We start from the raw sequence: 55736 nt of genomic DNA, 5'->3' as shown, positions 1-55736 counted from the left end.
ATCGAGCACCACGCCAGGGTCCTTGTCGCGGTAGTGCCGCTCGGACTGCTTCATGGGAAAGAAGATATCGATGTCCTTGAGTGGCTTGGTCTTGGTGTGCCTCTTGTACGAGCCGGTCAAGAAGTCGCCTTCAATGGCGAACTTTGTGTGCAGATAGTCCCGCACCTCCGTGTGCTTCGCCGAAGCATTGTCCTGTTCCTTTTGGTTCAACTCCAGGCGGCTTTTGAACTTGCGGAATGCTTCATTCACGGTAAGGGTCATTTCGTCCTCCAGTAGCTCATGTTTGCGCTAAGGCCGTTGTGCTCCACGCCAGTACCAATGCTTTGACGCACCATGCCGTCGGTGGACCTGAACTCTGTGGCAGACCATCCATCGACGTCAGGCCGGCCCACCTTGTTTTTTACGATCACGCTGTAGAGCGCCTCCGATGGCAGAAGGCCCTCTTTGCTAATGGCATACCGCAGCGCCTCGGGATCCACCCAGAAGTTGCCCGCCTCGGACGACCACGAGTACGTCACCGCAATATCCCAACGTTTGATCAGTGCATTCGTCTTCGGGTGATAGATCTCCAAAGTCACGAAATCGAGGTGCTCGCTTTCGATCCACCGCTTGATACCGGCATGCAGGACTTTGTGATCACCCACCAGCTTCTGGGGGTCTAGGCCGCTCAGTACAAGCACGTCCTTCAAACTCTTCAGGATGTTGTCGGTGACGTAGCTCACCGAGTGCGAATAGGAATAGACGGCAACAGCGCTCATGATTTCAGGAACTCGCTGGTATCGAAGGAGAAGTCGGCTGACGCCTTCTTGGAGTCCTCTGTCGACTCAGTGCCGAACTTGGAGGTCATGTCTCGGGCCGTGATGCGCTTGCTCTTAGCCTTTAGCGCTCGCTCGACCCAGGCCAAGTCATCCTTTGGGCACGGCAGGGAAATAGCCCACTCGCCCTCCAGAGGGTCATGCCCCAGCGCGTCCTCTTTGGCGTCGCTGCCATCAATAGCGTCCTCGTCATAGAGGCAATAGATACGTGTTCGAGGGCCTTTGCACTCAACGACGATTGCGGCGTCCTCCGGCGCCATCTCAGTGAGGATCGAACTAGCGACACCGGCGACGGAGAGCAGTTCGTCGCGCTTGGGCCCGGACTTCCCCTGGGTCAGCAACTCTACGATGAAGTCCCATGTCTCGACGGAGTCCCGGTGAGGCGATCCGCGGACGACGCGCTTAACGACAGTTGCGTTGCTCATTGTTAGCCTTTCTGGCGCGTGGCCTTTGCGTGGGTTACAGCCGACCGCAAATCGGCCATGGTCAGCTTCGTGGGGGCTACCGCCACCTCCTTGCGCGAAGCAAGCGCGTTGGCCACGACCTTGCGGATGGTTCGTCCGTCGAGGCCAACCGTGTCCGAGACCAAATGCTTGAAGCCGGACTCTTGAGGTAACTTTTCGATGCCCTTGAAGATCTCGCCGAGCTCTGTCAGGCATTCGGTCAAGATCTGTCCACAAGCATCATGGTTGGGGAGTGGAACCTCGAGCACCAAGTCGCAGCGCGATGTGAAGGCGGCATCGACCGCCTGCGGGAAGTTGCTGGTCGCGATGAACAGGATATTGCTGAACTGCTCAGCCAAAGAGTCAAGCTGCACGAGCACCGCGTCAGTCGCTCGCATGACATCGACCGGATTCGCATCCATGCTTAGTTTGGACCGGTCCACAGCCAGCGTCTCGACCTCATCCAGCAAGACGATGGTCGGACCACGCGTGGCAGCTTCCGCGATGGTCTGCGAAAACAGTTCAGAGACAGCCTTCTGGGTCTTTCCCATCATTGCGCTGCCCAGTGCATGCGGGTCAACCTCCAACAGGGTGAACCCAGCCTTGGACATCAGTGTGGCCACCTCGTTCGCCAAGCCCCGCGCCAGCGAGGTCTTGCCTGTGCCAGGTGGGCCCACTAGGAGGATGGCGCCGTGCAGTGGCAGCACCGTCCGCTTGACCTTAGGACGGACAGTGAAGTTGACGATAGCCTGTGCAACCAGACGCGACTTGATTTCGTCATCAACAATGATCGACTTCCACAAGTCTGCCAGGTCCTTTTCAGGCAGCTTCACGATGCGGTGGATGCCCTTGGGAGCTTCGGAATGGTTCGACATCAGTGTTTTCTCAGTTCTAGAGGGAAGTGCGGCTCGTTTACGCGCTCAGGTACCGGTCTACTTGCTTCCCTTTGAGCGAAAGGAAGACGCCTAGTAAGCCGAAGGCGATGACTACGATGAACGACACCGGGTGCTCGGGAACCCACCAGCTGGGCAGGTTGGGCAGCACCTCGGCCAGCGTTTGCGCCGAGCGGTGCTGCAGAGCAGCAGGCACTGCGGTGATGCAATGCGCTGCAGCTCCAAAGATGCACAGGTACACGGACACATGGGTCAAAAATTGCCCCGCACTCCGCAACCTTCCAAACTGAAGGAAGTAATCCACAACTCGTTCAAGCACTGGCGTCTCCTCGGAATCTCTTTTTTGTTACATCACCATGATGCCAATAAATGAGATTTATTGTGACTATATCTAATCAATTTGATTAGTACAAGGATTTTTTTGATGAGATGGAACGGGTTCCCACGGGTATCATTCGTGGATGGAATCCCAGCCTAGCCCAAACTTGGTCCCGTCCTTGGAGACCTTGACCCGAGTGCAACGAGAACGGTTATCACACATCGATTTCACCCTGTTTTTCCTTGGCGAGCTCCGACGGGCGGACGTTATCGCCAAGTTCGAGACCGCACCGGCTGGAGCCACTCGGGACATAGCGATGTATCGAGGTTTGGCCCCAGATAACCTTGATTTCGACAGCACGGGCAAGCTCTACCGGCCGAGCTCTAAGTTCAAGCCCCTGTTTGACCACCCACCACTGCGCGTATTGGCGACGCTCTCCCAGGGATTCGGCCTGGGCGAAGACGTCATGGGTTCGCCGGTCATCCCCTGCGAGTTCCCCTCCACCCTCAGTGTTCCATCGGTCGAGGTTCTTGCCCCAATCACCCGTGCTATCAATAGAGGCAAAGCCGTCTCTTTGGCGTACCACTCGGTGAGCAGCGGCAAGACCCGTCGAGAGCTCGTGCCCCTGGCGCTGGTCGACAATGGGGTTCGCTGGCATGTCCGCGCTTTTGACCGACTGAAGAAACACTTCACAGATTTCGTTCCGACTCGGATGGAAGACGTGGAGGTGCTCGAAACCAGCACAATAGGCCGCGAAGAGCGCGCAGACCAGGATGTCCAGTGGAGTCGCATCATTGAGCTGAAGCTAGTGCCTCACCCAAACCACCCACGTCCAGAAATAGTCCTCATGGACTATCCGATGCAGGACGGCGTCCTTTCGGTCAGAGTTCGTTCGGCCAACGCTGGCTACATGCTCAGAAGATGGAATGTGGATTGCTCTCCCGACCATCGTCTCCGTGGACTTGAGTACGCGCTCTGGCTGCAAGACCCGCTGTCTCTCTACGGATCCTCCAACGCCACAATCGCGCCGGGTTACCAGCCTCCGGAACCGCCCAGCAATTCCACCTTGATTGGTAGCTAGGGCTGTCGACGGATAGTCCACATGCACGATGGCAAGAGGCGTAGATTCTTACAAGCCTCCACGGCGCATGTCCGCGTCTGGAGAATGGTGAAGGACATTAGAGCAGGAGGCTCCCAGCGATCTGAAGGCCTAGCAGGATGCGTCATTCCTTCGGCATCGCGCATCCTAAGAGCGGGGGTTGTGATCAGTATGAAGATGTACGCTCGTCGTCATTTTGAGGTTTGATGTCGCCGCAAGCAGCAATTAATACTGCTATCGATCGGTAGAAACGTCGTTCGCATCTACAGACGCACAGCCTTCCGGATGGACGCTTAAGGACACAAAGCACGCATTCGGTGGGGGCATCGGCAGTGACCGCAATCGCTGCGTATCGGACATTTGCCACAAGAATTAGGGTGATCGCAATCGCTGGGCGAGGGAGCATTTTGATCTCGCGGTATGCCCAAGTCGATTGCTCGGCAGCGCGCGTGCAAATTGAGCATTGGCGCTGCGCTTTCCCTAGTCGTCTTCGCGCACCCGGTACTGCCCCATCAGCGTCTGCTGGACGGCCGGCGGCACGGCCTCGTAGTGCGACAACGCGATGGTGTAACGGCCCTGGCCGCTGGTCATCGCATTGAGTCGCGACTGGTAGTCGGCCAGCTCGGCCTCGGGCACCTGCCCGCCGATGGCCACAGTGCCGGCCCCCAGCCCCGATGTGCCGGTGACCAGGCCGCGCCGCAACGACAGGTCGCTCGTGACGTCGCCCACGGAATGCTCGGGCACGGCGATCTCGATCTGGACAATCGGCTCGAGCACAGCCGGCCGGGCCTCGCGAATCGCCGCCATGAAGGCCTTGCGGCCGGCGGTCGCGAAGGCGACGTCCTTGCTGTCCACGCTGTGGTGTTTGCCGTCGTACACCACGACGCGCACATCGACCACTGGGTAGCCGGCGATCGCGCCGTACGCCAAAACCTCGCGCACGCCTTTCTCAACGGCAGGGATGAACTGGCCCGGGATCGCGCCGCCCCTGACTTCGTCGGCGAACTCGAAGCCCACGCCGCGCGCGAGTGGCTCGATGCGCAGGAAGACTTCGGCGAACTGGCCGGCACCGCCGCTCTGCTTCTTATGGCGATAGTGACCCTCGGCCGGCGCGGTCACGGTCTCACGGTAGGCGATGCGCGGTGGCCGTGTCTGGACCTCGAAGCGGTAAACCTCGCGCAGGCGTTCGAGCACGATGCGCAGGTGCAGCTCGCCTAGCCCGTAGAGCACCGTCTCGTTGGTCGCGGCCACATGCTCGACACGCAGGCATGGGTCTTCGGCCGCGAGCTTGCCGAGGATTTCCCAGGCGCGTTGCTCGTCGCCATGCCGCTTGGGCTCCACGGCCAGGCCGTACACCGGCACCGGGAACGGCAGCGGTGCAAGATGCACATGACTGTCTTGCGCCGCATCGTGCAACACGGCATCGAAATGGATCTCCTCGACCTTGGCCACCGCCACGATGTCGCCCGGCGCCGCGTGCGAAACCTCGACATGCTCCTTGCCCTGGAGCATGAACAGGTGCCCCACCTTGAAGGGCTTGCGGCCGTCGCCGATGTAGAGCTGGCTGTCACGCGTGACCGTGCCCTGGTGCACGCGGAAGATGCCCATCTTGCCGACAAAAGGGTCGATCGTGATCTTGAACACACGCGCCAGCACGTGCAGCGTCGGGTCGGGCTTGGCCTTCATGGGAATGGCCTCTGCGCCCTCGCCAACGATGAAGCTCGGCGGGTTGGCTTCGGTCGGGTCGGGCAGGAGCTTGACGATCACGTCCAGCAACTCGGCTACGCCAGCGCCGCTGCGCGACGAGGCGAAACACACCGGGATCAGGTGGCCTTCGCGCAGCGCCTGCTCGAGCGGCGAGTGCAGCTCGGCCGGATCCACGTCGCCCTCCTCGAGGTAGCGATCGACGAAGGCCGCGTCGACCTCTACCACCTGTTCCACCAGCGCGCGGTGCGCCGCTTCGACGGGGCCGAAGTCGGAGCGCCCGAAACGATTGAAGAAGCAGTCGATCACCTGCCTGCCGACCCCGTCGGGCAGGTTCAGCGGCAGGCATTCGCGGCCGAAGGTCGCCTGGATGTCGGCCAGCAAGCCCGCCAGCGAGACGCCCTGCGCGTCGATTTTGTTGACGATGATCATGCGGGCGAGGCGGCGTGAGGCGGCGTATTCCATCATGCGCACCGCCATCGGCTCGATGCCGGTGGCGGCATTGATGACCACCGCCACCGTTTCGACCGCCTCCAGCGCCGGCAGGCTCTGGCCGAGGAAGTCGGGGCCGCCGGGCGTGTCGATCAAGTGGATGCGCGTGCCGCCATGCGTGAGATGCATCACCGAGGCATTGAGCGAATGCAGCATGCGGCGCTCGAGCGGGTCGTGGTCGCTGACGGTGCTGCCGCGCTCGATGCTGCCGCACGCGCCGATGGCGCCCGCCTTGTACAGCAAGGCCTCGGCCAGCGAAGTCTTGCCGGAGGCCGCGGCGCCCACGAGCGCCAACGTTCGCACGGCTTTCATTTCGGCCGCGAGGCCGTTCGATCGGCTTGGCATGGTTGGACTCCTTTGCACGTCCGGAAGGCCGGCCCGGCGGCCCGCATGGGCTCGGGCGTTGCGTGTGGACGTCGGGGCAGCGTACGGGATTGACCGCGCTGATGCAAGTTGATTGCGCCGCCGATTTCCAGTACCTGACCGGCATGCGTGCCGCGTTAACCTCCCCTTGTTGCCAGCGTGCAGAGACATGGGCTCACGCTCAAGATGTCTCAACAACAACGCTCTGAGCCCGTCATGACCACTGTCACCGTCGACTCTGTATGCCATTGCCGACGGCCGGTCATCGCGCTGGACATGTGTCGAGGGCTTTCAACGACTGCACTGCGGTCGTCACCGTGAATTGACGGAGCGCACACCACCGGTGGTAATCGCTGCAAAGTTGCCGCCTGGAATTCTGGCGCCCGTTCAAGGTTGATTGCTGAACCGCCGGGTTTGAACTGCCCCCCAGAAGTTGGACAGCCCCAGCGGTTGCGGGAAACCGCCGCCGGATCGAGCTACTCGTTTTCGATCCTGTATCGATCAAACTGGGTGAGCGCTATCACCACTGCCAGCGCTCCCGCCACGCCGGCCAGGGGGTGCAGCACAAAGGTCACCACGGGCACCAGCAGTATCAGCTGCCGAAGGCCCCAGCTGTAGAGCAGCCCGGCCTTGCGCACATAGGCGCTGCCGGCGGCGGCCCAGCGCTGGCGCTGGGGGGAGCCCACAGGCATGCCGCCGATGAAGCCAGCGTGGTGGTAGTAGCGCACGGCCATCACCGAGGCAACGAGCGACGCGAACAGCAGGCACAGCAGCACCAGCTCCATCGCCAGCCGAGGCGTGAAATGCGGCCACGCGGCAGTGCCAGTGGCGCCTTCGCCCAGCGTGGCGTGCAGCGCGGGGGCGGTGAGCGACAGTGCGCCCATGAGGCCCAACACAGCGGTGGATGCCGTCATGGTGGCCGACATCAGCGAGTTGCGCAGCGTCTGCACGGCCAGGATTTCGGAGCCGGGCTGTGCCGAAATGGCAGCAAACCAGTCCTCGCGCAGCGAGGCGTGGGTGGTGTGCGCCAGCCGCCCGGGGGCCCGCCGCTGCACCGCGGCCAGCCAGCCTTCATACGCCGCAACCATGCCCAGGGTGACGATGGCGGCAAGCCAGGGGTTGGTGGTCATGGCGTTGACACTCGCTCAAGCCGCGTGGGGTGTGCTGCGCGCCGCCTTGCGCATCTCCAGCCATTCAAAGGCGCCCATGCCCGCCAGCATGGCCAGCACGAACACCACGGCCTTGGGCTCGCCTGTGCCCAACGACACGACGGCTGGCCCGGGACAAAAGCCCGCGATGCCCCAGCCGGCACCGAACAGCAGGCTGCCCAGCACCAGGCGCCGGTCGATGTGGCGCGCGGTGGGCAGTTGCATGGGGCCGCCGAACACGCTGGTGCTGCGCTTGCGGGCCACGGTGAAGGCGACCACGCCCACCAGAATGGCGCCACCCATCACAAAGGCGAGCGAGGGATCCCACTGGCCGGCCAGATCTAGAAAGCCGAGCACCTTGCCCGGGTCGGTCATGCCCGAGATGATGAGACCCAGGCCAAAGACCAGGCCGATGCCGAATTCAGAAATGCGTTGGAGCTTCATGGGTCAGTCCTCTTTCGATCAGGCCAGCAGGTGGCGAATGGCGTACACCGTGGCAAAGCCCGCGCCCATGAAGGCCAGCGTTGCCACCAGAGAGCGCGGCGACAGGCGCGATAGGCCGCACACCCCGTGGCCGCTGGTGCAGCCCGAGCCATAGCGCGTGCCCACGCCCACCAGCAGCCCGGCCAGCACCACCACGCCCCAGCTGGCGTCGATGCGCACCTCCGGCATGCCCACCGTCAGCCGGTAGAGCAAAGGCGCAGCCAGCAAGCCCAGCGCGAAGGCCACCCGCCACGCAGTGTCATTGCCGCGCGGGGGCAGCAGGCCGCCCAGGATGCCGCTGATGCCCAGGATACGGCCATGCAGCAGCACGAAGGCGGCAGTGGCCAAGCCCAGGATCAGGCCTCCCACCAGGGCCGCCCAGGGGGTGAAGTGGTTCCAGTCAATCTGCATGGAAAGCCTCTTTGGGGGCACAGAATTGTTCAAAAAGGGTCTGCATGACGGCCAGTGCCTGGGGGCTGGCGATCTGGTAATGGATGTTCTTGCCTTCGCGGCGGGTGGTCACCAGCCCCTCGTCGCGCAGCACGCCCAGTTGCTGCGACAGCGTGGGCTGGGCGATGCCCACCAGCGCCTCCAACTCTCCTACGCGCTTTTCTCCCTCCGTGAGCTGGCACAGCAGCAAGAGTCGGTCGGGGTTGGACAGCGCCTTCATCAGTCGGCAAGCGCTATCTGCCGAGAGGCGAAGGCTTTCCAGGTCCATGGTGGTAGTGATTTGGGCCTGCATGAGGACTCCATAGGTTGCGGGATGGGGTGTTGGTTGATAGTTTATTGACTAACAAACTATATGTCAATAAACTATAAATATCTTAATTGAATTGCGAGGACACACATTCCCATGCAACCGCCAGACAAACCGCAACCCCAGGTTCAAGCCTTCTTCGACCCCGCCACCTGGACTGTGACCTATGTGGTCTTCGACCACCCGGGTGGGCACTGCGCCATCGTGGACCCGGTGCTGGACTACGACCCCAAGGCTGGTCGCATACGCACGGTATCGGCCGACAAGGTGGTCGACTTTGTACGCACGCAGCAGCTCAGCGTGCAGTGGATTCTGGAAACCCATGCCCATGCCGACCACCTCACGGCCGCGCACCACCTGCGAGAAGTGCTGGGCGGGCAGATTGCCATTGGCGCGGCCATCACCCAGGTGCAAAAGGTGTTCAAGGGCATTTTCCATCTGGAGTCCGGTTTTCATGCCGACGGCGCACAGTTCGATCACCTGTTCGCCGGTGGTGAGGCGTTTCGCATTGGCAGCCTGCAGGCTCGGGCCCTGGCGGTGCCGGGCCATACCCCGGCTTGCATGGCCTACCAGGTGGGCGACGCCGTGTTCGTGGGCGACACTCTGTTCATGCCCGACGTGGGCACGGCGCGCTGCGACTTCCCGGGCGGTAACGCGCACACGCTGTACCAGTCCATCCGCCGGCTGTTGGCCCTGCCGCCTGCCACCCGCCTGTTCATGTGCCACGACTACCCGCCCGGCGGCCGCGAGCCCGCCTGGCAAACCACGGTGGCCGCGCAGCGCGCAGGCAACATTCACGTTCATGACGGCGTGGGCGAAGACGACTTCGTCGCCATGCGCACCCGCCGCGACGCCACGCTGGAGATGCCGGCGCTGATCCTGCCTTCGGTGCAGGTCAACATTCGCGCTGGTGACCTGCCGCCCAAGGATGACAACGGCGTGGCCTACCTGCGCATACCGCTCAATGCGCTGTGACCGTCCGTCCCCCCCGCAGTTCTGCATATTGCACGCCCACACGGAGAGTTCTGACCATGAAAACCGCGCACGACCTCGAGCCCTGCGTCGAGCGCGCAAAACCCGCAGGGATTTTCAGCTGCTTGCAGAGGCATGGACGCAGCAACAAAAAAGGCTCTCAACGGGAGCCCAGTTTGCTTGGCTTCAGCGCGGGATAAAAACACTTCCCATGGCAGCAGCACCCGCGAAGTGCCGCCACCATGGGAAGGCCCGCAACTGCGTCAATTACATGGCGCTGAATTCGCCAGAAGAGATCTGGCCCGTGCGCAGGGCTTCAGCAGCCTGGGCACGCACCGCAGCGCGGTCAGCGGTGGACTTGTAAGTCACCACACGCGAGCCAGCAGGCTCAATGGAGCGGGTCTGTGCCACGGTAGCGGCTTCAGCAGCCACTTCAGCGCGGGTGCGGTTCGTGTCGAACTTGGTGGCGAACTGCGAAGCATCGGCTTCGTCAGCCTGGGCACCGAAGGAAGCGAAAGCGGCCACAGCGGCGATGGAGAGGAAACGTGCGGTGTTGTTCATGATGAAAATCCTTGAAGTTAAAAAAGCGTCTCAATAAAAGCCGGGACAAAAACCGTTCTTGAACCGGGTTCGGTGAGTCGCCTTGCGGGTTCGGCTCATCGATGGGTTGAACTGTACGCCGCTGTTGTTCAGAGAAAAACCACTCAGTCGCAAACTAACTGTTCCAGTATTGAGAACAATCATTCAGAGCCCTCCAGAACTCTTTGGCATTGGCGAGGTGTCTTTGTGTTCACCGGGTGGCAGCTTGCCGCTGCGTAGCAGCGCCTTGTCGGACCAGGGTGTGTACTTAACCCTGGGACAAAGGGGCGGTCCCCGGGGCAGTCTACAAATGGGCAAGCGCGGGAAGTGGCTGGGTGCTCCGTGGGGGCCTCCTTGGGTTCATCCTGCATGCGCTTTCTTAAAGAAAGCTGTATATTTATACAGTTTTATAGACACAGGAGAAGCACAGCCATGCAAGTCATCGAATCCACCTACGTTGTCACCCTGCGCGACTATCCCGAGGAGCTCCCGGCCAAGGAGCACATGGCAGCGGAAACACGGTACGCCAAGGCTCTGGAGAAGCAGCTGGGCGGCCCCGAGCAGGTCGCTGCGGCCCTGGACACCATGCAAAGCCTGGAGGAGTCCCCGCCGGAGGTGGTGTCCCCAGGAGATCTCACTTTGCTCAAGGCCTGGGGCAAGGCCAGTGTTGCCGCCAAGCAGGCGGGGTTCCGGGATCTGGGGGACGGGGATGGCGCGTACTTTGAAGTGCGGCTGGTATGAGGGTTGAGATCACCTACCGCTGGCGTGTGAAGTCGCCGGAGGGCAGGTGGTTCAACAACCGACATGTGGCATCTGAAGAATCCATGCGCAGGCAATCTCTACATGCCACAGCGGTGGCGGGTTCGCGCGGCGGAGGATTCAACCGGCCGTTGCAACACACTCACCACCGCGTAGGCGCCCAAAGCGCTGCGCACTGTGATCAGCCCGCTGAGGGCTTGGTATTGCGTGTTACAAAGCGGCCCGCCCGTGCACCAGTGGCCCGCTCCGTATGGGTGTAGCTCAAGGTACCGTTCACCCACACCTGTTCAATGCCTTCGCTGAACTGCTGGGGTTGCTCGAAAGTGGCCAGGTCGCGCACGCGCTCGGGGTCAAACACCACCACATCGGCCATGTGCCCTGCCTGTAACAGGCCGCGCCCGCCGAGCCGAAAGCGCTGGGCCGACAAGCCCGTCATCTTGTGCACGGCCTCTTCGAGCTGCAGCAGGCCTTTGTCGCGCCAGTAGCAGGCCAGCACGCGCGGGAAGGCGCCCCACAGGCGCGGGTGCGGGCGCTCGTCGTGCGGCAGCCCGTCCGATCCGATCATGGACAGCGGGTGCGCAATCACGCGCTCCACATCGTCCTCGCGCATCTGAAAGTAGCAGGCCCCGCCGGGCTTGAGGCGCACGGCGGCCTCTTGTTGGGGCACGTCCCACTCGCGCGCAATGTCGGCCAGGTAGCGCCCGGCCATCTCGGGGTGGGGCTGGCTGCCGGTGATGAGGATGTCGATGATGCCGTCCACCAAGTCTTCGCGCAGTACGGTGGAGCCGGCGGTGTAGGGGTACACGTCCATCGCAATCTCCTGACCCTGTGCCAACTGGTCGATCAGTGGCAGCGTCTCGCGCGTGCGGCCCCAGTTGGCGGGCCCGGCGCATTTGTGGTGCGAGATGACCAGCGGCAGGCCTGACTGCCGCGCGGTGAGTGCGGCCTCTTGCAGCGCAGGCAGGATGCCCGCCAGCTCGTCGCGGATGTGCGTGGCATAAACGCCGCCGTGGCGCGCCGCGACTGAGGCCACGGCCACCAGTTCTTCCACATCAGCGGCATAGGCCTCGCTGTAGAAGATGCCCGACGACAGGCCCAGCGCCCCGGCGGCCATGGCTTCCTCCATGTCGGCGGCCATGGCCGCGCGCTCGTCGGCGGTGGCGGTTTGCCTCAGGTCGGCCAGGTGGCGCATGCGCAGGGCCGTGTGGCCCATCAGCGCGGCCACGTTCACGGCGGGCTGGGCGGCGTCCACGGCACGGGCGTAGTCGGCCATGCTGGCGTGGCGAAACTGCAGGCGCCCCAGCAGCGAGAGCGGGGCCAGCGGGCTGTCGGTGACCACGGGGGCCAGCGAAATGCCGCAGTTGCCCACGATGACGGTGGTGATGCCCTGCGAGAGCTTGGGCAGCATGGTGGGTGCGTCCAGCACAGCGGCGTCGTCGTGCGTGTGCACGTCGATGAAGCCGGGGGCAATCACACGGCCGGTGCAGTCCACCTCGGTGAAGTTTTCGCAGGCCCGGGCACGGGCCAGGGCGGCGGGGTCGATCTGGCCCGGCTCGGCCAGGGCGGTGATGCGGTCGCTTTCAATCAGCAGGTCGCCCACCCAGCCGGGGCGGGGCGTGCCATCCACGATGCGGCCATTGCTCAGCAGCGTTGCATGCGCCATGTCATTCCTCTGCGGCCCGGCCGCGCGATGGGTCTGTGGGATGGCTGGCGGCGCTGGATGGGTTCTGGCCCGCGTGGCTGTCAAACGCACCGACGTATTCGGCGCTGTCAAAACCGTGCTTGTGCAGCAGTTGCTTGAACTGCTGCAGCCCGCGGGTGGCCACGGGGCCCAGCTTTTGCGCCAGCCGCACGGTCAGGATCTCGATGACCACCAGGTGGGCCAGGTAGGCCTCGGTGCCCACGCGCATCACGGCGTCTTGTGGCACGGACACGGCCAGCACCAGGTCGGCCACCTCGGCCAGCGGCGTGCCGGGCTGGGTCAGCGCCACCACGGTGGCGCCTTGCGAGCGGGCAAACCGCGCGGCCTCCAGCGCGTAGGGCATGCGCCCCACGTGCGAGATGACAAAGGCCACGCCATCGGGGCCGAGCGTGCTGGCCGACACCAGCTGCTGGTGCGCATCAAAAATCGCGTTGGCCGTGCAGCCCAGGCGGAACAGGCGGCTTTGCAGTTCGCTGGCCATGAAGGTGGAGGCGGCACCGACCGAGTAGCAGTCGATGCGCCGCGCCTGCGCCAGCCGCTCGGCCACGCGGTCGAGCACTTCGGCGTCGAGGTTGCGGCCCAGCTCGGTCAGCGACGACACGGCCGCATGCACGATCTTGCTGGCCACGTCCTGCGCGCTGTCGTCGGCCAGCACGCTGCGGTGCAGGTGCGAGCCCGAGACGGCCAGATCCTGCGCCAGGGCGACCATGAATTCGCGCACCGAATCGTGGCCAAAGCTGCGGCAGGTGCGCACGATGGTGGGCATGGACACGCCCGCCTGCTGGGCCAGTTGCTCCACGGTGGCGACCACGGCGGCGCGCGGGTCGTCCAGCACCACGCGCACCACGCTGCGCTGCGCCTCGGGCAGGTCGGGCTGGCGCTCGCGCAGTTGTTGCAGCAGGCTGGTAGGGGTAGCTTTGGACATGGTCAAAAACGGGTGCTGATGGCGCGGGTGATGGTGCCTGCGTCGTCCACGACGGGCAGCCAGCGCCATTTGTCAAACGTGGTGCAGGGGTGCGAGATGCCCAGGGCCACCCGGTCGCCCACGGCGGGGGCGGGGCCTGCTGCAGGGTCGTAGCGCAGGTAGGCGTGGTGGTCGTTGAGCGCGCTCACCGTCCACCCGGTGGGGGCGCTGGCAGCGCGGCGCTCGTGGCGCGGCGCCCAGCGCACGGGCACGGGCATCTCCAGATCGTACGAGACATCACGCCGCCCGCCGCTGAGCAGGGCCAGCCCAGGCTCGGGCACCGATTGCACCAGGGTCCAGACTTCGAGCGCGGGGCGCAGCGAGGCGTCCAGCCCCTCGCGCTGCTCCACGTGCTTCAAGAAGCGCTGGTAGTTGCCATGGTCGTGCGTGATGTAGCAGCCCGAGCGCAGCACGCCCAGCACGGGCTTGGACAGGCCCTGTGTGCGCAGCAGCGGGATGACGAGGTCGAACACCGCCGAGCCGCCCGCCGTCAGCAAAATCTCTGGGTCGGCAAACAGGCCCTGTGCATCGCACGCGCGGGCCACTTCGGTCACGCGGCGCACCAGCGCCGTGACTTCGCGTGCATCGTGCTCGCTGTCGCAGCGGGCCACGCCGCCTTCGTAGCATTCCACGCCGCCCAGCTGCACGGCGGGCGATTGGGCAATGGCCTGGGCCAGCGCCAGGGCTTCTTCCCGCGTGCGGCAGCCGGTGCGTTGGCCGGGCACGCCCATCTCCAGCAGGGTGTCCAGGCGCTTTTCACCGCGCGCGGTGTGGCCGCGCCGCTCGGCCCAGTCTTCAATGCAGCGCAGCTGCGCCAGGCTGTCGATGAGGAACCACACGCGCAGGTCGGCGTGGCGCTGCAGCAGTGCGTGCAGGCCGTCCAGGTCGGCATCGCCCAGCACCTGGTTGGCGATGATGGCGCGGCGCGCACCGGCCTCCACCCCCACGCTGAGCTGGTATACGGTCGCAAAGGTCAGGCCCCAGGCGCCCGCCTGCAGCTGCTCTGCAAACAGCTCGGGCGACAGCGTGGTCTTGCCATGCGGCGCCAGGGCCACGCCCTTGCGCTCGGCATAGGCCTGCATCCAGGCCAGGTTGTGGGCCAGGGCGCTTGCGCGGATGGCGGCAATGGGCAAGGGCAAATCGCCCGTCAGCACGTTCCAGCCGCGCTGGCCCAGGTCGGCGGGGCGGCAGGGCGTGGCGTGCAGCGGGTAGCCCTTGCAGCGGTGGTCGAGCAGGAATTCGTCGGTCATGGTGCGGGATGAGAAGGTGAGGTTTTCCAGCAGGCGTGCAGGTGGCCGGGGGCCACTTCGCGCAGCTGCATGTCGGCGCTGGCGCAGCGCGCCTCCGCCTGGGGGCAGCGGGTGCGGAACACGCAGCCCGAGGGCGGGTTGGCCGGGCTGGGCAGGTCGCCCTGCAGCAGCGCGATGCTGCGGCGCTGGGCGGGATCGGGGATGGGGGCAGCGGCCAGCAGGGCCTGGGTATAGGGGTGCTGGGGCTGGGCGTACAGCGCATCGGTGGGCGCAATCTCCATCACCCGGCCCAGGTACAGCACCACCACGCGGTCGCACAGGTACTCCACCACATCCAGGTCGTGCGAGATGAACAGCAGCGTCAGGCCCAGCTGCTCTTTCAGCTCGCCCAGCAGGTTCACCACCTGTGCCTGGATGGACACGTCCAGCGCTGACAGCGGCTCGTCGGCCACGATGAACTGGGGCTCCACCGCCAGCGCACGCGCAATGCCAATGCGCTGGCGCTGCCCGCCGGAGAACTCGTGCGGAAAACGCTCGGCATGCTCGGGCCGCAGGCCCACCTGCTCCAGCAACTGGTGGATGCGCGGCAGGCGTGCGGCGCCCTTGGCCAGGCCGTGGGTATCCAGCGCCTCGGCCAGCACATCGCGGATGCGCATGCGCGGGTTCAGGCTGGCGTACGGGTCCTGAAAAATGATCTGGATCTGCGAGCGCAGCGGCCGGTATTGCGATTGCGAGAGCTGGGCCAGGTCTTGCGGTGCAGCACCGCCGTGGTAGCGCATGGCACCGCTCGTCGGGTCCACCAGGCGCGTGAGCAGGCGGCCAATGGTGCTCTTGCCCGAGCCCGATTCGCCCACCAGGCCCAGGGTCTCGCCCCGGCGGATGGTGAAGCTCACGTCGTCCACCGCGCGCACGGGGTGCGGGCCGCTGCCGAAATGCTTGCGCAGGTGGGCAATTTCCAAAAGCGGTGCGGTGGTGTCGGTCGGTGCCATGGTGGGGGGCTTGTTCAGGACGGCGTTCATGCGCTCACCTCGGCGGGTTCGGTGTGCACCTCGCGGTGCAGGCAGCGCACCATGCGGCGTGGGCCAGCGGCTTCCAGCGCAGGCATGGCGTGAGTGCAGTCGGGTTGCTGGCGCGTGCAACGCGGCGCAAAGGCACAGCCGGGCGGGGGCGCAAGGGGGCTCGACACCTGGCCCGGAATCGCCACCAGCTTGCGCCGCCCGGCGGCCACCGCAGGGCCTTTGTCCTGCGCAGTCTGCGCTGCCTGCGCCTGCCGCCGCGCCACACCGGGCAGGCAGGCCAGCAGGCCGCGTGTGTAGGGGTGCTCGGGCCGTGCGAACAGGTCGTGCACGCGGGCCGATTCGACAATGCGCCCGGCGTACATCACGGCCACGGCGTCTGCGTATTGCGCCACCACGCCCAGGTTGTGCGTGATGAACAGCATGCTCATGCCGGTCTCTTTCTGCAGCCGTCCCATCAACGACAGGATCTGCGCCTGGATGGTCACGTCCAGCGCGGTGGTGGGCTCGTCGGCAATCAGTAGCGTGGGGTTGCAGGCCATGGCCAGTGCAATCATCACGCGCTGGCGCATGCCGCCCGAGAGCTGGTGCGGGTACTCGTGCACGCGCTGCGCAGCGGCGGGGATCTCGACCAGCTCCAGCATGCGGCGGGCATGCCACAGCGCGGTGCTGCGGTCCATCTTCAGGTGCAGGCGGGCCGACTCGGCAATCTGCTCACCCACCGTCAGCACCGGGTTCAGGCTGGTCATGGGCTCCTGGAAAATCATGGCCAGCTCGTTGCCGCGCAGCGTGCGCTTGTCGGCCTCGGGCATGGCCAGCAAATCGACCTTGCGGCCGTCGCGCTGCACAAACCAGGCCTGGCCCGTGACCTGCGCCTGCGAAGTGCGGGCGTGCAGGCCCATGAGGGTGAGGCTGGTCACCGACTTGCCCGAGCCTGATTCGCCCACCAGCGCCAGCGTCTCGCCGGGGTGGATGGCAAAGGACACATCGGCCACGCTCTGGATGCGGCCCGCATCGGTGGCGAACGAGGTAGACAGGCCGCTGACTTCGAGCCGGGGCGCGGCGCTCATCGTGGGGGAGGTCATACGGTCTTCTTCAGTTTGGGGTCGAGCAGGTCGCGCACGCCGTCGCCCAGCATCTGCAGCGACAGGGCCGTGAGCACAATGGCCACGCCGGGGGCAAAAATGGTCCAGAACGCCTTGTCGGCATAGTCCAGGCTGCCCGCGATCATGGTGCCCCATGTGGGGATATCGGGTGGCACGCCCACGCCCAGAAAGGACAGGCCCGCCTCGGCCAGGATGGCGTAGGCAAAGATGAAGGTCACCTGCACCAGGATGGGTGACATGAGGTTGGGCAGGATGTGGCGCCACAGGATGAGGTGCGTGCGCACGCCCAGGGCGCGGGCCGCGTCCACAAACAGCAGCTCGCGCAGCACCAGCGTGGTGGCGCGCACCACCCGCGCCACGCGCGGGGTGTAGACGATGACCAGCGCCAGCATCACGTTCCACAGCGACACGCCCAGGATGGACACCAGCGCAATCCCCAGCAGGATGTCGGGGAAGGACATCATCGCGTCCACCACGCGCATCAGCGGTGCGTCGAGCTTGCGGAAAAAACCCGCAAACATGCCCAGCAGCGTGCCCAGCAGCACGGCGCCTGCGGCGGTGACCAGGCCAATCAGCAGCGAGTAGCGCGCGCCGTGCACGATGCGCAGCAGCACATCGCGGCCCAGCTCGTCGGTGCCCACCCAGTGCGTGCCTGAAGGCGCGTGCAGCCGCTCGCTGATGGATAAGGCGTTGGGGTCGGCGTCTGATACCCAGGGGAAGACGACAGCGATGCTGGCCACCAGTGTTATCACGATGGCTGAGGCCAGCACCACCTTGCGGGCGAACAGTCGGCGCAGCACGGCCTGCAGGCGGTGCCAGAAGGAAGGGCTCGGGTTCATGGGGCTTCCAGGCGGATACGGGGGTCCACCAGCGTGTATAGAAAGTCGATGGCCAGGTTGATGAAGACGTAGATGGCGGCAATCACCAAGAGCGTGCCCTGGATCACCGGGTAGTCGCGCCGCAGCACGGCCCGCACCACCAGGTTGCCTACACCGGGGAGGTTGAAGACGGTCTCGGTTACCACGGTGCCGCCAATCATCAGCGCCATGGTCAGCCCCAGCACAGTGACGATGGGCACCAGCGCATTGCGCAGCACATGCTTGACCATGATGGTGCCTTCGGGCAGGCCCTTGGCGCGGGCGGTGCGCACGTAGTCCTCGCCCAAGATGTCGAGCATGGAGGCGCGCGTGAAGCGGATGATGAGCGCCGAGTTGAGCAGGCCCAGCACCAGCGCGGGCAACATCAGGTGCTGCAATCGCTCGCCCAGCGTGGCCGTGGGGTCGCCGTAGCCCGAGGCCGGAAACCACCCCAGCTTGACTGCAAACAGCTGGATGAGGATGAGGCCCAGCCAGAAACTGGGCACGCTGGCGCCCAGCATGGCCACGCCGCTCACGGCCTGGTCGGTGGCGCTGCCGCGCCAGACGGCGGCGGCCATGCCGCAGGGCACGCCCACCAGCGCAGCAATGCCCACGGCAAACAGCGCGAGGAACAGCGTGGGCTCGGCCCGCTCCATCAGGGCCTGGGCCACCGGGCGCTGCAGAAATAGCGACTGCCCCAGGTTGCCCTGTAGCAGCTCGCCCACCCACAGCCCGAACTGCACGGGCAGGGGCTTGTCCAGACCGTACTGCGCGCGGGCCTTGGCAATGTCGGCGGCGGTGGCCTGGTCACCCAGCAGCAGCGCCACCGGGTCCCCTGGGGCCAGCCGCGTGAGGCAGAACACCAGCACCGCCACCAGGGCCAGCACCACCACGGCGCCGCCCAGGCGCTTTAATAAAAATCGCATCATGGTGCTGTCTGCCCCTGCTTACTTGGCCAGTCCTGTGTTCCAGAAGAACGGCCAGATGGCCGGTGTGTTGCCTTGCAGCTTGGCCGAGCGGGCCGACAAACCGTTGAACTTGCCCACCTCGATGAACGGCACTTCGTCGTACACCACCTGCTGCACCTTGCCCCACAGCGCTCCGCGCTTGGCGGGGTTGGTCTCCTGGTTGAAGGCCGCAAGCGCGGCCTTCTTGTCGGCCGAATCCCACCAGCCCGGCGCACCGTCACCCAGCTGCGGGGGCGAGAGCATGGGCTCGGGGAACAGGCCCGAGTGCGTGAAGTACACGTCCCACAGCTTGGGGTCGTTGCGGCGCTGCACCAGCGTGGCCCAGTCCACCACCTGCAGCTCGGTCTTGAAGCCCGCCTTCTTGAGCTGCTCGGACATCACCAGCGCCATGTTGTAGTGGAACTCGTACTGGCGGCTGGCCATGATGCGCACGGGCTGGCCGCCGTAGCTGGCCTTGGCCGCCTGCTCTTTGGCGGCTTGCGGGTTGCGCTCGTTGTAGAGCTTGCTGCCCGCGTCCGAGTAGTACGGCGTGCCCTTGGGGAAGAAGTTGGGCTCCACCACAAAGAAGCGGTTGTCGCCAAAGCCTGCGGCCAGCAGCTCGCCCGTGCCCACGGCGGTCTGCACCGCGCGGCGCAGCGGCTGCGAGGCCAGCACGCCTTCCTTGGTGTTGAACACGATGTAGGGAAAGCCAAAGTTCTTGGTCACGATGGGCACCACGGCGGGGGCGCCTTTTTCGACGCGGCCAATGGCCTCCACGGGCAGCAGGTCGGCGTACTGGAACTGGCCCGAGAGCGCGCCTTCGACGCGCGTGTTGGCGCTGGGCACGGGCACAAAGCGCAGCTCATCCAGCAGGGCCTCGCGCTTGCCTGCGTAACCGCTGGCGGCTTCCTTGCGGCTGGCGTAGCCGTCAAAACGCACCAGCACGGTGAACTGGTCAGGGCGGCGTTCCTTGAACTGGTAGGGGCCGGTGCCGATGAAGTCTTTGAGCTGGGGGGCAATGCTCTCCTTGGCCATGATGGCGGCCATGCCGCTGGGCAGGGCCAGCTGGGCCAGCAGCGGCGCGTAAGGATTTTTCAGCTTCAGTTCCACCGCCAGTGCACCCTTGGCGGTGAGCGAGGCCACTTCCTTGCCCACGGCCTTGCCACGGGGGTTCAGCTCCATCCAGCGCTGCAGCGAGGCCACCACGTCGTCGGCCGTCATCTCGCGCCCGTTGTGGAACTTCACGCCCTTGCGCAGGGGAATGGTGTAGGTCAGCCCGTCCTTGGAGACGGTGGGCAGGCCCTCGGCCAGCATGGGGGCGATGGCCCAGTTGGCGTCGAAGGTGTACAGCGGCTCGTACACGTGCTGCATGATGGTGCCCACCAGGTCGGCGGTGCTCACCATGGGGTCCAGGCCCTGGGGCTCGCCCACCATGGCGAGGTTGGCGGCACCGCCCTTGACTGGGGCGGTGGCGGCCGTTTGGGCCCAGCTGGCGCTGCAGGCCAGGGTGAGGGCCGCGGTCAGCGCCGCAGCACCCAGCAGCTTGCGGCGGCCCCGCAGTTCAGGCGTTGGCAGCGGATGCTGCACCAGGTTGGTTCCAGACGTTTGCATTGCACACCTCGAAGTAATAGGATTACACAACTAAGCACATTCGATGCCAGAATTGCGAACGAAATGGGCGTTTCTGGAAGGAAGTGTGTAATATCTTTACTCAAAGGAGCGTTTTCCATGCCAGTAGAAACCCTCGGCCAAGCGCCGCTCGCGTCCGATCGCCTCGCACGCCCCCTCTCGCCCGCCACCCGTGCCGGCGACTTCGTTTTTGTCTCGGGCCAGGTGCCCACTGACGACCAGGGCCAGGTGGTGGTCGGCGGCATCGAGGCGCAGACGCGCCAGGTGTTCCAGCGCGTCAAGGACGCTCTGGCCCTGGCCGACTGCACCCTGGACGATGTGGCCAAGGTCAGCGTCTGGCTGGCCGATGCGCGCGACTTCGGCAGCTTCAACCGCGTGTACATGGAGTGTTTTGGCGACCACCGCCCCGCACGCTCCACGGTCGAGTCGCGGCTGATGATCGACGCCAAGGTCGAGATCGACGTGACGGCCTACAAGCCGCGCGGCTGAGCCATGACTGCGGCCAAACAACCCGTGTGGGACGTGGTGGCGCTGGGCGAGGCGCTGGTGGAGTTCAACCAGACCCGCCCTGGCGAGCCGCAGTACCTGCAGGGCTTTGGGGGCGACACCAGCAATGCGGTGATCGCCGCCGCCCGCGCAGGTGCACGCACCGCTTACCTCACGCGCCTGGGCAGCGATGCCTTTGGCCAGGCGCTGCTGGACCTGTGGGCGCGCGAGGGCGTGGACACCACGGCGGTGGAGCGCGATGCGCAGCACCCCACGGGCATCTACTTTGTGACGCATGGTGCAGCGGGGCACGAGTTCAGCTACCTGCGCGCGGGCTCGGCCGCCAGCCGCATGGCACCCGCGTGGTTGCAGGATGCATCGGCGAATGGGCCGGCCGCAGTGCTGCAGCAGTGCCGCATCCTGCATGTGTCGGGCATCTCGCTGGCGGTGTCGGCCTCGGCCTGCGACACGGCTTACGAGGCCATGCGCGTGGCCCGGGCGGCCGGTGCGCGCGTGGCGTTCGACCCCAACCTGCGCCTCAAGCTCTGGCCCCTGGCGCGGGCGCGGGCCTGCATTGCGCATGCGGTGTCGCTGTGCGACATCTTCCTGCCGGGGCTCGATGACATGGCCGCGCTGCTGGGCCTGCACGATGCCGATGCGATTGCCGACTGGGGCCACGCGCAGGGCGCGGCCACGGTGGTCGTCAAGCTGGGGGCCGATGGGGTGTTGCTGAGCAGCGCCGACCCCGCCGTGCCGCGCCAGCGTGTGGCGGGCCGCAGCGTGGCGCTGGTGGATGCCACGGGGGCGGGCGACTGCTTTGACGGCAACCTGCTCGCGCGCCTGGCGCTGGGCGACGACCTAGCCGCTGCGGTGGCCTATGCCAACACGGCGGCATCGCTGGCCGTGCAGGGCTTTGGCGCCGTGGCACCGTTGCCCACGGCGCAGCAAGTGGGGGCGTTGCTGTAGCCATGCCATGAGCCCAGCCCGTGGCAGTGGATTGCCATGGGCTGCGGCGATTGCCTCCAAGAGTTTTGATGCACCGGCGGAGGTGTGCTTTGGGGGCATCGATCATCACGTGAAGTAAGCGCGCAATGCGATGCTTCCGAAGGCATGTGCAGCGAAGAAGCCGGACTTGGTAGCCATGCGCGGCGAGTTGACGGATGAGTCAGTCGATGCCTTGTGTGATCTGGTCTGCTGCAATATCTCGCGCCAGCTGCTGCGCTACCCTGGGGCCGGTACCGTGTCTCAGATGGTGTGCGGAGTGTTTTAAAACCCACGCGGCCGGTGGCCAGGTGCGGCAACCCGGCTAGAAAACCCCCAGCTCCATTCCCTGTGCCATCGCTTCGCCCAGGGCCCGGCAGCGTTGCAGCTCTTCGCTGCGGATACTTTTGGTGGCCAGGATGGCTTCTGGCGTCTGGGCATGGGTACAGACAATGAGGGGCTCTGCGACGGGCCGCAGGCGCCAGCCGGTGGCAATGCGTTCAATCTGCCTGGCCGCGTTGTGCCCGTCGCTGCCGGCGCAGATCAGGCATGCATAAGGGCGGCCATTGACGTGGTCGAGCACCGCATAGTAGCTGCGGTCAAAAAAATCCTTGAGCTGCCCGCTGATGGCCGCGAGGTTCTCTGGCGTGGCAAAAATGAACCCCTCCGCAGCCAGCACATCTGTGGCGCCTGCTTGCGCGGCATGCAGCAACCGCACCTCCACACCGGTATCCGAAGACGCACCGGCACGCGCGGCCTCTGCCATCTGGCGCGTGCCATCGGTCATCGAGTGGTAGACGATCAACAAGGTCTTGCGGCGGCTCATGGGGAAAGCATAGCCCCGTGGCTTTAAGGCGCCAGAAAATGTGTGTCCTGCCATGCAGGGGCGCCCCCATTGACCTGCATTCGAGAAGCGCGTTCAATCCGCCAAGATGCCCCGGTTGGTTGCAAATTGTCGCAATCGGTACGCAGGCCAGTGAGCACGGTACCGAGCCGCCCGGAACGCAGATTCCATCCTTGCTGAGGTGACACCATGAGCATTGCCAGACGTCTTCATGCCATTTCCTTCCTGCTGATTGCAGGGCTTGCCGGGATCGCCATGCTGGCCTGGGTCTATCTGGGTGAGGTTAATCACCAGACCGAACTCGTGGCCCGGGAAGAGGTACCGCGCCAGCTTCAGGCAAGCGCCATGGAGCTGAACGTCACGCGGGCTTCCTTGCAGGTTCGCCATGCCATGCTGGTGCGCACACCCGAAGACCTGGCCGCCACGCTGGCGGATATCGGCGAGAAAAAGCGCCTGATTGACAAAGACCTTGCGGGCTTCCTTCAGACATCGGACACCGCTGCGGAAAAGGCCCTGAGCGCAGAATTGTCCAAAGGGCTGGAAGCCTTCTGGCGGGTTGCAGAACAGAACCTGCAATTGATCAAGGAAGGAAAGAAGGAGCCCGCATTTGACTTTCTCGTTGCGTCCACGATACCCACCCGCAATGCCGTCCTGGCGGTTCTTGCCAAGGAAAAAGAGCATCAGTCCCAGCTGCTCGGGGCCAGCCTTGCCGAGATTGAGCGGGACGTCAGGCTGACCTTGCGTGCGCTGGTCAGTGCCGTCGTGGCGGTGGGGATTGGGCTGCTGCTGTTTTCGTGGCACATCGGCGCCACCCTTCAGCGCCGGGTGGCCGCGTCGCAGGCCGTGGCCGACCGTGTCAGGGATGGCGACCTGACCACGCCGGTGGTGGATGCATCCAGGGACGAATTCAGTCCGCTTCTGGCCGCATTGGCCGTGATGCAGGACTCGTTGACCCGGATCGTCAGCCAGGTGCGCAATGGGTCTGAAACGGTGGCGGCGGCCAGTGCGCAGATATCCATCGGCAACAGCGACCTGTCCACCCGGACGGAGAACCAGGCCAGTGCGCTGGAGGAGACGGCTGCCGCCATGGAGGAGCTCAACTCCACGGTGCAAACCAATGCGCAGAATGCCCGGCAAGCCAATGTGCTGGCGCAAAACGCTTCCACGGTCGCCAAGCAGGGGGGCGACGTGGTGTCGAAAGTGGTGGACACCATGAGTGGCATCAACGAGAGCTCCAAGAAGATCTCCGAAATCATCGGTGTCATTGACGGCATTGCTTTCCAGACCAACATCCTGGCGCTGAATGCGGCCGTGGAGGCCGCCAGAGCGGGGGAGCAGGGGCGGGGTTTTGCCGTGGTTGCCTCGGAAGTTCGCAGCCTGGCTGCACGCTCTGCGGCAGCGGCCAAGGAGATCAAAACGCTCATCGCCACGAGTGTCGAGCGCGTCGAGGCTGGCACCATGCTGGTCGGCACCGCCGGCCAGACCATGAAGGAGGTGGTTTCGTCCATTGAGCGGGTGACGGAGACGGTGGCGCAAATCAGTGCTGCCGGAACCGAGCAAAGCGAAGGGGTGAACCAGGTCAATGTGGCGGTGAACCAGATGGACCAGGCCACCCAGCAAAACGCAGCGCTGGTGGAGGAGATGGCCGCAGCGGCCTCCAGTTTGAGCATCCAGTCCAAGAGGCTGGTGGACACCGTCGCTACGTTCAAGCTCTCCAGTTCGGCTCCGCAGCTGGAGTCTGGTCAGCATGCCGGTCAGCGGTTGATGCTGGCCTGAAAGTCAGCGCCCCGGCGGCCGGCCCTAGTGGGGGTGCCGCGAATCAGGGTGGGCAAGGCGATCCTTGCGCAGGGCCAGCTTGCGGTACAGCGTCTGGCGGCTGATGCCCAGGGTGCGTGCGGCATGGCTCACATTGCCCCGGCAGCTCTCCAGCGCCTGCTGGATGGCCGATTGGGACAGTTCATCCAGGTTTTGCGGCGGACGCGCCATGGTTGCCGGGGTGGCGAAACGGTCAGCCTTCTGCAGCTCCTCCAGAAAGTCATCCGGCAAGTGGTGCCATTCCATCACCTCCTCGTGCGCGTCCAGCATGGCGCAGGCTGTGCGCAGTACGCTGGTGCACTGCCGCAGATTGCCCGGCCAACGGTGTTTTTCCAACGCGGCCATCAGCGAAGAGGCCAGGCGAAGGTGGCGGGCGGGTTCAATGTCCTGGAGCATGCGCAGGCTCAGCGCTTCAAAGTCGGTGCGCTCGCGCAAGGGGGGCAGTTCGACCGCCAGCCCGTTGATCCGGTAATAGAGGTCGGTGCGAAACCGCCCCTGTTCCGCCTCTTCGCGCAGCTTGCGGTTGGAGGCGCAGATGAGGGCGAAATCCACGGCAACCGGCTGCCCGCTGCCCAATGGAACCACCTGCCGCTCCTGCAGCACGCGCAGCAGCCGCGTCTGGAGGGCCAGTGGCATGTCGCCAATCTCATCCAGAAACAGTGTGCCGCCATGGGCTTCCCGCAGCAGGCCCAAACGCCCCTCCCGCCGGCCACCCGTGAACGCCCCGGGGCTGTAGCCAAACAGCTCGGACTCGATCAGCGACTCGGGCATTGCCGCGCAGTTGATGGCGATGAAGGGGCCGTCACGGCGCGGGCCACTTTGGTGTGCGCTGCGCGCAAACCATTCCTTGCCCACGCCCGATTCGCCCTGAATGAGCAGTGCAATGGGCTTGCCAAGAATGCGCCGTGTTTTGGCGGCCGCTGCGCGCCAACGGGCATCACCGGTGTCCAGCTGGGCCAGCGCATCCTCGGGGGGGCGGGTGGGCATGGACGGGGCCAGGGTCCGCACCGTGCGCTTGTCAGGCACAAGCTGCCCAAAAAGCGAGGCGCCATCGTGCCTTCGCAATGACAGGGGGGCGTCGGGGCGGCGGTGGTGGCGCGCCAGAAGCTCTTCAAGGCCCACATTCAGGATTTGGTCCAGCGAGATGCTGCCCAGTTGCGCCACCGAAAGGCGCAGCAGCGCCAGCGCACTGCGGTTGCCGCCCACCACCCAGCCGTCTTCCGAGACCAGCGCGATGCCTTCGGCCACGGTGCCAATGCCCTCGGGGTGGGTGTGCAGGTGCAGGCGGACATGGCGTTGGCTGCCCGACACCAGCAGCCGGTTTTCGATCATGTGCGCAGCGGTGCTGACCAGCCCCAGCGTGTGGGGGTTGCCCCGGCTGTGTTCGCTGGAGATATCCAGAATGCCCAGTATCTGCCCCGTGGCAGACAGGATGGGTGCGGCGGCGCAGGTCAGGAATCCGTTGCGCTCCAGAAAATGCTCCGCGCCATGCACTTCCACGGGCGCCATTTCGGCCAGCGCCGTGCCGATGGCGTTGGTGCCGCGCTGCTTTTCGTGCCACGAAGCGCCACTGGTCAGGGCCACCCGTTCGGCCTTGCCGAGAAAGTAGGCGTCGCCACAGGTGTCCACCAGCGTTCCGCAGGGGCTGGCCAGCACCACCACGCTTTGGCTGTCGCGCACCTGCTCAAACAGGTACTCCATCACGGGGCGCGAATGCGCCAGCAACTCCTGGTGGTGGCCGCGCAACTGCCGCAAGGCCTGGTGTTCCAGGTTGTCGGGGTTGCCCAGCCGCCCGGTGGGTAGCAGGCCGCTGTCCAGGCTGCGCTGCCACGACCGTGCCAGGCGCTCGTCCACGAGGCCACTGGGGCATTGGCCCGATTCCAGCAGGTGCTGGCGGGCTTGCCGCAGTGCCACAGATGTGGAAGTGGATCGCATGGTGTTTGTCTCCTGCCCGGGCGTCATGAACGCGCCCTGTTTGAAAGCCAGTATGGCGGTGGCCAGAGGCCAGGGCAATAGCGATGGCCGCGGGGCTGCTTCAACTGTTCCATTTCGTGACAGGTGTCGCGTTCTGGAGCGGACACCTTAACGGCCGATGGGTTGTGCTTTCTTGCGAACACGCAAACAAAGCCATAAAAATCAACCACTTGGAAGATTGGCTGGGTTGGCACGGGTTTTGAGTCATGTCCTCTATCTGGCGGCGCGGTGTGCCGAGCAGATGTCCACAAATCCACCGGAGACAGACAACATGACCGTTTACGCAGCCCCCGGCGCCGCTGGCGCCAAGATCGCCTACCAAGCCCAGTACAACAACTTCATCGGCGGCAAATTTGTGGCCCCGGTCAAGGGCCAGTATTTCGATGTCATCTCGCCCGTGAACGGCAAGGTCTACACCCAGGCCGCCCGCTCCACTGCCGAAGACATCGAGCTGGCGCTGGACGCCGCGCATGCCGCTGCCGATGCCTGGGGCAAGACCGACGCCGCCACACGCGGCAACATCCTGCTGAAAATTGCCGACCGCATCGAGCAGAACCTGGAGCTGCTGGCCTACGCCGAAACCGTGGACAACGGCAAGGCCATCCGCGAGACGCTGAACGCCGACATTCCGCTCACCGTGGACCACTTCCGCTACTTTGCAGGCTGCGTGCGCGCGCAGGAAGGCGCCCTCTCCAACATCGACGAGAACACCGTGGCGTACCACATCCAGGAGCCGCTGGGCGTGGTGGGCCAGATCATTCCGTGGAACTTCCCCATCCTGATGGCGGCCTGGAAGCTGGCCCCTGCGATTGGCGCGGGCAACTGCGTGGTGCTCAAGCCTGCAGAGTCCACGCCCATCTCCATCCTGATCCTGGCCGAGTTGATCGCTGACCTGCTGCCGCCCGGCGTGCTCAACATCGTCAACGGCTTCGGCCGCGAGGCGGGCATGCCGCTGGCCACCAGCAAGCGCATTGCCAAGATCGCCTTCACCGGCTCCACCAGCACCGGCCGCGTGATCGCGCAGGCTGCCGCCAACAACCTCATCCCCGCCACGCTGGAGCTGGGTGGCAAGAGCCCCAATGTGTTCTTCGCCGACATCATGGACAAGGACGACGCCTTCCTGGACAAGGCCGTCGAAGGCCTGGTGCTGTTCGCGTTCAACCAGGGCGAGGTCTGCACCTGCCCGTCGCGTGCGCTGATCCAGGAATCCATCTACGACAAGTTCATGGAACGTGTCTTGAAGCGCGTAGCCGCCATCAAGCACCAGAACCCGCTCGACACCGACAGCATGATGGGCGCGCAGGCCAGCAAGGAGCAGCTCACCAAGATCCTGTCGTACCTCGACCTGGGCAAGCAGGAAGGCGCCGAAGTGCTGGCCGGTGGCGGCCAGGCCCACCTGGGCGGCGACCTGGAAGGCGGCTACTACGTGCAGCCCACGCTGTTCAAGGGCCACAACAAGATGCGCATCTTCCAGGAGGAGATCTTCGGCCCCGTGCTGGCCGTGACCACGTTCAAGGACGAGGCCGAGGCCCTGGCGATAGCCAACGACACGCTGTACGGCCTGGGCGCCGGGGTGTGGAGCCGCAACGGCAACGTGGCCTACCGCATGGGCCGCGCGATCAAGGCCGGGCGCGTGTGGACCAACTGCTACCACGCGTACCCGGCGCACGCAGCGTTTGGTGGGTACAAGGAATCGGGCATCGGGCGCGAGACGCACAAGATGATGCTGGACCACTACCAGCAGACCAAGAACCTGCTCGTGAGCTACTCAGAAAACAAACTCGGCTTCTTCTGATCGGGGTGGCGGTCCACAGACCGTCCCTGGCGTCGTTGCTCTCTCTTGCCGTAGCGTTGCTACTGTCTGCGGGAGAGACGCCTAGCCAGGAACGGCCTGTGAACCGCTGGTAGCGCTGCGGCAGAGTCGCTCTGCAGCAGTTTTTGCGTTGGCACATCAGGAGAGCACCATGGTCGAAAGAGTCATTGCCACCGACGCGGCGCTTGCGCTGATTGCGCAGCTGCAGGCGCAGCATGGCAGCGTGATGTTCCACCAGTCGGGCGGCTGCTGCGACAACAGCGCGGCCAACTGCTATCTGCCTACCGATCTGACCATTGGGGCGGGGGATGTCTTGCTGGGGCAGGTGGGCGGCGCGCCGTTTTACATCGGTAAATCGCAGTACGAATACTGGAAGCACACGCAGCTCATCCTGGATGTGATCGACGGGCACGGCGGCACGTTTTCGCTGGAAGGCAGCACCGGCAAGGCTTTCCATACCCGCTCGCGCCTGTTCACGGATGAGGAATGGGCCGGGATTGAACCGCTGGCCACCCGGGATCTGGCGTGATGCGCGGCTGTGCTCTCTTCACGCGCCGTCGCCGGCGTTGCCCGTGATCGGCAGCACGGTGCCGGTGATGTAGCTGGAGCAGCACGGAGCTGCAAGAAACACGTAGGCGGGTGAAATCTCCTCGGGCTGCGCCGGGCGGCCCAGGTGGGTCTTTGCACCAAATTTTTCGATGTCGTCTGGCGCCTTGTCCGCTGGGTTGAGCGGAGTCCATACCGGCCCGGGGACGACAGCGTTCACGCGGATGCCTTGGTCGGCCAGGTTGTGGGCCAGGGCCTTGGTGAACGCATGGATGGCCCCTTTGGTGGCCGAGTAGTCGATCAGTTCCTTGCTGCCGCGCAACCCGGTGACGGAGCCGGTGTTGACGATCGATTCACCCCGGTGCAGGTGTGGCAGGGCTGCCTTGGCCATGTGGAAGTAACCGTAGATATTGGTCTGGAACGTTTCGTCAAAACGCTCTGCCGTCAGTTCATCCAGGGATGCCGCATGCTCCTGGAACGCCGCGTTGTTGACCAGCACATTGAGTTTGCCAAACGCTTTGACCACCTGCCGCACGGCATCGGCGCAGTATGCGGCGTCTTTGACGTCGCCGGGGATCAGAATGCACCGACCACCTTCGGCCTCAACCAGCTGGCGTGTCTGCTCGGCGTCTTTGTGTTCCGCCAGGTACGCAATGGCAACGTCCGCGCCCTCGCGGGCAAAAAGTACGGCAACCGCGCGGCCAATGCCTGAGTCGCCGCCGGTGATCAGAGTAGAGAACCCTTTGAGTTTTTCGCTGCCCCGGTAGTGGACTGCCTCGAACTTGGGCTGGAGTTCCATGTCGGCCTCAAGGCCTGGTTTGGTGAGGTGCTGGTTGGGCAGCGGAGGTGTCGGTTCCGCGTGACCTGGCCCCGGTGCCCGTGGACTTCCTTTGCCTTTCGCGGGTTGTGGCTTGCTCTTTGGCGGCTTGCCTGCGTCGTGGCGGTCCTGCTCGGCCTGGATTCGCCTCTGTTTCTGGACCGTTGCACGGGCCGCCGTGTCGGTGGAGGGCGTCTTGGAGGTTTTCATGAGAGAGGGTGCTGGCTGAATGCAAGAAAAGACAAGCGGTGGTGCGGTGCACTGAATGCCGGCAGCTGGAGGTCAAAAAAAGAGGCCGCGCTGCTCTCGGGTTGGAGGCAGGGCGGCCCGAGGTCACAAGGAGGATGCGAAACCACCGGCTTGCAGCTCGGCGTGCGCTCCTCCTGTAGCCTGTGTCAGTTTCGCGGCATGGCACCGGCCAGCGGATCAGCGCTGGTTCTGGGGAGTACGGCGGGAAGAATCTCCGTGCTGCTCACGGTTTCCCTGGTTGCCGCTGGAACCCGAACGGTCGGTCTGCCCCTGCTGACGGTTGCTGGATGGGTCGGTGCTCTGCTCGGCCTGGCGGCTGCCCTGGTTCTTGCGCTGGGAGTCGCTGTTGTCGGTGTGCTGGTTCTGGCCTTGGGGGTTGTTGCTGGACATGGATATCTCCTGGTGAAAGAAAGAGGAAAAATATGCACACGGGGGCCGTGTGTGAATTCATTCTCAAAATGCACCAGCACAATTTCTGTAGTCCCTGTCCTATAGGGGGGTCGGCTTATTTCCACCTGCCGTAAGCAGACGCACGCCATGTTTCAGCATCTTGCAAGGCGCGCAAAATTGTGCGGAGCGTGAGATCTTTCTGGACGCCGCCGGCGCAGTGCAGTGCCCTGTCTTGGCAGGGAGGGCGTGGTGCGTGGAGGAAAGTGCGTCGTTTGGGGGATGGGGAAGAGGCATTCTTCCCCCGACTTTTCCCAACCGCAGCGGGCGCGGTGGAAACTTTGATGCTATAAAAATAATAGCTTATTGCGCTTATCCATCAAGCGCTAGGGCCTCATTCCACTCAAAATTTTGTGCGCACTCCCACCAAGCTGGAGGCACACGACCCCAAGCCTGCTTCCATTGCCGTCAGCCCACGGGCCGGCAGCGTTGCGGGTCAGTAGGTCTCCAGGTGCAACCGTCCTTCGCGCTGGAGGGCAGCGCCCACTGCGTTCCAATCCAGGCCAGCTTCGCTGGCGATGTCGCGCAGGGCGATCACCACGCCTTCTTCCATGCTCTTGAGGCCGCACACATAGAAGTGGCTGCTGTCGTCGCGCAGCAGCGCGGCCAGGTCGGCAGCGCGTTCGCGCATCAGGTCCTGCACATAACGTTTGGGTTGCCCGGCCGTGCGCGAGAACGCCAGATTGATGTCGATGAAATCCTTGGGCAGGTTTTGCAGCGGGCCAAAGTACGGCAGCTCCTGCTGGGTGCGCGCGCCGAAGAACAGCATCAGCTTGCCGCCCTCGAACTTGCCGCTGTTGCGCAGGCGCCGGCGCCACTCGGTCATCGCGCGCATGGGCGCGCTGCCGGTACCGGTGCAGATCATCACGATGTGCGAGCGCGGGTGGTTGGGCATGAGGAACGAGCTGCCGAACGGCCCCACCACCTGCACCTGGTCGCCCACCTTCAGGTCGCAGATGTAGTTGGACGCGATGCCGCGCACGGGGTTGCCGTCGTGGTCGGTGGTTACGCGCTTCACGGTCAGCGCCAGGTTGTTGTAGCCGGGCCGCTCCCCGTTGCGCGGGCTGGCAATGGAGTACTGGCGCGCGTGGTGCGCCTTGCCGAGCGCGTCGGTGCCGGGCGGGATGATGCCGATTGACTGCCCCTCCAGCACCGGGAACGGCATGCTTCCGAAGTCGAGCACCACGTGGTGGGTCTCGCTCTCAAAGCCCGCCTCGGTGCAGTTGAAGTTGCCCACCACGGTGGCGGTGGTGGGGCTCCTGGGAGGGAACAGGTTGGTGTAGGGGTGCGCAGCCGACCAGGGCGGTACCGTGGCGCCGTACTGGGCAGAACGAAACACCTGCGTGCCAGGCTCCACGGCCGCCGCAGGTGCGGACGGTTGCGCTGCATCCCCGGTAGAGGGCGCCAGGCCCTCGGCGGCCAGTTCATCGGGCGTGAGTTCGGGCGGCAGCTCTTCCCAGGTGAGCTGTTCTTCGATGCTGTAGGCACGTGCCAGCGGCATGGTGCGCCAGTTGTCGATGGAGCCCGTGGGGCAGGGCGAGATGCAGGCCATGCAGCCGTTGCACACATCCGCCCGCACGACGTAGTTGTTGTCGTCGTGCGTGATGGCGCCCACCGGGCAGGTCGCCTCGCAGGTGTTGCAGCGGATGCAGATCTCGGGGTCGATCAGGTGCTGCTTGATGACGGCGGCGTCGACGGCCATGTCCATGGTGTTCTCCTGAAGGCCTCGCGGTAGTGACGTGGTTTGTACCGGGAGGCGGGCGGGGTGCGCTATCGGCAAATACGTGGGGTCCCCGGCCCATGGGGCCCCGCCGTGGGGCAGCGGGGTTGCGGTGGCGTGTTGGTGAGTGGGCGGATCAGCCGAAGCGGACGTATTCGAAGTCGACCGGCTGGCGGTTGATGCCCATGACGGGCGGCGCGATCCAGCCCGCAAACTTGCCGGGCTCCACCACGCGGCCCATCAGCGACGCGACAAAGGCAAAGTCCTCCGGGGTGGGCAGCCACTCGGCCTTGCGGGCTGCCCATTCCACGTCGCTCACCACGCGGCCGTCGGGCGACATCTTGATGCCAGCCAGCGCACCGATCTGGCGGTTGAAGGCCTTGTGCGGCACCGACAGGCGCGTGGGGATGCCGGCTTTTTCCAGCACTTTGTTCCAGCGGCCCACGCCGGCCATCGAGTCCTTGATGAAGTCGTCGCGCAGCACTTCGTTCAGGGCGTTGAGCATGGGCACGTCCTTTTCCAGCAGCTGGCCGTCCTTGACCTCCAGCACCTTGTACGTCTGCCCTTTGAGGATGTGGTCGTCCGTGCGCTTGCCTTCTTCGTAGCGGCCCTTGAGGCCCGAGCTGTAGAAGATGGCCGCGTTGCTCGACTGGTCGGCGCCGAACAGGTCGATGGTGACGCTGTAGTGGAAGTTCAGGTAGCGCTGCACCGTGCCCAGGTCGATGGCACCGGCGGCGCGCACCTTGGCGGGGTCGTCGGTTTTCAGCTCGTTCATCACCTGCGCGGTGCGCGCCAGCACGCGCGAGACGCCGGACTCGCCCACGAACATGTGGTGGGCTTCCTCGGTCAGCATGAACTTGGTGGTGCGGGCCAGCGGGTCGAACGCGCTTTCGGCCAGGGCCGAGAGCTGGAACTTGCCGTCGCGGTCGGTGAAGTAGGTGAACATGAAGAACGCCAGCCAGTCGGGCGTTTTTTCATTGAAGGCGCCCAGGATGCGCGGGTTGTCCTGGTCGCCCGAGGTGCGCTGCAGCAGCGCCTCGGCCTCCTCGCGGCCGTCGCGGCCAAAGTGCTTGTGCAGCAGGTAGACCATGGCCCACAGGTGGCGGCCTTCTTCCACATTGATCTGGAACAGGTTGCGCAGGTCGTACATGCTGGGCGCCGTGAGGCCCAGGTGGCGCTGCTGCTCCACCGACGCGGGCTCGGTGTCGCCCTGCGTCACGATGATGCGGCGCAGGTTGGCGCGGTGCTCGCCGGGCACGTCCTGCCAGGCCTTCTCGCCCTTGTGGTCGCCAAAATGGATCTCGCGGTTGGCGTCACCCGGGTTCAGGAAGATGCCCCAGCGGTAGTCGCGCATCTTCACGTGGCCGAACTGTGCCCAGCCCTGCGGGTCCACGCTCACGGCGGTGCGCAGGTAGACCTCGTGGTCGGTCGAGCCCTCGGGGCCCACGTCGTCCCACCAGTTGATGAAGTTGGGCTGCCAGCCTTCGAGCGCGCGCTGCAGCGTGCGGTCTTCGCCGAGGTTGACGTTGTTGGGGATCTTCTCGCTGTAGTTGATCGTGCTCATCGTTGCTCCTTGGATGGTTGGGGCGGCGGGGTCAGACGCGGTTCAAATCGAAGCCGGCCTTCTCGCCGGTGCCGTAGACCTTGAGCGCACCCTTGTCGCCCACGGCGTTCGGGCGGTTGAAGATCCAGTTCTGCCAAGCGGTCAGGCGGCCGAAGATGCGGGTGTTCATGTTCTCCTTGCTGGCAAAGCGCAGGTTGGCCTCCAGCCCGGTGAGCGAGTCGGGCGACATCGCGGCGCGCTCCTCGATGGCGATGCGGATCTCGTCGTCCCAGTCGATGTCGTCCGGGGCGGCGGTCACCAGGCCCAGGGCCAGCGCGGCGTCCGCATCCAGTGGCGTGCCGGCCGCAGCGCGCGCGGCTTCCAGCGGTGCAGCTTCTTCGTAGAAGCGGCGCTGCAGGCGGCTTTGGTCGTTCACCATCGGCAGCAGCCCGAAGTTGAACTCGTTGAGCGTGAGCTTGGGTGCTCGCTCGGCGTCGTCGGGCAGGGCCAGCATGTAGGTGCGGTCGGCGGCCAATGCCAGTTCGGCCAGCGATCCCGCGAAGGCCGAGCCCGACTCCACCAGCGCGAACAGGCTGCGCGAGGACACATCCAGCCGCGCGAACGTGCGGCGCAGTGCGCCGATGGTCTCGCGCACCAGCCAGTGGTCCTGGTGCGCGATCAGCGTGGCGTCGCTGGCCAGCACGGCCTGGGCGTCGCCCTCGGTCTTGAGCAGCCAGGTGCCGATGTCGAGTTCGTTGGTGCGCAGGTTCAGGATGGCGTCGTCCAGTTGGCGTGTCAAGGCCAGCGGCCACCAGGCGGCGCCCGCAGACTCGATGCCGGCGATGTCCGTGGGTTGCGCGCCGGTGGGCGCCTTCAGCGTGAGCGTGGCTGTGCGGCGGGTGCGGTCGATGTCCACGCTGACATGGGCGTAGCGCAGGCTGTCGGCGCTTTCTTCGCGCTCCACGCGGGTCAGGGCCACGCCCTGTGCGCTGGCGGGTCGGGGACTGCCTTCGGCCAGCCGTGCAGCGGTTTCATTCACGGTGGCCGCGAACTGTGCGGGCTTGGCGATGCGGTCCACCAGGCGCCAGTCCACCGCGCGCTGGCCGCGCACGCCTTCCACGCTGGTGCAGAAGATGTCGGCCAGGTCGTGGCGCACATGGCGCTTGTCGGTCACGCGGGTCAGGCCGCCGGTGCCGGGCAGCACGCCCAGGAGCGGCACTTCAGGCAGCGACACGGCCGACGAGCGGTCGTCCACCAGCACGATTTCGTCGCAGGCCAGGGCCAGCTCGTAGCCGCCGCCCGCGCAGGCGCCGTTCACGGCGGCGACAAATTTCAGGCCTGAGTGCTTGGAGGAGTCCTCGATGCCATTGCGGGTCTCGTTGGTGAACTTGCAGAAGTTCACCTTCCAGGCGTGGCTGGAGACACCCAGCATGAAGATGTTGGCGCCCGAGCAGAAGATGCGGTCCTTGGCGCTGGTGACGATGACGGTGCGCACGCCCGGGTGCTCGAAGCGTACGCGGTTGAGCGCGTCGTGCAGCTCGATGTCCACGCCCAGGTCGTAGCTGTTGAGCTTGAGCTTGTAGCCGGGGCGGATGCCGCCGTCTTCGGCAATGTCGAGCGACAGGCGCGCCACAGAGCCCTCCACCGCCAGTGTCCAGTGGCGGTATTGGGTGGGGTCGGTGCGGTAGTCCACGCGGGTGGGGGCTGGTGCGGTCATGGGGTCTCCATCCATCTGCTAACAGGAATAATAATGCATAAATTGATTGATTGATGTGCATCATCATGCATGTTATTGAGCGTGTCAATGCATGTGGCTGTTTTTTGCAGATTTTTTTGGGGTGCCCCGGTTGGGGCTCCAAGCCCGGGGACCCGTAGAAGGGGGTCAGCCTGGTCGGGTGGTCATCAGTTTGCGCACCCCGGTGCGCAGTTGCTGCAGGCTGTCTTCCAGGCTGCTTCCGGAGGTGTCGATGGTGAGGTCGGCTTTGGAATAGAAGGCCGCGCGGCCTTCCAGGATGCGGCGCAGGTCGTCCATGGCCTCCTTGCTGGCGGCCATGGGGCGCATGTCGCCCTGGGCCAGCACGCGCCCCATGTGTTCCTCGGGCGCGGCGCGCAGCCACACGGTGGTGCAGTGCGCCAGCAGTTCGTTGAACGTGGCGGGGTCCGAGACGATGCCGCCGGGTGTGGCGATCACCACTTCGCTGTGGATCTGCACGGTCTCTTCCAGTGCGCGGCGTTCGTAGCGGCGGTAGGCCGTGGTGCCGTACAGGTCGTGGATTTCCCGCACGCTGCAGCCCGCCAGGGTTTCGATCTCGCGGCTCAGCTCAATAAAGGGCACGTCAAGGTCGCGCGCCAGCAAGGGCCCCAGTGTGGACTTGCCCGCACCCCGCAATCCGACGAGTGCGATGCGCCGGTGGCGTGCCGTGTCGCTGCCGCCGCCACTCAGCAGTTCGTGCAGCGCCAGCCGCGCGCGGCGCAGTTCGGGTTCGCTGCGGTGCTCCAGCAACTCCCGGATCAGCAGCCATTCTGGCGAGCGGGTGGTGAAGTCGCCCACCAGCTCAGCCAGCGGGCAGTGCAGGGCGCCAGCCACTTGCTGAAGTACCAGGATAGATGCGTTGCCGGTGCCGTATTCGAGGTTGGCCAGGTGCCGCTCGGACACATCGGCCGCCACCGCGACAGCCTTGCGCGTGAGGCCGCGCTGCGCGCGCAGGTTGCGCACGCGCTCGCCCAGGGCGACGAGCAGAGGGTTCTTGGCTTCTTCCGTAGCACCCAGCATGTTCTCGGCAGGCGTGGAGAGCGCGGTTTCTGCGTCTTCTTGTTCGTTCATGCCATCTTTCTTGGAACAGGTTCTTACAGCCCATTGGCGGGTATTGGCGGGTGGGGCACGTTCAAGGGCTCCTCACCAAGGCGCTTCTGCACCGCCCGGGCTAAATAAAATTCATGCACTATAGTGCTTGACATTCATTCAATCATTACCTATTGTTCATGTGTAAGCAAAATACTGCACATCTGCAAAATCCACAAGGATACAGATCAAAAAGGTGTGCAGGCCCCCATTTTCCTAGCCCCACGAGAAGCCATGCCCCACAAAGCCGCATTTCATCAAGCCCTGGTAGATCTGACCGCGCAGATCGCCGGGCGGCCCCTGGATTCAGAACTGCAGGACTGGCTCAACCAGACCCACGGACCTGCCAGCACGGCCTATGCAAGGCTCAAGGCGGCCTGTGTGGTGGGCGTGGAAGAGGGTTGGCTGTGCGACCGGGAGGGCGGTGGCATCCGTTACGGCCGCGTCTTCAAGGCTGACGATGCGCTGCACCGCTTTTCCGTGGATGTGGTGGACATGCAGGACATTGCGGGCCCCCACCACAGCCATCCCCTGGGGGAAATCGATTTGATCATGCCACTCACGGGCGGAGCCACCTTTGACGGGCATCCTGCTGGGTGGTGCGTCTATCCACCGGGCAGCGCCCACCGCCCCACGGTGGCCCAAGGGCGTGCATTGGTGCTCTATCTGCTGCCGGAAGGGCAGATCCAGTTCATGCGCTGAAGCGGACCCTCCATTCCGGCGCCGACCCGTTTTGCCTATCCCCTATTTTCAGAAAGACCTGCATGACTGAACTCCTGGCCAACTTTGCCGCTGGCCGCTGGCAAACCGGAAACGGGCCGGGCACGGTGCTCAGCGACCCGGTGCTGGGCGATGCGCTGGTGCGCGTCGATTGCACCGGGCTGGACCTGCAGGAAGCCTTTGCCTTTGCCCGGGACCGGGGCGGTGCCGCCTTGCGGGCCATGACCTACCGCGAGCGGGCTGCCCTGCTGGCCGCCGTGGTGAGGGTGTTGCAGGCACACCGTGAGAGTTACTACGACATTGCAACCGCCAACGCTGGCACGGTGAAGAACGATTCGGCGGTGGACATTGACGGCGGTATCTTCACGCTGGGCCAGTACGCTAAGTGGGGCGATGCGCTGGGCGATGTGCGCGCGCTGCGCGATGGCGACGCGGTCAAACTGGGCAAGGAGCCGGCCTTTTTGTCGCAGCACCTGCAGGTGCCGGCGCGCGGCGTGGCGCTGTTCATCAACGCCTTCAACTTTCCGGCCTGGGGGCTGTGGGAAAAGGCGGCGCCCGCACTGCTGTCTGGTGTCCCGGTGATCGTGAAGCCCGCCACCGCCACGGCCTGGCTCACGCAGCGCACGGTGAAGGATGTGATCGACGCGGGGGTGTTGCCTGTGGGGGCGCTGTCGGTCATCGCAGGCAGCTCGGCGGGTTTGATGGACCAGCTGCAGCCTTTCGATGTGGTCTCTTTCACGGGCTCGGCGGAAACTGCGGGCGTCATCCGGTCGCACCCGGCCGTGGCGCACCGCTCGGTGCGGGCCAATATCGAGGCCGACAGCCTGAACTCTGCCCTCCTGCTGCCCGACGCCACCGTGGGCAGCGATGCCTTCAACCTGCTGGTGCGTGAAGTGGTGCGCGAGATGACGGTCAAGTCCGGGCAGAAGTGCACGGCGATCCGCCGCATTTTGGTGCCCGCTGCGGTATACGACGCTGCGGCCGAGGCCATCGGTGCCAAGCTCGCAGGCATCAGCGTGGGCAACCCGCGCAACGAGAGCGTGCGCATGGGTTCCCTGGTCAGCGCCGCGCAATTGCACGCGGTGCGCGAAGGTCTGGCCGCTTTGAGCGCCCACACCGACCTGCTGCACGATGGCCGCGCACGCCCGCTGGTGGATGCCGACCCTGCCGTAGCGGCCTGCATGGGGCCGGTGCTGCTGGGTGCGCGCGATGCCGATGCGGCATCTGCGGTGCATGACATGGAAGTATTCGGCCCTGTCGCCACGCTACTGCCCTACCGTGACCTGGACCATGCCCTGGCGCTGGCGCACAGGGGCCAAGGATCGCTGGTGACCTCGCTGTTTGGTGCTGACGAGGCAGCCTTGGCAGCTGCGGCCGTGCAGCTGGCCGCGAGCCACGGGCGTGTGCATGTCGTCACACCCGATGTGGCGCAGGCTCACACAGGGCACGGCAATGTGATGCCCATGTCGCAGCACGGGGGGCCGGGGCGCGCTGGTGGTGGTGCAGAGCTGGGCGGCTTGCGTGCGCTCGACTTTTACCACCAGCGCAGTGCGGTGCAAGCCAGCCCAGGTGTGTTGGCATCGCTCGGTCTATGAGGCCTGCCAAGGCCTGTGAATTGCCCAGAACAATACGGAGACATCCCCATGACCAGCCTGCCAGAGCGATTCAATTTCGCCGAACATCTGTTCGACCTGAACCGGGCGCATGCCGAGCGCACGGCCTACATCGACGACCGGGGGCGCCTGAGCTATGGCGATCTGGAAGACCGCGCCCGGCGGCTGGCCTGCGTGCTGGCTGAGGCGGGGGTGCGGCGCGAAGAGCGGGTGCTGCTGCTGATGCACGACACCAGCGACTGGCCCGTGTGCTTTCTGGGCTGCCTGTATGCAGGGGTGGTGCCGGTGGCGGTCAACACCCTGCTGACCGCGGATGACTATGCCTACATGCTGGCGCACAGCCGGGCGCAGGCGGCGCTGGTATCGGGGGCCTTGCTGCCTGTATTGTCCGAGGCCATGGCGCGCGGTCCTCATGAAGCGGGCACGCTGCTGGTATCGCTGCCGGTGGGCAAGCTGCATGCAGGTGCCCGCGATCTGGAGGCGGCGTTGAACAGCGCGCCTCCGTTGACTGCACCAGCGCCCATCGGCGCGGACGACCCGGGCTTCTGGCTCTACTCGTCGGGCTCTACGGGAAAGCCCAAGGGCACGGTGCACACCCACGGCAACCTGTGGTGGACGGCCGAGCTGTATGGCAAGCCGGTGCTCGGCCTCACCCAGCAGGACGTCTGTTTCTCAGCCGCAAAGCTGTACTTCGCCTACGGCCTGGGCAATGCACTCACCTTCCCGCTGTCCGTGGGCGCCACCGTGGTGCTGATGGCCGAGCGGCCCACGCCCGATGCCACCTTCAAACGCTGGGTGGACCACCAGCCCACGGTGTTTTTTGGCGCCCCCACAGGCTTCGCGGGCATGCTCGCATCACCCCGGTTGCCAGCGCGTGCTGCGGTGGCGTTGCGCATGTGCTCCTCGGCAGGCGAGGCGCTGCCCGCAGAGATCGCGCAGCGCTTCAAGGCGCACTTTGGCTGCGACATTATCGACGGCATTGGCTCCACCGAGATGCTGCACATCTTTTTGTCCAACCGACCGGGCGACATCCGTTATGGCACCACCGGCAAGCCCGTACCTGGCTACGAGGTCGAGTTGCGTGGCGAAGACGGCCAGAGCGTGCCCGATGGCGAAGTGGGCGACCTCTACATCCGGGGCCCCAGCGCGGCTTTGATGTACTGGAACAACCGCGAGAAGACGCGCGACACCTTCCAGGGCGGGTGGACCAAAAGCGGCGACAAGTACGTGCGCGATACGGAGGGTTACTACACCTACGCGGGCCGCAGCGACGACATGCTCAAGGTCAGCGGCATTTATGTTTCACCGTTCGAGGTCGAGGCCACGCTGATGCAGCACACTGCCGTGCTGGAGGCGGCTGTGATCGGCAAGCAGGACGCGGATGGCCTCACCAAGACCAAGGCGTTCGTGGTGCTCAAGGACGGCAAGGCCGCGACGCAGGACGAACTCAAGGCCTTCGTGAAGGAAAAACTCGCGCCCTACAAGTACCCGCGTTTCATCGAGTTTGTGCCAGAGCTGCCCAAGACCGCCACGGGCAAGATCCAGCGTTTCAGGCTGCGTGAGCTGGAGGCCCGGGCGTGAACGGCGTTGTCAGCGGGAGTACACGCAGGGGCAGCGAATTTGCCGCCATTGATTGGCAAGGCCGGCCGCTACAGGTGGAATACCAGTGGATCGCGCCAGAACGCCGTGCATCGCCCTTGATGGTGTTCCTGCACGAAGGGCTGGGATCGGTGGCGATGTGGAAGGATTTCCCGCACCAGCTGTGCGAGGCGGGGGGCTTTCGGGGGCTGGTGTTCTCAAGGCCTGGCTATGGGCGTTCCACCCCAAGGGCGCCCGACGAAGCCTGGGGCGTGGACTTCATGCACCGGCAGGCGCGGGAGGTGCTGCCTGCATTCTTTGACACCGTGGGCGTTACTGAGCCGCTCTGGTTGTTTGGCCACAGCGATGGCGCATCCATTGCCTTGCTGTATGCGTCGATGTTCCCGCAGAGCGTCAGCGGCCTGGTGGTGCTGGCCCCCCACATCTTTGTGGAGGATGTGACTGTCCAGAACATCGAGCAGGCGCGGGACGCCTACCAGACCACCGACCTGCCCGGCAGGCTGGGCCGCTACCACGGGGACCCGGACTCCGCCTTCTGGGGCTGGAACCGCATCTGGCTCGATCCGGCATTCCGCGCGTGGAACATCGAAACAGAGCTCGCAACCGTGCGCGCGCCCGTACTGGCCGTGCAGGGGCTGGACGACGAGTACGGCACGCTGGCTCAGATCCACGGCATTGCCGCCCGCGTGCCTGGAACGCAGTTGCTGGAACTGCCCGATTGCGCACACTCACCCCACCGCGATCGTCCTGAAGACGTGATCGCAGCGACGATTGCGTTCGTGGCGGCTGCGGGCGGAACGCCATGAAGCTCCGATAGGTCTGCCGGTTGAGATCCACCGGTTCGCCTGGGGGCTGAGGTTTCCATGCCGTGCCCCCGCGAACGTCGCCTCAATCGACCCTGCGGCGCAGTTCTTCCAGGTTCACCACGGTGATGCCGCCGTATTCGATCTGCAGTACGCCCGCAGCCTCCAGGCGCTTCAGTGCGGCGTTGCAGCGCTGGCGCGAGACACCGGACAGGTTGGCGATTTCCTCCTGCGATACCTGCAGGTGGGGGTCGCTGCCAGGGTGCAGCCAGGGGTGGAAAAGGCCTGCCAGCGCCCGTGCCACCTGGCTGTCGGTGTCCAGCAGATGGTGGGCCGTGAAATTGCCCAGGAACCAGTGCATGCGCTCATTGATCTGGCGCAGCAGGAAGTGGTCGAAACTACGCTGGGTGGCGTGCAGCCATTGAAAGGTCTCCATCGGCAAGAGTGCGACCCGGCTCGGGCGCAGCGCAATGATGTCCGCCGTGCGCGGCACGCCGCGCAGCAGGGTACCTTCGCCAAACCAGCTGCCTGCAGAAAGGCCGCCCAGTGTGACCGAGCGCCCGTTGTCCGAGGTCACCGTCCACTTGAGCAGGCCCTCGATGGCGCCATACCAGTGCATGGGCATATCGCCGCGCCGGCACAGGGCACTTCCCTGGGCGACCTCGACTTCGCGCAGGTCGTCCATGACGCGTTGCTGCGCGCTGTCGTCCAGCAAGGGAAACCAGGCCGAGGTTTTCAGGAGATTGGCAACCGTGGGCGGCGCCAGTTTGACCAGCATGGGGTGGGGCTCCGGAGTGAAGGAGAAAGGCGTCCTCGTATACCCTGAGTCCAAATGTCATCGCGATGACTGAGTATGCAGGCGCCAAAAAAAATAATGGGTGCCTTACCATTTTCCACCAGTCCACGCCATGACCAAGCGCAAAGTCATCGTCACCGTAGCCCCCACCGGTGGCATGGCCCACAAGTCGCAGAACCCGCATCTGCCCACCCAGCCCGGCGAAATTGCCGATGACGTGGAGCGGTGCTGGAACGCAGGGGCCAGCGTGGTGGCCATCCATGCCCGGCGCCCCGACGGCGGCGCCACCTGCAACGCAGACATCTACCGTGACATCAACACCCGCATCCGGGCCAAAGGCTGCGACATCGTCATCAACAATTCCACCGGCGGTGGTGTGCATGGCGACATGGTGCGGCCCTTGTCCGCTGACCGCTGGGAGATCGCCTGGGAAGAGCGCATCAAGGGCATGGATGCGGGGGCTGAGATGTGCACCCTGGATGCCACCACCCTGAACCTGAGCTTTGACGGCCGCGAGATCCTCATGGACACCCCGCTCAGCAAAGGGCGCGAGCTGGCAATGGGCATGAAGGCGCGCGGCATCAAGCCCGAGTGGGAGGTGTTCAGCCCGACACACATCCTGCAGGACACCACGACACTGATCGAAGAAGGGCACGACGACGGGCCGCATTTCATCAACCTCGTGATGAACGTGCACCGCGCCTTCCAGAACGCCATGCCGTACTCGCCGCGCTACCTGCAGATGATGGTGGACACCTTGCCGCGCAACAGCATCTTTTGCGTGAGTGGCATCGGCCCCTCACAGCTTGAAGCCAACGTGGCGGCGCTGCTATTGGGCGGGCATGCCCGCGTGGGGCTGGAAGACAACCTGTATTTCCGCCATGGAGAGCTGGCCACCAATGTGCAGTTGACGGAGCGCATCGTGCGCGTCATTCGCGAACTGGACATGGAGCCCGCCTCCCCTGCAGAAGCCCGTGCACTGATGGGACTGCCCCGCGCCGGTAGCGTTCGGCCCGCATTTGCCGTAGATTGAGTTGTAGCGATTTCACCCACCAAGAAAGAGGAGACAGATGATGCAGACACGCCGCCAATTCATGAACCACCTGGGTTATGCGACCGCGCTGGGGGCACTGGCTCCCTGGAGCGCCATGGCCCAGACGCTGGAGCAGGTCAAATTTTTCTACGGCTTCCCGGCGGGCAGCGCGGGCGACAGCGTGGCGCGCCGGGTGGGCGAGAAGCTTGCCGGTTCGTCCTACACGCGCAATGCAGCCGTTGTGGAAAACAAGCCCGGTGCAGGCGGCCGCATTGCGCTGGAGTCGCTCAAGGGGGCTCCCGCCGATGGCAGCGTGCTCACGCTGTCTCCTTTTTCGTGCACCTCCATCTATCCGCACATCTACAGCAAACTCAGCTACGACCCGACGAAAGACTTCGTGCCGGTGTCCATCGCCGCTGTGATGCACCATGGGCTGGCCGTGGGGCCGCTGGTCCCGGCCTCGGTCAAAACAGTCAAGGACTTCCTGGCCTGGGCCAAGGCGAACCCGGGGCAGGCCAACTACGGCTCACCCGCCGCAGGCTCTACCCCCCATTTCATCGGCGCGCTGCTGGGCCTGAACAACGGCGTGGACTTGAAGCACGTGCCCTACCGAGGGTCCATCCCCGGTGTCACGGACGTGGTCGGCGGGCAGATTGCCTCGATGGTGACCCCGAGCGGCGACTTCATTCCCAACCACAAGGCGGGCAAGCTGCGGCTGATCGCGACCTCCGGGCAGGCTCGCTCACCGTTCTCGCCCGAGGTGCCCACGTTTGCGGAACAAGGCTTCCCCGAGCTCACCACCGAGGAATGGTTTGGCTTTTACGCACCCGCCAAGACACCTGCCAGCGTGGTTGCCGCTGCCAACACGGCCATCAATGCCGCGATCAAGGAGAAATCCGTGATCGACAGCCTGGCCGTGGTGGGCCTCATTGCCCGGGGCTCCACATCGGCTGAAATGGCGGCATCGCAGCAAGCAGAATTCGACCGCTGGGGTCCGCTGGTCAAGAAGATCGGCTTCACGGCAGAGTCCTGAAGGGCACCGACATGGTTTCTTCCGTGAAGCGCGTGGCGGTGGTCGCCACCGGCGTCATTGGCGCGAGCTGGGCCGCCTGCTTCCTTGCCCGGGGGCTGGACGTGGATGCCACCGATCCCGCACCAGGGGCCGAGAAACGCCTGCGCGATGCCGTGGCCCAGCACTGGCCGGCGCTGGAACGGCAGGGACTTGCGCCGAGTGCGAGCATGGCGAGGCTGCAGTTTCACCCCCGGCTGGAGGACGCCCTGGTGCAAGCCGATTTCGTGCAGGAAAACGGGCCCGAGCGGCTGGACTTCAAGGCGGATCTGCTGCGAAGGATGGACGATGCCGCCCCGCCGCAGGCCATCCTGGCTTCCAGTTCTTCGGGCCTGTCCATTACAGCCATACAAGCCCAATGCAAACACCCCGAGCGCGTGGTGCTGGGCCATCCGTTCAACCCCCCGCACATGATTCCGCTGGTGGAGGTGGGCGGGGGCGAAATGACATCGGCCCAGGCGATCGCTACCGCAATGGATTTCTACACAGCCATTGGCAAGCGCCCCATCCATGTCCGGCGCGAAATCAAAGGGCACATTGCCAACCGCCTGCAGGCTGCGCTGTGGCGGGAGGCGTTTCATCTGGTCAACGAAGGGGTTGCCAGTGTCACCGACATCGATACCGCCATTGCACACGGCCCGGGCCTGCGGTGGGCATTGATGGGGCCGTTCATGAACCTGCACCTGTCGGGCGGCGAAGGCGGCATCGCCCATTTGCTGGCACACCTCGGCGGCCCCATCGAAGACTGGTGGCAGGACCTGGGTGCTCCGCAGATGACGCCGGCGCTCCAGCGCCTTGTGGCGGATGGCGTAGCCGAGGAAATCGGTGAGAGAACCAGCGCGGAGCTGGCGGCTGCACGCGATACCTTGCTGGTGAACCTTCTGCGCGCCAAGCAGGACGCCCGCGTCCTGGACTGAATCCGCGATGCCACCGTGCGGTCCCGCCGCATGGGTTTTCGACGTGGTGCACCCAGCGTTTTCGGCAGTGTTGCTGCGCACAGCCACGCCACTCGCCAGCGCCGTGTCGTCCATTTTTGTTGTTGCCCCAAGAACACGAGAGACCACCCACACCATGCACCCCGAATTTCTTGGCGATGAAAGCCAAATAGCACCGTCCGCCACGATGCTGGTCCACCAGGACGATGGCTCGTTCACACTGCGTTCTCCCGTGGCGCTGGGCGCCTATGCGCGCTGCATCGGCGAGTGGGTGGAGCGTTGGGCGCGAGAGACACCCGATGCGCTGGCCCTGGCAGAGCGTGCTGAGAATGCCGAGCACTGGCGCACCCTGACCTATGGTGAGTTGCGCCAGGCCATGGGCGCCGTCGCGCAGTCGCTGCTGGACCTGAAACTGCCTGTAGGCCGCCCCATCGCCATCCTTTCCGACAATGCGGTGGACCACGCGGTGCTCATGCTGGCGGCAATGCATGTCGGCATCACGCCCTGTTCGCTGTCGAGTGCCTATTCACGCTCCAGGGACCCGAGCCGCCTGCACAGCATGCTCGCGGTGCTGGAGCCTTCGTTGATCTACGCGTCGGACGCCTCGGTCTACGCGCCCGCCCTGGCGGGCTACGCATCCGATGCCTTGAAGGTCTTCAGCCGCCATGCCGAGATGGTGCCCGGTGCCTTGTCTTTTGCGCACCTGCGGGCGGGCGTGGAAAGCCCGGCCGTGTTGCAGGCGTTCCAGGCCATCGATGCGGATGGCCATGCCAAGTACCTGCTGACTTCGGGCTCGACGGGCCGTCCCAAGGTGGTCATCAATACCCACCGCATGCTGTGCGCCAACCAGCAGATGATTGCCCAGGCTTGGCGGTTTCTGGCCCACGAAAAGCCCGTGTTGGTGGACTGGCTGCCCTGGAGCCACACCTTTGGCGGCAACCACAACCTCAACATGGTGCTGTGCCATGGGGGCACGCTCTACATCGATGAGGGACGGCCGGTGCCTGGGCTCATCGAGAAGACGGTGCGCAATCTGCGCGATGTGAAGCCGACGATGCTTTTCAACGTGCCGCGTGGTTTTGACATGCTGCTGCCGTTTCTGGAAGCGGATGCAGCGTTGGCTACCGAGGTCCTTTCACGCATGCGCCTGGCGTTCTACGCGGCGGCGGCGCTGGCCCCTTCCACCTGGCAGCGGCTTGAAGCCGTGGCAGCACGCGTGCGACCCGCGCTGCCGCTGTGGCTGACCACGTCCTGGGGTTCCACGGAGACGTCACCCGCCGTGACCAGCGCGCACTGGCGCATGGAGGGCGCGGGCTGTATTGGCGCACCTTTGCCTGGGCTTGAGCTCAAGCTGGTGCCCAATGGCAGCAAGCTCGAAATGCGGGTGAAAGGCGTGTCGGTATTTCCGGGCTATCGCAATGCGCCCGCCGAGACTGCGGCAGCGTTCGACAGCCAGGGCTTCTACCGCATCGGCGATGCGGGCTATCTGGTGGACCCCGCGCGGCCGGAGCGTGGCGTGGTCTTCAACGGCAGGGTGGCCGAGGACTTCAAGCTTTCCAGCGGGAGCTGGGTGTCGGTAGGTACCTTGCGGGTGGAGCTCGTGTCCGAGCTGGCGCCGCTGGTGCAGGACATCGTGCTCACGGGCCACAACCGGGACGAAGTGGGCATGCTGGTGTTTCCTTCAGCCACAGGCGCAGCGGACCGCGCGAGGCTGGAACAAGCCCTGCGCGCTGTGATCCAGGTTCGCCGCAGTGCCGGCGCAGGTTCATCGCAGTGCCCCACGCGTGCGCTGGTGATGGCGGCGCCGCCCGACCCAGAGGCTGGAGAAATCACCGACAAGGGCTATATCAACCAGGGGGCGGTGCTTTCGCGCCGGGCTGCAGAGGTGGAACTGCTGCATGCCGGCCCTGCTGCCCCCAACGTGATCACCGTCTGATGGGGTGCGGTGGCGGCGCCTTCTGCGGCTTGACCTATCCACCCCTCCAAAAAAAAGGGCCCCACTGCCTTGGGCAACGGGTCCTCTTTGCGGGGGAAAGGTGATGGAGCATCACCTTGTCACGTCCGTCGCAACGGCTGTAATCAGACCGTGGCGTCCTTGAGCTTCTTCAGCGCGCGGGTCTTGATCTTGACAGCTGCAGGCTTGGCAGGGAACCAGCGCTCTTCACCGGTGAAGGGGTCTTTGCCGAAGCGCTTCTTCTTGGCGGGGATTTGCTGCAGGCCGATTTTCATGAGGCCGGGCAGCGTGAACTCGCCAGAGCCCTTCTTGTGCACCGAACCCAGGATGGTGGCTTCCAGTGCGGCCAGCACGGCCTTGGTGGCCTTGGGTTCCACACCAGCCTGCTCGGCCAGGTGGGCGATCAGCGTGGTCTTGTTGAACGCGGTCTTGATCGGCTTGATGCCCACGGCGACGGGCTTGGCCGCTGGCGCGGCAGCCTTCTTCGCTGCGGGGGCGGCTACCTTCTTGGCGGCAGGTGCCGCCTTCTTTGCGACAGCAGGTGCTGCCGCCTTGACGGCCTTCTTTGCGGGCGCTGGAGTCTTCTTTGCAGTTGCCATGATGGTGGTTCTTCTTTATTCAGAGTTGCAATATGCCTCCCCCCAATGAAGGGAAGGTGCGCAATTTTAGGTGCGTCTGCGGCATACCGTGCAAAAACGAAGACCCGCCAGCGTCAGAGGCTTCTGATGGGGCTGTAGAAAGACGCCGCCAATGAGGGGCTGCGCGCAGCCGGTGTCTGCTGAAGGCCGTGTGTGCTGCGTGCGATCACGCGCTCGCATGCGCGCATGCGTCCGTGTTGCTGCTGCGTCAGCGGTGTGCAGGGGTCTGGTGGCGTTGGCGCCACTGGTGGTAGCGCTGGCGCTGCAACGCCAGCAACTCCACCAGACCCCAGGCCAGTGCACAGCCCAGGGTGCCGCACAGCAGGGCGATACGGTGCACCTCAGTCCTGCGCTGCAGCTGTTGCGTCTTCATACTGGGCCCATCCGTCGGTGCTGGGTAAATCGAAGCTGGGCCAGCCCGGAGCATCGAAGAGTTCATCCAGCAGCCGCTGCAGTCCGAGCAATCTCCAGAGCATGATCGTGTGCCTCTTCGAAGGGTTGTGTCTGCGGCCAAGGTAACGTGGTCATGTGACAGTTTCGAGTCGTTTCGCCGAATTCACACAGAGGCGTGATGGCGCTGTTGGTGCGTGCGTGCCGGAGATATGCTCGTTGTCCATCGCCTTGCTGCGCGGCCCCGTGCCGCGATCGCCATCCACCATGAACACCCTGCCCGAGCTGCTGGCGCTCGAAAAAATCATCGAGCTGGGGGCGCCCCATCTGCAGGTGCGCGTGGTTCGGCAGGTGCCGCTGGCGTCGGGCCACTGCTTTCCGATCCATGCCATTGGCCTGGGCAACCCGTCGCTGGACGTGCCCGCAATCGGTTTCTTCGGGGGCGTGCACGGGCTTGAGCGCATCGGCGCCGAGGTGGTCATCGCTTACTTGCAGAACGTGGTCATGCGGCTGCAGTGGGATACCACGCTGCACCGCCAGCTGGAGCAGATGCGCCTGGTCTTTATGCCGGTGGTCAATCCGGGTGGCATGTGGGCCGCCACACGTGCCAATCCGCGTGGGGTGGACCTCATGCGCAATGCGCCGGTCGATGCCACCGACCGGGTACCGCCTTGGATCGGTGGGCAGCGGGTGAGCGCCGGGCTGCCTTGGTACCGGGGGCGCGCTGGCGATGCCATGGAGGCGGAAAGCCAGGCGCTGTGCGAGGTGGTGGCGCAGGAGCTGCTGGCGCGGCCGTTCAGCATCGCCATCGACTGCCATTCAGGGTTTGGCGCCCGGGACCGCCTGTGGTTTCCGTTTGCCCACACGCGCAAGCCCATCGCGCACCTGGCCGAACTGCATGCACTGCAGGAGATCTTTCTGCAGGCCCACAGCCACCACCAGTACATCATCGAGCCGCAAAGCGCCCAGTACCTGGCGCACGGCGACCTGTGGGACTACCTGTACCTGCAGGCCTGCCGCGAGGCGCCCGCGCACACTTTCCTGCCGCTCACGCTGGAGATGGGGTCCTGGCTGTGGATCAAGAAAAACCCGCGCCAGCTGTTTTCGCGCAACGGCATCTTCAACCCGCTCATCAACCACCGGCAGCAGCGGGTGCTGCGGCGCCATCTGTCGCTGCTCGATTTTCTGGCCCGCGCGGCCTGTAGCCACGAGCGCTGGGTGCCGCTTCCGGAAACGCGCGCCTACCACCGCGCGCAGGCGTTGGCCGCCTGGTACTGATGGAGGCCGAGCGCCATGCACCCATGGATTCTGCTCAGGGGTCTCACGCGCGAGGCAGCGCACTGGGGGGCGTTTGCCGAAGCGTTCGAGCGCGCTCTGCCGGGTGCCCGCGTCGTGGCGCAGGACCTGCCAGGCAATGGCCTGCTGCACCGGGCGGTTTCGCCCGTTACCGTGCGGGGCATGGTGGAGCGCTGCCGCGCAGGTCTGGCTGAGCGGGGCTTGCGGCCACCGTTTAGGGTGCTGGCCATGTCGCTGGGTGCCATGGTGGCGACCGAGTGGGCACGGGTGGCGCCTGAAGAGCTGGCGGGGTGTGTGTTGATCAACACCAGCTTGCGCCCGTTCAGCCCCTTCTACCACCGTCTGCGGCCGCGCAACTACACCGCTTTGCTGCGTCTTGCATTCGGAATCAAGCGTGAAGAACAGGTGGAGCAAGAGGTCTTGCGCCTGACCAGCAACTGTGTGCTGCGTCGACAACCGGTGGTGCCGGACTGGGCAGAGATACGTAGGCAGCGCCCGGTGTCGGCTGCCAACACATTGCGCCAGCTGGGCGCAGCGGCCTGCTACCGCGCTCCAGAGAAGGCCCCCTTGGAAAACATGCTGCTGCTGGCAAGTCGCGAGGATGGGCTGGTGCATGGCCAGTGCTCGCAGGCCATTGCAAACGCCTGGCAGGTGCCTGTGGAGTTCCATCCCTGGGCCGGGCACGACCTGCCGCTGGACGATCCCCGCTGGGTGATTGAAAAGGTGCGGGACTGGACGGCTGCAGATCCCAGGAGTTTATGAAGACAAATTTGCGCGCCCCCTCATTGCCAAGGAGGCCGCGCAATCAATCCATCAAGCCTGGCGAAAGCTGCGCAACCTCCAGCCAGCAATGCCTACCAAGGCCGCCAGAACAACCAGCGCCCAAGGGTTGTTCACGGGAATTGCAGACGCTGCGGCGTTGGCCGTTCCATCCAGCGAATACGCGACCGGGCCGCAGCTCACCCCGGGTGCATTGGCCACGCCAGAAAGAACCATGGTCATGGCGGTGCTCGCCGGGACCGAGAAGGTTTGGTCAAAGGCCTGCGAAGAGCCGAAGGACCACTGATACCCGCTACAGATGCTGGATGGGTTGAAGGCGCCGACGTGGAACGTTACAAACACGCCTGTGCCGCAGGTTTGGGGATCGACGATGGCGCGCAAGGAACCGCTGCCATCGGTCTGGAAGGGAACCGTCGTGTATTGAAAGTTACCCGAACTGAACGTGGAACAAGCGTCGCCAGGCGTACCCGAGCGGAAAAAACGGGGCGACATGGTGGATTCAGCGCCTGTCAGGGACAAGGAGCCCGCACTGATGGCCGCCGCGACCATAGGGCTCGGCATGGACACGCCTCCACCGGATGCGATACCCCCCACATCGTTGACTTGTGCGCTAGCCACCATGATTGGTGCCAAAACCCCCACCGCCAACACTTTGGAAAGCGAATTCGCGAAAGACATACTTGACCCTTTATTTGGACTGTGTAAATAACCTTTGCTTACACATGGTATGGGGTTCTCCTCAAATGCAATAGGAAATTTTTACCAACTCGGCGCGGTCAGCGTGCGATGTGGTGCTGCTATGTCAGAACGGCTGGAGGTACCCAGCTCATTGCTTGAAAACCACAGCTTCCAGCGCCATCGCACGGATCGACTCGGCCGCTGCATCGGCCTGGGCCCGGCTGTCGTAAGGCCCCACGCGCACGCGGATGCGCCGGCCCTTGGTGTTGTTCAGCTCCTGGCGGAAGGCGGGCAGCCCTTCGTTGAGCAGCCGTGCCTGGGCCTTGCGGGCGTTGGCCTCGTCGGCAAAGAGCCCCACGTTGATGTAGTAGCCCGCTGCCGTGCCCACGGTGGGCAGGGCGGCGGAGGCGGCTGGCGCAGCGGCTGATGCGGGGGCTTTGGCCGTTTTGGCCTTGGGTGGGGAGGCCGCGCGGCTGGCGGGCTCGGCGGGGGGCGTTGCCTTTGCTGCGGGCTTGGGTGCCGCCGTGGCGGGCGCTGAGGTCGGTGTTTTTGAAACCGTGGGGGCTGCGGAAGCTGCAGGCGGTGCGGGAGCATTGGACTCGGAGGGCAACGCCTGTGTGCTGGCTTGCGCGGGGGCTTTTGGTGCTTTGGTGGTCGGGGCCGCAGGCTGGGTGGTGGAGGGGGTCACCGGCGCAGACGCGGCCAGGGCGGGCGGCGCCACTGCGGCAGCGGCGGCAGGGGCCGAGGCCGCGGTGGAGGGGGCGGCTGGGGTCGGGGTCGCTTCCGCAGATACCGGTACGGGTGCAGGCGTGGCGGCGGGCGTTGGCGTTGGCGCAGATGCCACCGGGCTGGGCCGGGACGCGGCCGTCGCTGTGGCTTGGGCCACGGTCACGGCGGGTTCCAGGGCCAGGGGCTGGGTGCCTGAAGGGGCCCAGACCAGGTACGCCAGTGCGGCTGCGGCCACCAGCACCAGATTGGCCAGCACCAGCCCCTGCAGCCGCTTGCGTGAGCTGGCCTGTTTCTCCAGCAGCACACAGGCCTCGGGCAACGTGCGGGAGGCGGCCAGCGCGCGGGCCACACGCTTGCGGATGTCGGCATACAGGATGGCGTTGCCATACAGGCCTGGCACCGCAAAGGCCAGCATTGCAAAGGCGCCCAGCACGCCCAGTTCCACGCCCGGCGGCCATTGCAGGAACGTCCTGCCGATGCCGTACACGATCAGCGCGAGCCCCTCGGCGGCCGCCAGGTAGACCAGCGCGGGAGTCCACAGCTGCCGGAACAGCATCCAGTTGAGGGTGGCCAGGCAGGCTGCCCAGTTCCAGGTGGTGGTGGTGCGGCCCGTGTTGTCAAAGCGCTCGAAGACGGCCATGTAGTAGGCCGTGTTCACGGGCCCCAGTGCCAGCCGGGACAGCGCCGTCATGGCGTTGTCAGACGGTGAGTCGAGCGACATGGCCGGGATGATGGAGGCGACAGGATCCGTGTGGTCGAGCATGGGCCGATTCTGTCATGGGCCGATGTTTGCGCCACCTGGTTTGCGCACGGGCACAGCGCGGGCGCAACGCCTCCACACCCCGTGGGTGCACCGCCCGAGCCAGCCCACACCCCGTCAACACGATGTAGACCGTCGAATATTGATGAAAATGGCCTCTGGCGCTTACCTGGAAAGCGCTAAATGCTATTAAAAATATAGCATTTGCTGAAGATGCGGTGGTACGTCAGGCCCCGCGCACCATGGCCATGATCTTGCCGGCGTCCAGCGTGGCGGCCTTCTGCTGGATCTGCGGCAGGTACTGCGACTGCATCTGCTTGGCGGGGCCGAGCAGGCTTTGGAAGGTATCGCGCAGCATGGCCGTGCTCATCACCCGGCCGCCGGCGTAGTAGCGCTTGGCCACCTGGCCCAGCGCATAGGTGGTGGCAAACGAAAACGCCATGCCCGTGGCCGCGCCGCCCAGTCCACCGAGGGTCCGGCCCGCCACCTTGCCCAGCAGGCCGCCCAGCAGCTTGCGGCCAAACTGCTCCAGGTACTGCGACGTCATGCCCACGCCCGCAGCGGCGATGAACTCCTTGATGTGGCCCTGGTCCAGCTCCACGCCGTGCGCCTTGCCAATGCCATACACCATCTTCACCTGCATCGGGATGATGGCCATCGATGCCCAGGACTGCGGCAGCAGCTCCAGCGCACCGTTGAGCAGCGCGTAGTTGAGGATGGACTTGTCGAGCTCGGCGTCGCCGGGGCCGGTGGGTGCGGGCCCGGCAGCCGGCACGGGGACGGATGCGGGCGACGGCGCCGATGCAGCGGCATAGGCCGCAGCGCTCGTGGCCGCGCCTGCCACGCCCCAAGGCACGGCAGAGGGTGATGCCGTCTCGGCCACGTCGACCAACGCGTCAGCCTCCTGGTCAAAGGCTGCGGTCTGTTGTGCACCCAGCTGCAGTGCGGTCTTGAGCGTGGCCAGGAACTGCGCCTCCGCAGGCGTCTGCCGGCCATCCACGTCACACACGCACACGGCCATCTCATAGGCCAGCTGGCGGTGCATGGGCTCGTTCAAGGCCTGCGCGGCCGCCTGCACGCTGGTGCGCTGGAGCAGCACGTCCTGGTAAATGCGCGGGAGGTCTGCCATGCCTGCATCGCCCGCGAGCGACTGGGCAATGCGGCGGATCTCTTCGCGCTCGGCGTCGTCCTTGTTGCCGTCTGCAAATGCGGCCAGGAGGGCGATGGTGAGGATGGATTTTTGCTGGTCCAGGTTCATGGGGTGTTGCCTGCGAAGGCGTTGGGTGAAAACGGTGGGGCGCTCGCCTGGGTGGGCCGGTCGCGGCGCATGAGGATCAGATGCAGTCTAGGCAACCGCGTTTCAACGCCACAGCTTGTGGGGAATTGGACCCGCGTGGTAACCAGGTGCTTCTTGGTCGGGGCGGGGTTTTCCCTTGGGTATTTGGGCGACTGTGCGCAAGCGCCCTGTGTGCCTACAGTGCCTGCATGTCTCCCCGGCCGTGGAGATTGGTGACCCTGAAAACTACTGTTGTGGAGTGCACTCGATGAACATCGCCCACCTGCTGCGCCGCAGCGCTTTGCTGCATGCCCACCAGCCCGCTGTGCTGCAGGGGGGCGACGTGCTGTGGTCCTACCGCGACCTGGGCGCTCGCGCCGCCGCCCTGGCGGGCTATCTGCGCGCGCAATGTGGCGTGGCCCCCGGTGACCGCGTGGCCATCTATGCCGCCAATGCGCCCGAATATCTGGAGGCCCTGCACGCCATTGTGTGGGCCGGGGCGGTGTCGGTGCCCGTCAATTACAAGCTGCATGCCAAGGAGCTGGCCTATGTGCTGGCGGACTCTGGCGCGCGCGTAGTGCTGGCGTCGCAGGTCCTGGCACCGGCCGCGCGGGAGGCGGGGGCGATGGACGCCGGTTTGCTGGTCTTCGGCTCCGACGCATACCGCGCCGCTGTGGCACACGCCCCCATGGAAGTCTGCGATCGCGCCCCCGAGGATGTCGCCTCGCTGTTCTACACATCGGGCACCACCGGCCGCCCCAAAGGCGTGATGCAGACCCACCGCAACCTGCTGGCCATGACGGCCTGCTACTTCACCGACGTAGACGACGTGCTGCCCGGCGACGCCATGGTCTACGCCGCGCCCATGTCGCACGGCGCAGGTCTCTACAACTACGCACAGGTGCTGCGCGGCGGGCGGCACGTGGTGCCGATGTCGGGCGGCTTCGAGCCTGCGGAGCTGGTGCAGCTGGCCGCATCGGTGGGCCAGCTCACACTGTTTGCTGCGCCCACCATGGTGCACCGGCTGGTGGAGCACGTGCAGGCCACCAGCGCAGATGTGACCGGCTTCAAAACCATCGTCTACGGCGGCGGCCCCATGTATGCCGACGACCTGCGCAACGCCATGGCCGTGATGGGCAACGATCGCTTCGTGCAGATTTACGGCCAGGGCGAAAGCCCCATGACCATCACCGCGCTGTCACGCGCGAATCTGGCCGACACCGCCCATCCCCGCTGGGCCGACCGCATGGCCTCGGTCGGCGTGGCGCAGTCGCTGGTGGAGGTGCGCGTGGTCGACGCCCAAGGCCAGAGCGTACCCACCGGCGAGACCGGCGAGGTGCTGGTGCGCGGCGATACCGTCATGCCCGGCTACTGGAACAACCCCGCCGCCACGGCGCAGACGCTGCGTAACGGCTGGCTGTACACGGGTGACACGGGCAGCCTGGATACCGACGGCTTCCTCACGCTCAAGGACCGATCCAAGGACGTGATCATCTCGGGCGGCTCCAACATCTACCCGCGCGAGGTCGAAGAGGTGCTGCTGCTCCACCCCCAGGTACACGAGGTCGCCGTGGTGGGGCTGCGCGATGCGGAATGGGGCGAGGTGGTGATTGCCTTCCTCGTCGCTGGCGGGGGCCCGCCTATCGCGGATACGGTGCTGGACGCCCTGTGCCTGGAGCACATCGCGCGCTTCAAGCGGCCCAAGGTGTACCGGTGGGTGGAGGCGCTGCCAAAGAACAGTTATGGGAAGGTGTTGAAGACAGAGCTGCGGGAGTGGTTGCGCTAAGGAGCGTCCGTGTCAACAGGTGCCCGCCCGCGTGGCGGGTGGACGCCCCGCTGGAAGCTGTCAGGCCGCTTTGGACCAGATGGGCGTCAGTGCCGTGACCTGAGGAGGACCTGCCAGCAACGGCTCCACGTCTTTCAGGTACGCGGCGTAGATGCTCGTTTTCAGAAAGTCCTGGGAGGCTTCAACGCTTGAATACTGCTGGAATGCGCAGATGGAATCCGGGTCGGCATTGTCAAAGCAGTAGAAGTAGGCCGTATGGCCTGGGTTGGACGCAATGGCCGGTGCCATGTGCTTTTCCCAGATTTTTCGGACCTCCTCGCGTTTTCCAGGCAGCGTCTTGTGCTTGATGATGAGTGCAAATGCGGTCATTGCGATCCTTTTGGAGGGTGTAGAAGAAATCTATTTCAATCGCCCCAGCAGCATCCGGGCCTGCGCGAGCCAAACCCATGCCTGTGCATAGAACGGCTTGCGGTCGTGGTGCATCACAAGCCTTCTGTTGCGCTCCAA

The 55736-nt window shown here is 65.1% G+C and carries 53 protein-coding genes (1 of these 53 running past the window's edge); 19 read left to right on the top strand and 34 right to left on the bottom strand.

Annotated features, from left to right (window positions below):
- The 5 genes in view from IB243_RS23705 to IB243_RS23685 are tightly spaced (at most 37 nt apart) and all read right to left on the bottom strand, a layout consistent with a single transcriptional unit that may run on beyond the window.
- A protein-coding gene (locus IB243_RS23705) for a CBASS oligonucleotide cyclase (protein ID WP_192429664.1) crosses the window boundary here: on the bottom strand, nt 1-261 show its beginning. Its footprint begins 642 nt before the window's first position; the window shows 261 of its 903 coding nt (coding positions 1-261); its start codon is at nt 259-261; its stop codon lies beyond the left edge, outside the window.
- Nucleotides 258-758 carry an HORMA domain containing protein gene (locus IB243_RS23700; protein WP_192429663.1) on the bottom strand — a complete coding sequence of 167 codons (501 nt, stop codon included), beginning with the start codon at nt 756-758 and terminating at the stop codon, nt 258-260. The genes IB243_RS23705 and IB243_RS23700 overlap by 4 nt, the downstream gene beginning before the upstream one ends.
- On the bottom strand, nt 755-1240 hold the full coding sequence (locus IB243_RS23695) for a hypothetical protein (protein WP_192429662.1): 486 nt from the start codon (nt 1238-1240) through the stop codon (nt 755-757). Before IB243_RS23695 ends, IB243_RS23700 begins: the two co-directional genes overlap by 4 nt.
- Nucleotides 1241-1242: 2 nt before the next feature.
- Complete coding sequence (locus IB243_RS23690; RefSeq protein ID WP_192429661.1) at nt 1243-2133, bottom strand: AAA family ATPase; 891 nt, start codon at nt 2131-2133, stop codon at nt 1243-1245.
- Between the two features lie 37 nt (nt 2134-2170).
- Complete coding sequence (locus IB243_RS23685; protein ID WP_225585289.1) at nt 2171-2407, bottom strand: hypothetical protein; 237 nt, start codon at nt 2405-2407, stop codon at nt 2171-2173.
- Nucleotides 2408-2612: 205 nt separating this feature from the next.
- Between IB243_RS23685 and IB243_RS23680 the strand changes: the two genes are divergently transcribed.
- On the top strand, nt 2613-3551 hold the full coding sequence (locus tag IB243_RS23680) for a WYL domain-containing protein (RefSeq protein ID WP_192429659.1): 939 nt from the start codon (nt 2613-2615) through the stop codon (nt 3549-3551).
- A 498-nt stretch (nt 3552-4049) separates the two neighbouring features.
- Here IB243_RS23680 and fusA read toward each other — a convergent pair whose 3' ends face one another.
- The 5 genes from fusA to IB243_RS23655 all read right to left on the bottom strand — a co-directional run bounded on the left by fusA (nt 4050) and on the right by IB243_RS23655 (nt 8501).
- The gene (gene fusA / locus IB243_RS23675) at nt 4050-6110 is read right to left on the bottom strand and encodes an elongation factor G (protein WP_192429658.1); all 2061 of its coding nucleotides are present in this window, start codon (nt 6108-6110) and stop codon (nt 4050-4052) included.
- Nucleotides 6111-6604: 494 nt separating this feature from the next.
- Nucleotides 6605-7258 carry a DUF599 domain-containing protein gene (locus tag IB243_RS23670; RefSeq protein WP_192429657.1) on the bottom strand — a complete coding sequence of 218 codons (654 nt, stop codon included), beginning with the start codon at nt 7256-7258 and terminating at the stop codon, nt 6605-6607.
- Between the two features lie 15 nt (nt 7259-7273).
- Nucleotides 7274-7720 (bottom strand): YeeE/YedE family protein, encoded by a 447-nt coding sequence (locus tag IB243_RS23665; RefSeq protein ID WP_192429656.1) that lies wholly within the window; start codon nt 7718-7720, stop codon nt 7274-7276.
- 18 nt (nt 7721-7738) lie between these two features.
- Entirely contained in the window at nt 7739-8170 is a 432-nt protein-coding gene (locus IB243_RS23660) for a YeeE/YedE family protein (RefSeq protein ID WP_192429655.1), read from the bottom strand.
- Nucleotides 8160-8501 carry a helix-turn-helix transcriptional regulator gene (locus tag IB243_RS23655; RefSeq protein WP_010466601.1) on the bottom strand — a complete coding sequence of 114 codons (342 nt, stop codon included), beginning with the start codon at nt 8499-8501 and terminating at the stop codon, nt 8160-8162. The genes IB243_RS23660 and IB243_RS23655 overlap by 11 nt, the downstream gene beginning before the upstream one ends.
- 111 nt (nt 8502-8612) lie before the next feature.
- On the opposite strand from IB243_RS23655, the gene IB243_RS23650 reads away from it, so the two are divergent.
- Nucleotides 8613-9491 carry an MBL fold metallo-hydrolase gene (locus IB243_RS23650; protein ID WP_192429654.1) on the top strand — a complete coding sequence of 293 codons (879 nt, stop codon included), beginning with the start codon at nt 8613-8615 and terminating at the stop codon, nt 9489-9491.
- 264 nt (nt 9492-9755) lie between these two features.
- On the opposite strand, the gene IB243_RS23645 is transcribed toward IB243_RS23650, so the two are convergent.
- Nucleotides 9756-10049, bottom strand: coding sequence for a hypothetical protein (locus tag IB243_RS23645; RefSeq protein WP_010461004.1), 294 nt, complete (start codon nt 10047-10049; stop codon nt 9756-9758).
- Nucleotides 10050-10499: 450 nt separating this feature from the next.
- Here IB243_RS23645 and IB243_RS23640 point away from each other — a divergent pair, with 450 nt between their 5' ends.
- On the top strand, nt 10500-10808 hold the full coding sequence (locus IB243_RS23640) for a hypothetical protein (RefSeq protein WP_057226079.1): 309 nt from the start codon (nt 10500-10502) through the stop codon (nt 10806-10808).
- Nucleotides 10809-11007: 199 nt separating this feature from the next.
- On the opposite strand, the gene IB243_RS23635 is transcribed toward IB243_RS23640, so the two are convergent.
- The 8 genes from IB243_RS23635 to IB243_RS23600 are packed head-to-tail and all read right to left on the bottom strand — an operon-like array spanning nt 11008 to nt 20279.
- Nucleotides 11008-12489 carry an amidohydrolase family protein gene (locus IB243_RS23635; protein WP_192429653.1) on the bottom strand — a complete coding sequence of 494 codons (1482 nt, stop codon included), beginning with the start codon at nt 12487-12489 and terminating at the stop codon, nt 11008-11010.
- Between the two features lies 1 nt (nt 12490).
- On the bottom strand, nt 12491-13453 hold the full coding sequence (locus IB243_RS23630) for a MurR/RpiR family transcriptional regulator (protein WP_192429652.1): 963 nt from the start codon (nt 13451-13453) through the stop codon (nt 12491-12493).
- A 2-nt stretch (nt 13454-13455) separates the two neighbouring features.
- A complete protein-coding gene (locus IB243_RS23625) occupies nt 13456-14742 on the bottom strand; it encodes an amino acid deaminase (protein WP_192429651.1) in 1287 nt (428 codons plus the stop codon).
- The gene (locus IB243_RS23620) at nt 14739-15761 is read right to left on the bottom strand and encodes an ABC transporter ATP-binding protein (RefSeq protein WP_192429650.1); all 1023 of its coding nucleotides are present in this window, start codon (nt 15759-15761) and stop codon (nt 14739-14741) included. The genes IB243_RS23625 and IB243_RS23620 overlap by 4 nt, the downstream gene beginning before the upstream one ends.
- On the bottom strand, nt 15758-16843 hold the full coding sequence (locus tag IB243_RS23615) for an ABC transporter ATP-binding protein (protein ID WP_192429649.1): 1086 nt from the start codon (nt 16841-16843) through the stop codon (nt 15758-15760). Before IB243_RS23615 ends, IB243_RS23620 begins: the two co-directional genes overlap by 4 nt.
- Nucleotides 16840-17703 carry an ABC transporter permease gene (locus tag IB243_RS23610; RefSeq protein WP_192429648.1) on the bottom strand — a complete coding sequence of 288 codons (864 nt, stop codon included), beginning with the start codon at nt 17701-17703 and terminating at the stop codon, nt 16840-16842. Before IB243_RS23610 ends, IB243_RS23615 begins: the two co-directional genes overlap by 4 nt.
- Entirely contained in the window at nt 17700-18650 is a 951-nt protein-coding gene (locus IB243_RS23605) for an ABC transporter permease (RefSeq protein WP_192429647.1), read from the bottom strand. Before IB243_RS23605 ends, IB243_RS23610 begins: the two co-directional genes overlap by 4 nt.
- A gap of 18 nt (nt 18651-18668) precedes the next feature.
- On the bottom strand, nt 18669-20279 hold the full coding sequence (locus tag IB243_RS23600) for an ABC transporter substrate-binding protein (RefSeq protein WP_192429646.1): 1611 nt from the start codon (nt 20277-20279) through the stop codon (nt 18669-18671).
- 117 nt (nt 20280-20396) lie between these two features.
- On the opposite strand from IB243_RS23600, the gene IB243_RS23595 reads away from it, so the two are divergent.
- Nucleotides 20397-20786: a RidA family protein gene (locus IB243_RS23595; RefSeq protein WP_192429645.1), complete on the top strand. Its 390-nt coding sequence runs from the start codon at nt 20397-20399 to the stop codon at nt 20784-20786.
- A 3-nt stretch (nt 20787-20789) separates the two neighbouring features.
- Nucleotides 20790-21749, top strand: a complete 960-nt coding sequence (locus IB243_RS23590) for a sugar kinase (RefSeq protein WP_192429644.1) — start codon at nt 20790-20792, stop codon at nt 21747-21749.
- Nucleotides 21750-22089: 340 nt separating this feature from the next.
- Here the strand turns inward: IB243_RS23590 and IB243_RS23585 are convergent, their stop codons facing one another.
- Nucleotides 22090-22590, bottom strand: a complete 501-nt coding sequence (locus tag IB243_RS23585; protein WP_192429643.1) for a flavodoxin family protein — start codon at nt 22588-22590, stop codon at nt 22090-22092.
- A 207-nt stretch (nt 22591-22797) separates the two neighbouring features.
- On the opposite strand from IB243_RS23585, the gene IB243_RS23580 reads away from it, so the two are divergent.
- Complete coding sequence (locus tag IB243_RS23580; protein ID WP_192429642.1) at nt 22798-24384, top strand: methyl-accepting chemotaxis protein; 1587 nt, start codon at nt 22798-22800, stop codon at nt 24382-24384.
- A 24-nt stretch (nt 24385-24408) separates the two neighbouring features.
- On the opposite strand, the gene IB243_RS23575 is transcribed toward IB243_RS23580, so the two are convergent.
- Nucleotides 24409-26358, bottom strand: a complete 1950-nt coding sequence (locus tag IB243_RS23575) for a sigma-54-dependent Fis family transcriptional regulator (protein ID WP_192429641.1) — start codon at nt 26356-26358, stop codon at nt 24409-24411.
- 310 nt (nt 26359-26668) lie between these two features.
- Between IB243_RS23575 and IB243_RS23570 the strand changes: the two genes are divergently transcribed.
- On the top strand, nt 26669-28192 hold the full coding sequence (locus IB243_RS23570; RefSeq protein ID WP_010466565.1) for an aldehyde dehydrogenase family protein: 1524 nt from the start codon (nt 26669-26671) through the stop codon (nt 28190-28192).
- 169 nt (nt 28193-28361) lie between these two features.
- Nucleotides 28362-28739, top strand: a complete 378-nt coding sequence (locus tag IB243_RS23565; protein WP_192429640.1) for a DUF779 domain-containing protein — start codon at nt 28362-28364, stop codon at nt 28737-28739.
- Nucleotides 28740-28757: 18 nt separating this feature from the next.
- Here IB243_RS23565 and IB243_RS23560 read toward each other — a convergent pair whose 3' ends face one another.
- The 6 genes from IB243_RS23560 to IB243_RS23535 form a co-directional block, all read right to left on the bottom strand.
- A complete protein-coding gene (locus tag IB243_RS23560; RefSeq protein WP_192429639.1) occupies nt 28758-29783 on the bottom strand; it encodes an SDR family oxidoreductase in 1026 nt (341 codons plus the stop codon).
- Between the two features lie 216 nt (nt 29784-29999).
- Complete coding sequence (locus tag IB243_RS23555; RefSeq protein ID WP_010466559.1) at nt 30000-30212, bottom strand: hypothetical protein; 213 nt, start codon at nt 30210-30212, stop codon at nt 30000-30002.
- Between the two features lie 493 nt (nt 30213-30705).
- Nucleotides 30706-31977, bottom strand: coding sequence for a benzoyl-CoA 2,3-epoxidase subunit BoxA (boxA, locus tag IB243_RS23550; protein WP_192429638.1), 1272 nt, complete (start codon nt 31975-31977; stop codon nt 30706-30708).
- Between the two features lie 148 nt (nt 31978-32125).
- Nucleotides 32126-33553, bottom strand: coding sequence for a benzoyl-CoA 2,3-epoxidase subunit BoxB (gene boxB, locus IB243_RS23545; protein WP_192429637.1), 1428 nt, complete (start codon nt 33551-33553; stop codon nt 32126-32128).
- A gap of 31 nt (nt 33554-33584) precedes the next feature.
- Complete coding sequence (gene boxC, locus IB243_RS23540) at nt 33585-35249, bottom strand: 2,3-epoxybenzoyl-CoA dihydrolase (protein WP_192429636.1); 1665 nt, start codon at nt 35247-35249, stop codon at nt 33585-33587.
- A gap of 165 nt (nt 35250-35414) precedes the next feature.
- Nucleotides 35415-36356, bottom strand: coding sequence for a helix-turn-helix transcriptional regulator (locus tag IB243_RS23535; RefSeq protein ID WP_192429635.1), 942 nt, complete (start codon nt 36354-36356; stop codon nt 35415-35417).
- 252 nt (nt 36357-36608) lie between these two features.
- Here IB243_RS23535 and IB243_RS23530 point away from each other — a divergent pair, with 252 nt between their 5' ends.
- The 4 genes from IB243_RS23530 (at nt 36609) to IB243_RS23515 (ending at nt 41112) form a co-directional block, all read left to right on the top strand.
- The gene (locus IB243_RS23530; RefSeq protein WP_192429634.1) at nt 36609-37076 is read left to right on the top strand and encodes a DUF4863 family protein; all 468 of its coding nucleotides are present in this window, start codon (nt 36609-36611) and stop codon (nt 37074-37076) included.
- A gap of 62 nt (nt 37077-37138) precedes the next feature.
- Entirely contained in the window at nt 37139-38689 is a 1551-nt protein-coding gene (locus IB243_RS23525; RefSeq protein ID WP_192429633.1) for a 3,4-dehydroadipyl-CoA semialdehyde dehydrogenase, read from the top strand.
- A gap of 48 nt (nt 38690-38737) precedes the next feature.
- Entirely contained in the window at nt 38738-40288 is a 1551-nt protein-coding gene (locus tag IB243_RS23520; RefSeq protein WP_192429632.1) for a benzoate-CoA ligase family protein, read from the top strand.
- Nucleotides 40285-41112, top strand: a complete 828-nt coding sequence (locus tag IB243_RS23515) for an alpha/beta fold hydrolase (protein WP_192429631.1) — start codon at nt 40285-40287, stop codon at nt 41110-41112. The genes IB243_RS23520 and IB243_RS23515 overlap by 4 nt, the downstream gene beginning before the upstream one ends.
- 82 nt (nt 41113-41194) lie before the next feature.
- Here IB243_RS23515 and IB243_RS23510 read toward each other — a convergent pair whose 3' ends face one another.
- On the bottom strand, nt 41195-41887 hold the full coding sequence (locus IB243_RS23510) for a Crp/Fnr family transcriptional regulator (RefSeq protein WP_010466542.1): 693 nt from the start codon (nt 41885-41887) through the stop codon (nt 41195-41197).
- A 130-nt stretch (nt 41888-42017) separates the two neighbouring features.
- Between IB243_RS23510 and IB243_RS23505 the strand changes: the two genes are divergently transcribed.
- The 4 genes from IB243_RS23505 to IB243_RS23490 all read left to right on the top strand — a co-directional run bounded on the left by IB243_RS23505 (nt 42018) and on the right by IB243_RS23490 (nt 46878).
- Nucleotides 42018-42938 (top strand): 3-keto-5-aminohexanoate cleavage protein, encoded by a 921-nt coding sequence (locus IB243_RS23505; protein WP_192429630.1) that lies wholly within the window; start codon nt 42018-42020, stop codon nt 42936-42938.
- Nucleotides 42939-42978: 40 nt separating this feature from the next.
- Nucleotides 42979-43971 (top strand): Bug family tripartite tricarboxylate transporter substrate binding protein, encoded by a 993-nt coding sequence (locus tag IB243_RS23500; protein ID WP_010466539.1) that lies wholly within the window; start codon nt 42979-42981, stop codon nt 43969-43971.
- 11 nt (nt 43972-43982) lie between these two features.
- Nucleotides 43983-44924 carry a 3-hydroxyacyl-CoA dehydrogenase NAD-binding domain-containing protein gene (locus tag IB243_RS23495; RefSeq protein ID WP_192429629.1) on the top strand — a complete coding sequence of 314 codons (942 nt, stop codon included), beginning with the start codon at nt 43983-43985 and terminating at the stop codon, nt 44922-44924.
- A gap of 154 nt (nt 44925-45078) precedes the next feature.
- On the top strand, nt 45079-46878 hold the full coding sequence (locus IB243_RS23490; RefSeq protein ID WP_192429628.1) for a feruloyl-CoA synthase: 1800 nt from the start codon (nt 45079-45081) through the stop codon (nt 46876-46878).
- A gap of 143 nt (nt 46879-47021) precedes the next feature.
- Here IB243_RS23490 and IB243_RS23485 read toward each other — a convergent pair whose 3' ends face one another.
- Both IB243_RS23485 and IB243_RS23480 read right to left on the bottom strand, forming a co-directional pair.
- Complete coding sequence (locus IB243_RS23485) at nt 47022-47495, bottom strand: HU family DNA-binding protein (RefSeq protein ID WP_010466532.1); 474 nt, start codon at nt 47493-47495, stop codon at nt 47022-47024.
- 247 nt (nt 47496-47742) lie between these two features.
- Entirely contained in the window at nt 47743-47907 is a 165-nt protein-coding gene (locus tag IB243_RS23480; protein WP_010466530.1) for a hypothetical protein, read from the bottom strand.
- 284 nt (nt 47908-48191) lie between these two features.
- Between IB243_RS23480 and IB243_RS23475 the strand changes: the two genes are divergently transcribed.
- Nucleotides 48192-49202: a M14 family zinc carboxypeptidase gene (locus IB243_RS23475; RefSeq protein WP_192429627.1), complete on the top strand. Its 1011-nt coding sequence runs from the start codon at nt 48192-48194 to the stop codon at nt 49200-49202.
- Nucleotides 49203-49217: 15 nt separating this feature from the next.
- Nucleotides 49218-49982 (top strand): alpha/beta fold hydrolase, encoded by a 765-nt coding sequence (locus IB243_RS23470; RefSeq protein ID WP_192429626.1) that lies wholly within the window; start codon nt 49218-49220, stop codon nt 49980-49982.
- A gap of 51 nt (nt 49983-50033) precedes the next feature.
- On the opposite strand, the gene IB243_RS23465 is transcribed toward IB243_RS23470, so the two are convergent.
- The 3 genes from IB243_RS23465 to IB243_RS23455 form a co-directional block, all read right to left on the bottom strand.
- On the bottom strand, nt 50034-50561 hold the full coding sequence (locus IB243_RS23465) for an IPTL-CTERM sorting domain-containing protein (RefSeq protein WP_225585287.1): 528 nt from the start codon (nt 50559-50561) through the stop codon (nt 50034-50036).
- A 265-nt stretch (nt 50562-50826) separates the two neighbouring features.
- Entirely contained in the window at nt 50827-52170 is a 1344-nt protein-coding gene (locus tag IB243_RS23460; protein WP_192429624.1) for an SPOR domain-containing protein, read from the bottom strand.
- 223 nt (nt 52171-52393) lie between these two features.
- The gene (locus IB243_RS23455) at nt 52394-53425 is read right to left on the bottom strand and encodes a YcjF family protein (RefSeq protein WP_192429623.1); all 1032 of its coding nucleotides are present in this window, start codon (nt 53423-53425) and stop codon (nt 52394-52396) included.
- A gap of 286 nt (nt 53426-53711) precedes the next feature.
- Here IB243_RS23455 and IB243_RS23450 point away from each other — a divergent pair, with 286 nt between their 5' ends.
- Complete coding sequence (locus IB243_RS23450) at nt 53712-55229, top strand: AMP-binding protein (protein WP_192429622.1); 1518 nt, start codon at nt 53712-53714, stop codon at nt 55227-55229.
- Nucleotides 55230-55289: 60 nt separating this feature from the next.
- Here IB243_RS23450 and IB243_RS23445 read toward each other — a convergent pair whose 3' ends face one another.
- Nucleotides 55290-55598 (bottom strand): putative quinol monooxygenase, encoded by a 309-nt coding sequence (locus tag IB243_RS23445; protein ID WP_192429621.1) that lies wholly within the window; start codon nt 55596-55598, stop codon nt 55290-55292.
- Nucleotides 55599-55736 lie beyond the last annotated feature (138 nt).

Origin of the sequence: Acidovorax sp. ACV01 (genome assembly GCF_014851495.1) — a bacterium.
Classification (GTDB): Bacteria; Pseudomonadota; Gammaproteobacteria; order Burkholderiales; family Burkholderiaceae_C; genus Acidovorax; species Acidovorax radicis.
This window is presented reverse-complemented; position numbering and strand designations above follow the sequence as displayed.

Excerpts from the sequence above, each read along its gene's own strand:
- IB243_RS23700 (WP_192429663.1), bottom strand. The coding sequence starts at position 758 with ATGAGCGCTGTTGCCGTCTATTCCTATTCGCACTCGGTGAGCTACGTC.
- IB243_RS23695 (WP_192429662.1), bottom strand. The coding sequence starts at position 1,240 with ATGAGCAACGCAACTGTCGTTAAGCGCGTCGTCCGCGGATCGCCTCAC.
- IB243_RS23690 (WP_192429661.1), bottom strand. The coding sequence starts at position 2,133 with ATGTCGAACCATTCCGAAGCTCCCAAGGGCATCCACCGCATCGTGAAG.
- IB243_RS23680 (WP_192429659.1), top strand. The coding sequence starts at position 2,613 with ATGGAATCCCAGCCTAGCCCAAACTTGGTCCCGTCCTTGGAGACCTTG.
- fusA (WP_192429658.1), bottom strand. The coding sequence starts at position 6,110 with ATGCCAAGCCGATCGAACGGCCTCGCGGCCGAAATGAAAGCCGTGCGA.
- IB243_RS23670 (WP_192429657.1), bottom strand. The coding sequence starts at position 7,258 with ATGACCACCAACCCCTGGCTTGCCGCCATCGTCACCCTGGGCATGGTT.
- IB243_RS23665 (WP_192429656.1), bottom strand. The coding sequence starts at position 7,720 with ATGAAGCTCCAACGCATTTCTGAATTCGGCATCGGCCTGGTCTTTGGC.
- IB243_RS23660 (WP_192429655.1), bottom strand. The coding sequence starts at position 8,170 with ATGCAGATTGACTGGAACCACTTCACCCCCTGGGCGGCCCTGGTGGGA.
- IB243_RS23655 (WP_010466601.1), bottom strand. The coding sequence starts at position 8,501 with ATGCAGGCCCAAATCACTACCACCATGGACCTGGAAAGCCTTCGCCTC.
- IB243_RS23650 (WP_192429654.1), top strand. The coding sequence starts at position 8,613 with ATGCAACCGCCAGACAAACCGCAACCCCAGGTTCAAGCCTTCTTCGAC.
- IB243_RS23645 (WP_010461004.1), bottom strand. The coding sequence starts at position 10,049 with ATGAACAACACCGCACGTTTCCTCTCCATCGCCGCTGTGGCCGCTTTC.
- IB243_RS23640 (WP_057226079.1), top strand. The coding sequence starts at position 10,500 with ATGCAAGTCATCGAATCCACCTACGTTGTCACCCTGCGCGACTATCCC.
- IB243_RS23635 (WP_192429653.1), bottom strand. The coding sequence starts at position 12,489 with ATGGCGCATGCAACGCTGCTGAGCAATGGCCGCATCGTGGATGGCACG.
- IB243_RS23630 (WP_192429652.1), bottom strand. The coding sequence starts at position 13,453 with ATGTCCAAAGCTACCCCTACCAGCCTGCTGCAACAACTGCGCGAGCGC.
- IB243_RS23625 (WP_192429651.1), bottom strand. The coding sequence starts at position 14,742 with ATGACCGACGAATTCCTGCTCGACCACCGCTGCAAGGGCTACCCGCTG.
- IB243_RS23620 (WP_192429650.1), bottom strand. The coding sequence starts at position 15,761 with ATGAACGCCGTCCTGAACAAGCCCCCCACCATGGCACCGACCGACACC.
- IB243_RS23615 (WP_192429649.1), bottom strand. The coding sequence starts at position 16,843 with ATGACCTCCCCCACGATGAGCGCCGCGCCCCGGCTCGAAGTCAGCGGC.
- IB243_RS23610 (WP_192429648.1), bottom strand. The coding sequence starts at position 17,703 with ATGAACCCGAGCCCTTCCTTCTGGCACCGCCTGCAGGCCGTGCTGCGC.
- IB243_RS23605 (WP_192429647.1), bottom strand. The coding sequence starts at position 18,650 with ATGATGCGATTTTTATTAAAGCGCCTGGGCGGCGCCGTGGTGGTGCTG.
- IB243_RS23600 (WP_192429646.1), bottom strand. The coding sequence starts at position 20,279 with ATGCAAACGTCTGGAACCAACCTGGTGCAGCATCCGCTGCCAACGCCT.
- IB243_RS23595 (WP_192429645.1), top strand. The coding sequence starts at position 20,397 with ATGCCAGTAGAAACCCTCGGCCAAGCGCCGCTCGCGTCCGATCGCCTC.
- IB243_RS23590 (WP_192429644.1), top strand. The coding sequence starts at position 20,790 with ATGACTGCGGCCAAACAACCCGTGTGGGACGTGGTGGCGCTGGGCGAG.
- IB243_RS23585 (WP_192429643.1), bottom strand. The coding sequence starts at position 22,590 with ATGAGCCGCCGCAAGACCTTGTTGATCGTCTACCACTCGATGACCGAT.
- IB243_RS23580 (WP_192429642.1), top strand. The coding sequence starts at position 22,798 with ATGAGCATTGCCAGACGTCTTCATGCCATTTCCTTCCTGCTGATTGCA.
- IB243_RS23575 (WP_192429641.1), bottom strand. The coding sequence starts at position 26,358 with ATGCGATCCACTTCCACATCTGTGGCACTGCGGCAAGCCCGCCAGCAC.
- IB243_RS23570 (WP_010466565.1), top strand. The coding sequence starts at position 26,669 with ATGACCGTTTACGCAGCCCCCGGCGCCGCTGGCGCCAAGATCGCCTAC.
- IB243_RS23565 (WP_192429640.1), top strand. The coding sequence starts at position 28,362 with ATGGTCGAAAGAGTCATTGCCACCGACGCGGCGCTTGCGCTGATTGCG.
- IB243_RS23560 (WP_192429639.1), bottom strand. The coding sequence starts at position 29,783 with ATGAAAACCTCCAAGACGCCCTCCACCGACACGGCGGCCCGTGCAACG.
- IB243_RS23555 (WP_010466559.1), bottom strand. The coding sequence starts at position 30,212 with ATGTCCAGCAACAACCCCCAAGGCCAGAACCAGCACACCGACAACAGC.
- boxA (WP_192429638.1), bottom strand. The coding sequence starts at position 31,977 with ATGGACATGGCCGTCGACGCCGCCGTCATCAAGCAGCACCTGATCGAC.
- boxB (WP_192429637.1), bottom strand. The coding sequence starts at position 33,553 with ATGAGCACGATCAACTACAGCGAGAAGATCCCCAACAACGTCAACCTC.
- boxC (WP_192429636.1), bottom strand. The coding sequence starts at position 35,249 with ATGACCGCACCAGCCCCCACCCGCGTGGACTACCGCACCGACCCCACC.
- IB243_RS23535 (WP_192429635.1), bottom strand. The coding sequence starts at position 36,356 with ATGAACGAACAAGAAGACGCAGAAACCGCGCTCTCCACGCCTGCCGAG.
- IB243_RS23530 (WP_192429634.1), top strand. The coding sequence starts at position 36,609 with ATGCCCCACAAAGCCGCATTTCATCAAGCCCTGGTAGATCTGACCGCG.
- IB243_RS23525 (WP_192429633.1), top strand. The coding sequence starts at position 37,139 with ATGACTGAACTCCTGGCCAACTTTGCCGCTGGCCGCTGGCAAACCGGA.
- IB243_RS23520 (WP_192429632.1), top strand. The coding sequence starts at position 38,738 with ATGACCAGCCTGCCAGAGCGATTCAATTTCGCCGAACATCTGTTCGAC.
- IB243_RS23510 (WP_010466542.1), bottom strand. The coding sequence starts at position 41,887 with ATGCTGGTCAAACTGGCGCCGCCCACGGTTGCCAATCTCCTGAAAACC.
- IB243_RS23505 (WP_192429630.1), top strand. The coding sequence starts at position 42,018 with ATGACCAAGCGCAAAGTCATCGTCACCGTAGCCCCCACCGGTGGCATG.
- IB243_RS23500 (WP_010466539.1), top strand. The coding sequence starts at position 42,979 with ATGCAGACACGCCGCCAATTCATGAACCACCTGGGTTATGCGACCGCG.
- IB243_RS23495 (WP_192429629.1), top strand. The coding sequence starts at position 43,983 with ATGGTTTCTTCCGTGAAGCGCGTGGCGGTGGTCGCCACCGGCGTCATT.
- IB243_RS23490 (WP_192429628.1), top strand. The coding sequence starts at position 45,079 with ATGCACCCCGAATTTCTTGGCGATGAAAGCCAAATAGCACCGTCCGCC.
- IB243_RS23485 (WP_010466532.1), bottom strand. The coding sequence starts at position 47,495 with ATGGCAACTGCAAAGAAGACTCCAGCGCCCGCAAAGAAGGCCGTCAAG.
- IB243_RS23480 (WP_010466530.1), bottom strand. The coding sequence starts at position 47,907 with ATGAAGACGCAACAGCTGCAGCGCAGGACTGAGGTGCACCGTATCGCC.
- IB243_RS23475 (WP_192429627.1), top strand. The coding sequence starts at position 48,192 with ATGAACACCCTGCCCGAGCTGCTGGCGCTCGAAAAAATCATCGAGCTG.
- IB243_RS23470 (WP_192429626.1), top strand. The coding sequence starts at position 49,218 with ATGCACCCATGGATTCTGCTCAGGGGTCTCACGCGCGAGGCAGCGCAC.
- IB243_RS23465 (WP_225585287.1), bottom strand. The coding sequence starts at position 50,561 with ATGCCGAGCCCTATGGTCGCGGCGGCCATCAGTGCGGGCTCCTTGTCC.
- IB243_RS23460 (WP_192429624.1), bottom strand. The coding sequence starts at position 52,170 with ATGCTCGACCACACGGATCCTGTCGCCTCCATCATCCCGGCCATGTCG.
- IB243_RS23455 (WP_192429623.1), bottom strand. The coding sequence starts at position 53,425 with ATGAACCTGGACCAGCAAAAATCCATCCTCACCATCGCCCTCCTGGCC.
- IB243_RS23450 (WP_192429622.1), top strand. The coding sequence starts at position 53,712 with ATGAACATCGCCCACCTGCTGCGCCGCAGCGCTTTGCTGCATGCCCAC.
- IB243_RS23445 (WP_192429621.1), bottom strand. The coding sequence starts at position 55,598 with ATGACCGCATTTGCACTCATCATCAAGCACAAGACGCTGCCTGGAAAA.